The 57,671-nt window shown below is 39.8% G+C and carries 54 protein-coding genes and 2 tRNA genes (1 of these 56 only partly in view); 32 read left to right on the top strand and 24 right to left on the bottom strand.

Going from position 1 to position 57,671, the window contains the following annotated elements; translation table 11 throughout:
• Positions 1-988, bottom strand: partial view of a tetratricopeptide repeat protein gene (locus H5079_RS13390; protein WP_182684269.1) — the 5' end (the start) only. Its footprint begins 1,838 nt before the window's first position; only the first 988 of its 2,826 coding nucleotides appear in the window; its start codon is at positions 986-988; its stop codon lies beyond the left edge, outside the window.
• A 77-nt stretch (positions 989-1,065) separates the two neighbouring features.
• Here H5079_RS13390 and H5079_RS13385 point away from each other — a divergent pair, with 77 nt between their 5' ends.
• Positions 1,066-1,650 (top strand): DNA-J related domain-containing protein, encoded by a 585-nt coding sequence (locus tag H5079_RS13385; protein ID WP_182684268.1) that lies wholly within the window; start codon positions 1,066-1,068, stop codon positions 1,648-1,650.
• Positions 1,651-1,680: 30 nt separating this feature from the next.
• Here the strand turns inward: H5079_RS13385 and dbpA are convergent, their stop codons facing one another.
• Entirely contained in the window at positions 1,681-3,069 is a 1,389-nt protein-coding gene (dbpA, locus tag H5079_RS13380; RefSeq protein ID WP_011326836.1) for an ATP-dependent RNA helicase DbpA, read from the bottom strand.
• Positions 3,070-3,253: 184 nt separating this feature from the next.
• Between dbpA and H5079_RS13375 the strand changes: the two genes are divergently transcribed.
• The gene (locus H5079_RS13375) at positions 3,254-5,329 is read left to right on the top strand and encodes a TonB-dependent siderophore receptor (protein ID WP_182684267.1); all 2,076 of its coding nucleotides are present in this window, start codon (positions 3,254-3,256) and stop codon (positions 5,327-5,329) included.
• 88 nt (positions 5,330-5,417) lie between these two features.
• On the opposite strand, the gene H5079_RS13370 is transcribed toward H5079_RS13375, so the two are convergent.
• The gene (locus H5079_RS13370) at positions 5,418-6,323 is read right to left on the bottom strand and encodes a DUF808 domain-containing protein (protein ID WP_011326834.1); all 906 of its coding nucleotides are present in this window, start codon (positions 6,321-6,323) and stop codon (positions 5,418-5,420) included.
• Between the two features lie 140 nt (positions 6,324-6,463).
• Between H5079_RS13370 and H5079_RS13365 the strand changes: the two genes are divergently transcribed.
• The 4 genes from H5079_RS13365 (at position 6,464) to H5079_RS13350 (ending at position 9,772) form a co-directional block, all read left to right on the top strand.
• Positions 6,464-6,745, top strand: a complete 282-nt coding sequence (locus H5079_RS13365) for an MliC family protein (protein WP_011326833.1) — start codon at positions 6,464-6,466, stop codon at positions 6,743-6,745.
• Positions 6,746-6,905: 160 nt separating this feature from the next.
• Positions 6,906-8,372, top strand: a complete 1,467-nt coding sequence (gene ubiD / locus H5079_RS13360; protein ID WP_011326832.1) for a 4-hydroxy-3-polyprenylbenzoate decarboxylase — start codon at positions 6,906-6,908, stop codon at positions 8,370-8,372.
• 100 nt (positions 8,373-8,472) lie between these two features.
• Complete coding sequence (gene fre, locus H5079_RS13355) at positions 8,473-9,186, top strand: NAD(P)H-flavin reductase (protein WP_179807250.1); 714 nt, start codon at positions 8,473-8,475, stop codon at positions 9,184-9,186.
• Positions 9,187-9,361: 175 nt separating this feature from the next.
• Positions 9,362-9,772: a CBS domain-containing protein gene (locus H5079_RS13350; RefSeq protein ID WP_011326830.1), complete on the top strand. Its 411-nt coding sequence runs from the start codon at positions 9,362-9,364 to the stop codon at positions 9,770-9,772.
• Positions 9,773-9,868: 96 nt separating this feature from the next.
• On the opposite strand, the gene add is transcribed toward H5079_RS13350, so the two are convergent.
• From add to cyaY, 8 genes are all read right to left on the bottom strand, one after another.
• A complete protein-coding gene (gene add / locus H5079_RS13345) occupies positions 9,869-10,870 on the bottom strand; it encodes an adenosine deaminase (protein ID WP_011326829.1) in 1,002 nt (333 codons plus the stop codon).
• A 127-nt stretch (positions 10,871-10,997) separates the two neighbouring features.
• Positions 10,998-13,688: a CHASE domain-containing protein gene (locus H5079_RS13340; protein WP_182684266.1), complete on the bottom strand. Its 2,691-nt coding sequence runs from the start codon at positions 13,686-13,688 to the stop codon at positions 10,998-11,000.
• A gap of 49 nt (positions 13,689-13,737) precedes the next feature.
• Entirely contained in the window at positions 13,738-14,844 is a 1,107-nt protein-coding gene (locus H5079_RS13335; RefSeq protein WP_011326827.1) for a heme biosynthesis HemY N-terminal domain-containing protein, read from the bottom strand.
• On the bottom strand, positions 14,841-16,691 hold the full coding sequence (locus H5079_RS13330; protein ID WP_011326826.1) for a uroporphyrinogen-III C-methyltransferase: 1,851 nt from the start codon (positions 16,689-16,691) through the stop codon (positions 14,841-14,843). The genes H5079_RS13335 and H5079_RS13330 overlap by 4 nt, the downstream gene beginning before the upstream one ends.
• A complete protein-coding gene (gene hemC / locus H5079_RS13325) occupies positions 16,691-17,629 on the bottom strand; it encodes a hydroxymethylbilane synthase (protein ID WP_011326825.1) in 939 nt (312 codons plus the stop codon). Before hemC ends, H5079_RS13330 begins: the two co-directional genes overlap by 1 nt.
• Positions 17,630-17,665: 36 nt before the next feature.
• Positions 17,666-18,571, bottom strand: coding sequence for a DUF2914 domain-containing protein (locus tag H5079_RS13320; protein WP_182684265.1), 906 nt, complete (start codon positions 18,569-18,571; stop codon positions 17,666-17,668).
• A gap of 22 nt (positions 18,572-18,593) precedes the next feature.
• Positions 18,594-19,250 (bottom strand): alpha/beta hydrolase, encoded by a 657-nt coding sequence (locus H5079_RS13315; protein ID WP_041454309.1) that lies wholly within the window; start codon positions 19,248-19,250, stop codon positions 18,594-18,596.
• Positions 19,247-19,570 carry an iron donor protein CyaY gene (gene cyaY, locus H5079_RS13310; protein WP_011326822.1) on the bottom strand — a complete coding sequence of 108 codons (324 nt, stop codon included), beginning with the start codon at positions 19,568-19,570 and terminating at the stop codon, positions 19,247-19,249. The genes H5079_RS13315 and cyaY overlap by 4 nt, the downstream gene beginning before the upstream one ends.
• Before the next feature lie 147 nt (positions 19,571-19,717).
• Here cyaY and H5079_RS13305 point away from each other — a divergent pair, with 147 nt between their 5' ends.
• The 7 genes from H5079_RS13305 to H5079_RS13275 all read left to right on the top strand — a co-directional run bounded on the left by H5079_RS13305 (position 19,718) and on the right by H5079_RS13275 (position 24,764).
• Positions 19,718-19,912 (top strand): LPS translocon maturation chaperone LptM, encoded by a 195-nt coding sequence (locus tag H5079_RS13305; RefSeq protein ID WP_011326821.1) that lies wholly within the window; start codon positions 19,718-19,720, stop codon positions 19,910-19,912.
• Positions 19,913-21,166 (top strand): diaminopimelate decarboxylase, encoded by a 1,254-nt coding sequence (gene lysA / locus H5079_RS13300; RefSeq protein WP_011326820.1) that lies wholly within the window; start codon positions 19,913-19,915, stop codon positions 21,164-21,166.
• A 63-nt stretch (positions 21,167-21,229) separates the two neighbouring features.
• Complete coding sequence (gene dapF, locus H5079_RS13295) at positions 21,230-22,060, top strand: diaminopimelate epimerase (protein WP_011326819.1); 831 nt, start codon at positions 21,230-21,232, stop codon at positions 22,058-22,060.
• A complete protein-coding gene (locus tag H5079_RS13290; RefSeq protein WP_182684264.1) occupies positions 22,057-22,668 on the top strand; it encodes a DUF484 family protein in 612 nt (203 codons plus the stop codon). The genes dapF and H5079_RS13290 overlap by 4 nt, the downstream gene beginning before the upstream one ends.
• Complete coding sequence (locus H5079_RS13285; protein ID WP_182684271.1) at positions 22,668-23,612, top strand: tyrosine recombinase XerC; 945 nt, start codon at positions 22,668-22,670, stop codon at positions 23,610-23,612. The genes H5079_RS13290 and H5079_RS13285 overlap by 1 nt, the downstream gene beginning before the upstream one ends.
• 11 nt (positions 23,613-23,623) lie before the next feature.
• The gene (locus H5079_RS13280; protein ID WP_011326816.1) at positions 23,624-24,328 is read left to right on the top strand and encodes an HAD-IA family hydrolase; all 705 of its coding nucleotides are present in this window, start codon (positions 23,624-23,626) and stop codon (positions 24,326-24,328) included.
• Positions 24,329-24,407: 79 nt separating this feature from the next.
• Positions 24,408-24,764, top strand: coding sequence for a HopJ type III effector protein (locus tag H5079_RS13275; protein ID WP_011326815.1), 357 nt, complete (start codon positions 24,408-24,410; stop codon positions 24,762-24,764).
• 14 nt (positions 24,765-24,778) lie between these two features.
• On the opposite strand, the gene H5079_RS13270 is transcribed toward H5079_RS13275, so the two are convergent.
• Entirely contained in the window at positions 24,779-25,189 is a 411-nt protein-coding gene (locus tag H5079_RS13270; protein ID WP_179807256.1) for an N-acetyltransferase, read from the bottom strand.
• 179 nt (positions 25,190-25,368) lie between these two features.
• Here H5079_RS13270 and H5079_RS13265 point away from each other — a divergent pair, with 179 nt between their 5' ends.
• Entirely contained in the window at positions 25,369-26,058 is a 690-nt protein-coding gene (locus H5079_RS13265; protein ID WP_011326812.1) for a pseudouridine synthase, read from the top strand.
• A 36-nt stretch (positions 26,059-26,094) separates the two neighbouring features.
• Here H5079_RS13265 and H5079_RS13260 read toward each other — a convergent pair whose 3' ends face one another.
• Positions 26,095-26,478 (bottom strand): MAPEG family protein, encoded by a 384-nt coding sequence (locus H5079_RS13260; protein WP_086997040.1) that lies wholly within the window; start codon positions 26,476-26,478, stop codon positions 26,095-26,097.
• A gap of 221 nt (positions 26,479-26,699) precedes the next feature.
• Here H5079_RS13260 and H5079_RS13255 point away from each other — a divergent pair, with 221 nt between their 5' ends.
• Complete coding sequence (locus H5079_RS13255; RefSeq protein ID WP_179807257.1) at positions 26,700-27,578, top strand: DMT family transporter; 879 nt, start codon at positions 26,700-26,702, stop codon at positions 27,576-27,578.
• 68 nt (positions 27,579-27,646) lie between these two features.
• Here H5079_RS13255 and H5079_RS13250 read toward each other — a convergent pair whose 3' ends face one another.
• The 4 genes from H5079_RS13250 to H5079_RS13235 all read right to left on the bottom strand — a co-directional run bounded on the left by H5079_RS13250 (position 27,647) and on the right by H5079_RS13235 (position 33,085).
• Positions 27,647-27,964, bottom strand: coding sequence for a multidrug efflux SMR transporter (locus tag H5079_RS13250; protein WP_041454308.1), 318 nt, complete (start codon positions 27,962-27,964; stop codon positions 27,647-27,649).
• 126 nt (positions 27,965-28,090) lie between these two features.
• Positions 28,091-29,662 (bottom strand): bifunctional GNAT family N-acetyltransferase/carbon-nitrogen hydrolase family protein, encoded by a 1,572-nt coding sequence (locus tag H5079_RS13245; protein WP_011326808.1) that lies wholly within the window; start codon positions 29,660-29,662, stop codon positions 28,091-28,093.
• Between the two features lie 88 nt (positions 29,663-29,750).
• Complete coding sequence (locus H5079_RS13240) at positions 29,751-30,602, bottom strand: MBL fold metallo-hydrolase (protein WP_011326807.1); 852 nt, start codon at positions 30,600-30,602, stop codon at positions 29,751-29,753.
• Positions 30,603-30,751: 149 nt separating this feature from the next.
• Positions 30,752-33,085, bottom strand: coding sequence for a penicillin acylase family protein (locus tag H5079_RS13235; RefSeq protein WP_182684263.1), 2,334 nt, complete (start codon positions 33,083-33,085; stop codon positions 30,752-30,754).
• Positions 33,086-33,241: 156 nt separating this feature from the next.
• Here H5079_RS13235 and ycaO point away from each other — a divergent pair, with 156 nt between their 5' ends.
• The 7 genes from ycaO to folX all read left to right on the top strand — a co-directional run bounded on the left by ycaO (position 33,242) and on the right by folX (position 41,847).
• Positions 33,242-35,002: a 30S ribosomal protein S12 methylthiotransferase accessory factor YcaO gene (ycaO, locus tag H5079_RS13230; protein ID WP_086997093.1), complete on the top strand. Its 1,761-nt coding sequence runs from the start codon at positions 33,242-33,244 to the stop codon at positions 35,000-35,002.
• A 117-nt stretch (positions 35,003-35,119) separates the two neighbouring features.
• Positions 35,120-38,482: an ATP-binding protein gene (locus H5079_RS13225; protein WP_182684262.1), complete on the top strand. Its 3,363-nt coding sequence runs from the start codon at positions 35,120-35,122 to the stop codon at positions 38,480-38,482.
• Positions 38,483-38,523: 41 nt separating this feature from the next.
• A complete protein-coding gene (locus tag H5079_RS13220; protein ID WP_089367542.1) occupies positions 38,524-39,153 on the top strand; it encodes a YceH family protein in 630 nt (209 codons plus the stop codon).
• Between the two features lie 73 nt (positions 39,154-39,226).
• Entirely contained in the window at positions 39,227-40,063 is an 837-nt protein-coding gene (gene nadE / locus H5079_RS13215; protein WP_011326802.1) for an ammonia-dependent NAD(+) synthetase, read from the top strand.
• A gap of 123 nt (positions 40,064-40,186) precedes the next feature.
• Complete coding sequence (folM, locus tag H5079_RS13210) at positions 40,187-40,906, top strand: dihydromonapterin reductase (RefSeq protein ID WP_011326801.1); 720 nt, start codon at positions 40,187-40,189, stop codon at positions 40,904-40,906.
• A gap of 26 nt (positions 40,907-40,932) precedes the next feature.
• Positions 40,933-41,487, top strand: coding sequence for a GTP cyclohydrolase I FolE (gene folE / locus H5079_RS13205; protein ID WP_058372272.1), 555 nt, complete (start codon positions 40,933-40,935; stop codon positions 41,485-41,487).
• 3 nt (positions 41,488-41,490) lie between these two features.
• On the top strand, positions 41,491-41,847 hold the full coding sequence (gene folX, locus H5079_RS13200) for a dihydroneopterin triphosphate 2'-epimerase (RefSeq protein WP_011326799.1): 357 nt from the start codon (positions 41,491-41,493) through the stop codon (positions 41,845-41,847).
• Between the two features lie 38 nt (positions 41,848-41,885).
• On the opposite strand, the gene H5079_RS13195 is transcribed toward folX, so the two are convergent.
• From H5079_RS13195 to H5079_RS13180, 4 genes are all read right to left on the bottom strand, one after another.
• Positions 41,886-42,320: a YqaA family protein gene (locus tag H5079_RS13195; RefSeq protein ID WP_089367541.1), complete on the bottom strand. Its 435-nt coding sequence runs from the start codon at positions 42,318-42,320 to the stop codon at positions 41,886-41,888.
• Between the two features lie 83 nt (positions 42,321-42,403).
• Entirely contained in the window at positions 42,404-42,769 is a 366-nt protein-coding gene (locus tag H5079_RS13190; protein WP_182684261.1) for a DUF4870 domain-containing protein, read from the bottom strand.
• Positions 42,770-42,933: 164 nt separating this feature from the next.
• Positions 42,934-45,108, bottom strand: a complete 2,175-nt coding sequence (locus tag H5079_RS13185; protein ID WP_182684260.1) for a S9 family peptidase — start codon at positions 45,106-45,108, stop codon at positions 42,934-42,936.
• 78 nt (positions 45,109-45,186) lie between these two features.
• Entirely contained in the window at positions 45,187-48,651 is a 3,465-nt protein-coding gene (locus tag H5079_RS13180) for a S8 family serine peptidase (protein ID WP_182684259.1), read from the bottom strand.
• Between the two features lie 224 nt (positions 48,652-48,875).
• Here H5079_RS13180 and H5079_RS13175 point away from each other — a divergent pair, with 224 nt between their 5' ends.
• Positions 48,876-49,346 carry a DUF2721 domain-containing protein gene (locus H5079_RS13175; RefSeq protein WP_011326794.1) on the top strand — a complete coding sequence of 157 codons (471 nt, stop codon included), beginning with the start codon at positions 48,876-48,878 and terminating at the stop codon, positions 49,344-49,346.
• 94 nt (positions 49,347-49,440) lie between these two features.
• Positions 49,441-49,893 carry a cytochrome c gene (locus H5079_RS13170; RefSeq protein ID WP_011326793.1) on the top strand — a complete coding sequence of 151 codons (453 nt, stop codon included), beginning with the start codon at positions 49,441-49,443 and terminating at the stop codon, positions 49,891-49,893.
• Between the two features lie 64 nt (positions 49,894-49,957).
• On the opposite strand, the gene H5079_RS13165 is transcribed toward H5079_RS13170, so the two are convergent.
• Positions 49,958-50,617 carry a cytochrome b/b6 domain-containing protein gene (locus H5079_RS13165; protein ID WP_086997074.1) on the bottom strand — a complete coding sequence of 220 codons (660 nt, stop codon included), beginning with the start codon at positions 50,615-50,617 and terminating at the stop codon, positions 49,958-49,960.
• A gap of 130 nt (positions 50,618-50,747) precedes the next feature.
• Here H5079_RS13165 and H5079_RS13160 point away from each other — a divergent pair, with 130 nt between their 5' ends.
• The 3 genes from H5079_RS13160 (at position 50,748) to H5079_RS13150 (ending at position 52,331) form a co-directional block, all read left to right on the top strand.
• The gene (locus H5079_RS13160) at positions 50,748-51,452 is read left to right on the top strand and encodes an AzlC family ABC transporter permease (RefSeq protein WP_089367537.1); all 705 of its coding nucleotides are present in this window, start codon (positions 50,748-50,750) and stop codon (positions 51,450-51,452) included.
• The gene (locus tag H5079_RS13155) at positions 51,449-51,748 is read left to right on the top strand and encodes an AzlD domain-containing protein (RefSeq protein ID WP_182684258.1); all 300 of its coding nucleotides are present in this window, start codon (positions 51,449-51,451) and stop codon (positions 51,746-51,748) included. The genes H5079_RS13160 and H5079_RS13155 overlap by 4 nt, the downstream gene beginning before the upstream one ends.
• Before the next feature lie 91 nt (positions 51,749-51,839).
• Positions 51,840-52,331: a glutathione peroxidase gene (locus tag H5079_RS13150; RefSeq protein ID WP_011326789.1), complete on the top strand. Its 492-nt coding sequence runs from the start codon at positions 51,840-51,842 to the stop codon at positions 52,329-52,331.
• 126 nt (positions 52,332-52,457) lie between these two features.
• Here H5079_RS13150 and H5079_RS13145 read toward each other — a convergent pair whose 3' ends face one another.
• Complete coding sequence (locus tag H5079_RS13145; RefSeq protein WP_007579801.1) at positions 52,458-52,643, bottom strand: PA3496 family putative envelope integrity protein; 186 nt, start codon at positions 52,641-52,643, stop codon at positions 52,458-52,460.
• A gap of 388 nt (positions 52,644-53,031) precedes the next feature.
• On the opposite strand from H5079_RS13145, the gene H5079_RS13140 reads away from it, so the two are divergent.
• Positions 53,032-53,826, top strand: a complete 795-nt coding sequence (locus H5079_RS13140) for a YggN family protein (protein ID WP_089367535.1) — start codon at positions 53,032-53,034, stop codon at positions 53,824-53,826.
• Between the two features lie 121 nt (positions 53,827-53,947).
• On the opposite strand, the gene H5079_RS13135 is transcribed toward H5079_RS13140, so the two are convergent.
• Positions 53,948-55,393: a PLP-dependent aminotransferase family protein gene (locus H5079_RS13135; RefSeq protein ID WP_011326786.1), complete on the bottom strand. Its 1,446-nt coding sequence runs from the start codon at positions 55,391-55,393 to the stop codon at positions 53,948-53,950.
• 101 nt (positions 55,394-55,494) lie between these two features.
• On the opposite strand from H5079_RS13135, the gene H5079_RS13130 reads away from it, so the two are divergent.
• The 4 genes from H5079_RS13130 to H5079_RS13115 all read left to right on the top strand — a co-directional run bounded on the left by H5079_RS13130 (position 55,495) and on the right by H5079_RS13115 (position 57,579).
• Positions 55,495-56,424, top strand: a complete 930-nt coding sequence (locus H5079_RS13130) for a DMT family transporter (protein WP_011326785.1) — start codon at positions 55,495-55,497, stop codon at positions 56,422-56,424.
• A 554-nt stretch (positions 56,425-56,978) separates the two neighbouring features.
• Positions 56,979-57,119, top strand: coding sequence for a hypothetical protein (locus tag H5079_RS13125; RefSeq protein WP_167376929.1), 141 nt, complete (start codon positions 56,979-56,981; stop codon positions 57,117-57,119).
• Positions 57,120-57,338: 219 nt separating this feature from the next.
• A tRNA-Ser gene (locus tag H5079_RS13120) sits at positions 57,339-57,429 on the top strand.
• Positions 57,430-57,486: 57 nt separating this feature from the next.
• Positions 57,487-57,579 (top strand) — tRNA-Ser (locus tag H5079_RS13115).
• The last annotated feature ends 92 nt before the right edge of the window (positions 57,580-57,671 follow it).

The following is a 57,671-nucleotide window of genomic DNA, read 5'->3' as shown; positions in this document are numbered from 1 at the left end:
TTGATTGTTCTAAGTTTTGTTTAGCGGTATCTATATCACCCATCACTAATTGCACTTTCGCTAAAACTTGTAACGAAGCTAACAGTAATGATTGATTATCAATTTGCTGAGCATATTTTTGAGCGGCCTTAGCATGATACAAAGCTGCATCCAGTTCATCTAATTTTAAGTTTATATTTGCTAAGTTAGTATGCTGAACTGACAATTGATAAGCATCTTTTATACTTTTATAATAGCGTAAAGCTAATTGGTAATAATGTAGTGCTAATTGATTCTGACCAGACTCAGTATAGGCAACTCCCATGTTGCCATGAACACGAGCTATACCTTCTTCATCGCCTAGCTGCTGAAACACATCTAGCACTTCACGGTAGATTTCTCGTGCCGAATCATAACGAGATAAACGAATGTATATTCCGGCAATATTATGAAGTATATCAGCCTTGTCTTTTGCGCTTCCTTCTTTTTCATAAAGGGCTTTTGCTTGTTGATAATAATCTAAAGCAAGGTCTAAGCTATGCATATTAAAATATGCCAAACCAATATTACTTAATAAATTAGCTTGTTTTAATGGGCTCTTTAAGTGGACAGCTAAGTTTAAAGCGCGGTTATAATTAATAATGGCTTGTTGCAATAAACCTTGAAAATATTGTACTACACCTTGCATTTTAACTGCTCTAAAGTGTAACTCTGGCAATTTTTCAAATGTACTTTCTTGCTCTAGTAGCTGATAGTAATGTAATGCTTGAGTATAATTAGTTTGCTCAAATGCAAGCTCAGCTAGACTAGAATAAATAACAACTACTTGTTGGTTTGAAAGTTGTGTAGTAAGTAACTCGGTTGCTAACAGTTGTTTTTCTGACCATTCATTGGTCAGTTTAAATTGTTCAAAAAGTATTGTTTGTTGCTGTGCATTACCTTTTTGAGAAAAAATACCCAGTACAATAATAAAGCAAATAAATAATAGGCGCTTAAATTGACCCAGCATAATTTTCCTTGGAATTTGGTTAGCAGCAAAAGCTATGATAATTTACCCAAGATACACTAATAACTAGATTGTAAACAATGCTTAACCCACTGATAGATGAGATTTTTGAGTTACTTTTGCAAAAGAAAGTATGGATGGTACATACTTTAGCAGCAGAATTACAACAACGTAAAATGATTAACACGCTTGATGTTGCCCCTGATCGTGATTTATTCAAACGTAACTTTTTAATTATGAACGCGCTTTATCAGCTACAGCAGCAAATTATGCCTAAGCAGCAACTCCTTATTAGTGGTTTACAAATACAACTTATTACCACAGCCAGTAACACCCTCATAAAAAACACCGATCCGCTACGAGACTACTACCTTGATTGGCAAAACTTTGAAACCTCTAGCGCCGAAATCGATACTCTTTTAACCCAGTTTTGGCAGCGTTTTACCAAACACAGTAAATCTGCACAAATAATAGATCTAGACACTCATAAACAGCTATTAATAAAGTGGCAACTATCTCAGCAAAGCACGCTAAAAGAAGTACAAAAGCGTTGGCGGCAACTGGCGTTACAGTGTCACCCAGATAAAGCAGTTGGTAATGCAGAAAAATTTAAACAGTTAAAGTGTGAATATGAGCAGCTTAGGGCAAGCTGCTCAATAGATTAGTAATTATTGAATTAGTTATTCAATACACTATTAGCACGTAAGGCGACGAGCGCGTATTTTACGGCCTTTAATATTGCCTTCGGTTAATTTACGCAGTGCCGGTTTTGAAGAATTACGCTCTACGGCAACAAACGCAACGTTGTCGAGTACGTTTATTTTACCAACTTGACGCCCCGCAATACCGTCTTTACCGGTAAGTGCACCTAAAATATCACCTGCGCGTACTTTTTGCTTTTTACCAGAATCAAGCATTAAGGTTACCATTTCTGGTTTGTATGGTGGTTTTTCTAATAAGCTAAACGATGGCATTGGCTCTGGGATCACATCGCGCTCATAATGGTCACCAATTTGTGCAATTTTAAATGCTTCTGCCTCACCATAAATAGAGCATGCAATACCCTTTTTACCCGCTCGACCGGTACGACCAATACGATGCACATGTGTTTGTGTGTCGTGAGCTAAGTGATAGTTAATCACCATATCCATATCGTCAATGTCTAAACCACGCGCGGCCACATCGGTTGCCACTAGTATTGATGCACTTTTATTAGAAAAATGAATTAACGTACGCTCACGATCACGCTGCTCTAAATCACCATGTAAAGATACCGCACTAAAGCCTTCATCAACTAAATCATCACACAATTGCTGTGTTTCTACTTTAGTATTACAAAACACGACACAGCTTTGCGGGGTAAATTTAAGCAGCAATAATTTAAGTGTTGGGTAACGTTGTTTATTGTTATCCATTTTATAGAAGTATTGCTTAATAGTGCTTTTAGCTTGCTCTTCTTCTACCTTAACCATTACTGGATTGCTAAGCACACGCTTTGCAACAGCTTCTATTGCACGTGGAAACGTAGCGCTAAATAGTAATGTTTGGCGGTTAGTAGGAATACGCTCAATAATTGCATCTAAGGTATCTTGAAAACCCATATCTAGCATTTGGTCGGCTTCATCTAATACGAGCGTTTCTACATCATCTAAACGCAAAGTACCTTTACGAATATGATCGTCAACTCGCCCCGGTGTACCAACAATAATATGTGCGCCATGTTCAAGTGAGCCAATTTGTGGACCAATTGATACACCACCACATAAAGTAAGTATTTTAATATTATGGATGCCACGCGCTAATTTGCGCATTTCTACAGCTACTTGCTCTGCCAACTCACGTGTTGGGCACAATACTAAAGATTGAATGCGAAAACGTTTTACGTTTAATTTAGCCAATACGCCTAAGCTAAACGCCGCAGTTTTACCTGACCCCGTTTTTGCTTGAGCAATAATGTCTTTTCCAGCCAGTACTGGCGGTAAACTTTGCGCCTGAACAGGTGTCATGTGGGTGTAGCCGAGTGTTGATAAGTTATCAACTAACCCAGAAGGTAAAGCCAAAGATGAAAAAGCAGTTGTGGTCACAGTAAATCCCAATACAAAAAAATAACATGGGGAAAAGCCCCACTCAATATGCTGCTAATAATAGCAGAATTCCTAATTGGCAACCATTAAGCATTATAAAAAAACACACTAAAAGGCATTGCAAATGATACTGGTTTTCATTAAGATTAACTCAGCATTAATACTATCAACCCGGAAACAACTAATGAAACTAAGCCCACTTTTTATCGCACTGCTAGCAAGTACTACTGCGAGTGTTTATGCAAACGCAACAGATATAGAACATATAGAAGTAAAAGGAAGTTATTTTAATGACTATAAAGTAGACAATGCTAATGGCGCAATGAGAACGTCAGCTTCGTTACTTGATACCGCACAGTCGGTTACCGTTATTACCGACACCATAGTAAATGAACAACTCGCAACTACGTTAGGTGAAGTACTTACTAACGATGCCAGCTTAACGCCAGGTTCAAAGCAACGTAACCGTGAAGTATTTAATTTACGTGGGTTTGAACTGAGTTCATCTACAGGTTACTTGCGTGACGGCCATCAGCACTGGTCGCACTACCAACAACCTATCGAAATATTACAACAAGTTGAAGTTATTAAAGGCCCATCAAGTATTTTATATGGCCAATCGGGTCCTGGTGGCTTGGTTAATATGGTCACTAAAAAACCCACGTCACAAACATTATTTAAAGCCAGTGCCGATGTTGATCAACATGGTTCAACTCGCTTTATGCTGGATGCGGGCGGTGCACTTACTGAGTCGGAAGATTTACGTGCTCGCGGTATTTTAGTAAAGCAAGATGTTGATTATTGGCGTGAATACCAAAATGGTGAAAACCGTGAACGCGATCGCTTTTTAGGTGCATTAATTGTTGATTACGATATTAGCGATAACGCCTTAGTACGCGTACATTACGACCGCACAGATGACGAAGCCGGTTTAGATACGGGTGCCTGGATTGATAGTAATGCCAATGTAATTGGCGACGATAAAACAATTCGCGATATGTCTTGGGCGTTTACCGATATAACGGTAGAAAACCTAGGTGTTGACCTAGAAGTGTTTTTAACCGAAAACTGGCAAGTAAAACTTGGTTACAACGAGCAAACATTTGAGCGTCAACGTTTTGAGTCATCGCCTAGTAAACCAAGTAACTTTATCGAAGGTGATAGCTACGCGTCACGCCCTTACGATCGTTTTGATGATTGGCAGTTTAAAACCGCCTTTGTTGACTTTATTGGTGAATTTGAAACCTTTGGTATTCAGCACCAATTTTTAATTGGCGCAAATTCGCTTGATTATTATTATGGCCAATTAAAAACTAATGCCGAATCATTTGACTTTAGCGCCGGGCAAAACGAACCATTTCGCCCAGCTATAAGCTATAAAACAGATGACACTGTTAGCTCATCTGCTTATGACTATTACGGTATTTACATGCAAGATCTCATTTCGTTCTCACCAGAATGGCAGTTATCTTTAGGCGGTCGTTACGACAAGCAAAGTAAAGAAAATAGTAATAATGAATCGTTTGTTCCTAAAGTGGGTGTGCTATATCACCCTAATGCCTCGGCCACTATTTACGCTAGTTACTCTGAAGGTTTTGAGCCGCAAAACGAAACGCTAGTAAATACAAACGATGTTAATAATGGCATGAAGCTCGATGCGATTACCTCTGAGCAAAAAGAAATTGGTATTAAATGGCAGCTGTTTGACGATCGATTAATGCTCAGTGGCGCATTATTTGATATTAGCAAAACAGGCACTTTAGTGAGCGAAGATCTTGTAAACCCTGTTGATAATATAACCAGCATCACTACTCAAGCTGGCGAGCAGCGCCATAAAGGCTTTGAATTAGCGGCGCAAGGTGCAGCAACTGATCGCTTATTTGTAATGGCATCAACTATGTACTTAGATGCCAACTACGAGCGCGACGCAACATTGCAAGGTAAGCGCCCTACCGATGCCCCTAAATGGTCTGCATCACTTTGGACGCGTTATGAATTAAACGACGTAATTGCATTAAACGCAGGTGCATTTTACGAAGGCGAACGCTTTGCCGACAATGCCAATACCGTTACTAAAGATGCCTACACCCGCGTAGATGTGGGTGCAACGTATAAAATAAACTTAAACAATACCGACGTTAACTTACGCCTAAATATTGAAAACTTATTTGATACAAACTACCTAGCAGGCGGTGGTTTAAATAATGTAACCATAGGTGAAGGCGCGAGCGTACGCTTAGCAGCACAATTTAGCTTTTAATTAATACAGCCCATACACATTTAACTGTATGGGCTTATTTAACTATACGGTTGTTAAACAGGCAATAATTGTAAGGTGTGAACTAGCGCTATTTTTTGAATATTTTTAAATAAGCTAAATGCCCAAGCACAACAACTAAGCCTGCTATAACACCTAATAAGCCATCAAATATAAGTGGTGCCAGCACTTCACCTGTAGTACCTACAATTGTTTGCCCATAATTGGTTACCGCTATTTGAATATGATGCAAAGCTTTAATGCCATGCACTAAAATGCCGCCGCCCACTAAAAACATTGCAACTGTACCCGCAAATGCTAAAAACTGCATAAGCCGTGGTGCTGCCGCTAACAACCCTTTGCCTAGTATTTCTTTAAATTTATTAGCCGATAGCTTAGATTGATTAAGTAAATATAGACCTGCATCATCAAGCTTCACAATTCCTGCAACTAAGCCATAAACGCCAATAGTCATAATTATGGCAATAACACACAATACCAATGCCTGATTTATTAATGTAGCAGCTGCAACTGTGCCAAGCGTAATTACTATGATCTCAGCAGAAAGTATAAAGTCGGTTCTAATCGCACCTTTAACTTTTTGCTTCTCGTATTCTACTAGGTCTAATTTGTCGCCCTCACTTTCGCTTTTATCATCATGAGGCAAAAACTTGGCAAATACTTTTTCTGCGCCCTCAAAACATAAAAATAATCCACCTAACATTAATAAAGGCGTAATTAACCAAGGTAACCACACACTTATTAATAACGCCGCAGGTACTAATATTGCTTTATTTAAAAACGATCCTTTTGCTACCGCCCACACCACAGGTAGCTCACGCTCTGCAGCTACACCGGTAACTTGTTGAGCATTAAGCGCTAAGTCATCACCTAATACACCCGCTGTTTTTTTTGTAGCAACTTTACTCATAGTTGCAATGTCATCTAGTAGCACAGTAATGTCGTCTAATAAGGTTAAAAGATTAGTACCTGCCATATAAATACCTAGCTTAAAAATAATATTATTAACATAACTTAAAGCCGCATTTTCACCAACGGTTAATTTTGCTTTGCTATGCTGATTAAAATTAATACGCAAATATCGATAATTACTTGCTGTTTGCACTGGAGATATAAATGAAAGCGCTGCTGATAATCGCATTAACTGTATTAGGCTTATCTGCTTGTAATGAGCCCACAATTAACACTCGTTATCTATGTAATCAAAAAGAAGCCACGCTTAGCGTTATCAATGAGCAAACAGCAGCACTAACACTTAATAATAATACTTATCAACTTAGCCGAGAAAAAAGCGCCTCAGGTAATAAATACATAAATAAAAATGTGTTGTTTTGGAGTAAAGATAGCGAAGCCATGCTTATTATTGAAGGGACAAAATACCACTGCCTACAACAGTAGGTAGTACAATAAAACTAATAAAATTAAACCGTGATAAAGCAAGTTTAGTGATACAAAGTAACTGTATTTTTCCAAGTGCTAATAGCTAAGTAACTGAGCATGCAATTTTACGTTACTTGGGTATAATACTTTTAACTTTATTGCTTAATAGCGGCCCACAATGAAATACAAAGATCTTCGTGATTTTATCGATTTACTTGAAAAAAGAGGTGAGCTTAAACGCATCACTCAAGAAATCGACCCGTATCTTGAAATGACCGAAATAGCCGACCGTACATTACGTGCTAAAGGCCCTGCGTTATTATTTGAAAACCCTAAAGGTTACGATATTCCGGTATTGGCTAACTTATTTGGCACACCCAAGCGTGTTGCCATGGGTATGGGCCAAGAAGATGTAAGCGAATTACGTGAAGTTGGCAAGCTTTTGGCTTTTTTAAAAGAACCAGAGCCACCAAAAGGCATTAAAGAAGCGCTAGGGCAAATACCTGTTTATAAACAAGTACTTAATATGCCAGCAAAAGAAGTAAAAAAAGCCCCCTGCCAAGAAGTTATTTTACAAGGTGATGAGGTCGATTTAACTAAGCTGCCTATTCAACATTGCTGGCCAGGTGATGCTGCACCGTTAATTACTTGGGGCCTTACTGTTACTAAAGGGCCTTATAAAAAGCGCCAAAATTTAGGAATATACCGCCAACAACTGTTAGGCAAAAATAAAATTATTATGCGCTGGTTGTCTCACCGTGGCGGCGCGCTTGATTTTCAAGAATGGTGTAAAGAAAATCCAGGCCAACCGTACCCGGTATCTGTGGCATTGGGCGCCGATCCGGCGACTATATTAGGTGCAGTAACCCCTGTACCCGACACATTAAGCGAGTACGCTTTTGCAGGCTTACTGCGCGGCAGTAAAACTGAAGTAGTTAAATCAATATCAAACGATTTACAAGTACCCGCAAGCGCCGAAATAGTACTTGAAGGCTACATAATGCCAGGTGAAATGGCACCTGAAGGTCCGTATGGCGATCACACTGGATATTATAACGAAGTTGATGACTTTCCGGTGATGACAGTAACCCATATGACCCACCGTAAAAACCCTATTTACCACAGTACCTTTACCGGCCGCCCGCCTGATGAGCCTGCTATTTTAGGGGTGGCATTAAACGAAGTATTTGTACCTATTTTACAAAAACAATTCCCTGAAATTGTTGATTTTTACTTGCCACCAGAAGGCTGCTCGTACCGCATGGCTATTGTTACCATGAAAAAACAATATCCTGGTCATGCAAAACGCGTAATGATGGGAGTGTGGTCTTACTTACGTCAATTTATGTATACCAAGTTTGTTATTGTGTGCGATGACGATATTAACGCCCGAGATTGGGAAGATGTTATTTGGGCAATTACTACGCGTATGGACCCCGCTCGCGACACCACTTTAATAGAAAACACACCAATTGATTATTTAGATTTTGCGTCACCGGTTTCTGGCCTTGGCTCTAAAATGGGTATGGATGCAACGAACAAATGGCCTGGCGAAACAAACCGTGAATGGGGCGAGCCGATTGAGATGGATAAAGCCACCAAAGATCGCGTAGACGACATTTGGCAGAGCCTCAACATTCTCTAATATCCTAGACCAATAGGCTATAAAACAACCCTGCAGATATGCTAGAATCAACACATTCTATTGCGTATCTGCTATGAAAAGCGCTGCTAAAAGGTAAAAAATGCAAACATTAAAAGCTGAAGTTGTTGCTATCAGCCCACTTACAGAATTTGTTCATAAAGTAATTTTAAAACCACAACAACCGGTTTCGTTTGAAGCAGGCCAATACATGCATCTTGTATTGAGCGAAAATGACAAGCGTGCATTTTCGATTGCCAGCCGCCCTTCACAATGCGATCAAATAGAGTTACATATTGGCGCTTCGGGAACCGATACATATGCAATGCAGTCGCTTGAACATTTACGCAATGCACTTAACGAAAAGCAGCTAATAGAGATAGAAGCAGGCTTAGGTATATCGCAACTTCGTTTACAGTGTGAACGTCCAATTATTTTACTTGCTGGCGGTACTGGGTTTTCATATGCAAAATCAATGGCTGATCACCTAGCTGAAATTAGCTGCGACCGCCCGGTATTATTATACTGGGGCGTAAGAGAAGAATCGGCACTTTATGCACACCGCGAAATGCAAGTGTGGGCCGATAGCCACAAAAACTTTCAGTTTATTCCGGTAGTAGAAAACCCATCGGCTGATTGGCAAGGACATACCGGTTATGTACACAAAGCCGTAATGCAAGATATAGTATCGCTAGCGCCTTACGATATTTACATGGCTGGACGTTTTGACATGATAGGCATAGTTCGTGACGATTTTATTGCTCATGGTGCTATTCGCGAAAACATGTACGCAGATGCGTTTGCATTTATTAAATAATTGCACTTAACGCTCTCATTTCAAATATTAAGGCATCTAAATAGGTGCCTTAATTGTTTTTATAACAATAAATAATTAATAGTTAAAATCTATCAACATCATCAACATAAACAATTTCCTAAAAGTCGATCTATAAACCATACTTTGTATAGAACATTCAGCGGGAGAGACCCATATGCTAAATACAAAAGTAAAAGACTTTATGCAACACAAGTTGCCAAACATTACCCCAGATACCGAAATGACCACTGCCATTGCAGAGCTGCAAAAATTTAAATTACTTGGTGCCCCAGTATTCGATAGCAATAAATTTTTAGTTGGCTTTATCTCTGAGCAAGAGCTGCTTAAACCACTCATGCAAAGCAGTTATTTTTGTGATGGGGTGGTGAAAGTATCGCAACTAATGCAAACAGAAGTCGTGACTGTAAATGGCGACACCAACATTATTGAACTTGCTGAGCAAATGAGACCCGGTAAACCGAAAAACTACCCTGTGGTTGACGGCGAAAAAGTAATAGGAATGATCAGCAGAGCCGATATTCTCAAAGCCCTTTACGATAACTACCTAGCTTGTCAAACACACTAAAAACACTAATTTATAAATACTTCACCTGAACTCTGGTTGCTTAGATACAAAAATGCCGCTATTAATAGCGGCATTTTTTATACTAATAATATTAAATTAGCGCGTACTTGCCATTGTTAGCAGTGCTTTTTTATCGCTGTAACTTAAGTAGGCTATTTCAAGCGCATTAGCTTGCGCTTTTTCTATATCGGCTTGTGATAAACCAGCTTGTGGCGCTGCCACTAAGTATTCGTGTTCAATTTCAATACCTTCAACCGCTGGATCATCGGTATTAATACAAGCCAAAATACCATGATCTAAAAACTGTTTTAGCGGATGCTGAGCTAAATCATTTACGGTACTGGTTTGTATATTACTAGTTAAGCACGACTCAATACCAATACGCTTATCGCGCAGATAGTTCATTAATTCAATATCTTCAATTGCTTTAACGCCATGGCCTATACGGCTCGCACCTAGCTCGTTAATTGCTTGCCAAATACTTGGGGCACCTAGTGCTTCACCGGCATGAATTGTTGCTGCTAAGTATGCGTCGTGTACTTGCTTAAAATGCTCTACAAATAACTCACCCGGAAAACCAATTTCATCACCGGCTAAATCTACAGCCACTAAATCGTCTTTAAAAGCGAGTAAGGCATCAAGCTCTTGTTGGCAAACTTTTACGCCATAAGTGCGTGATAAAATACCAATTAAATTAGCTTTTACATTAGCGCCTTTGGTTGCCGACTTAATGCCATCAATTACCGCCTCAACCACACCTTGAGGGTGTAAACCTTGGCTTTGTGCCATGTAGTAAGGGCTAAAGCGCAGCTCAACATAATCAAGCCCTTGGGCTTGTGCATCTTCAATATTTTCAATCGCTATACGTCTACAAGCATCGTAGTCACCTAATACAGTTACACCCCAATCTAATTTTTGTAAAAATGCCATCAGGTTTGGCTCAGGATCAATGACTTGTACATGAGGGATAAGTGCTGCAACGTTATCAGCAGGCAAAGTTATATTAAACTGACGACCAAGTTCTAATATGGTTTGCGCTCGTACATTACCATCTAAATGGCGATGAATATCTAGCAAAGGTAGTTTTCTATTGATCATAGTAGCAACTCAGTTAGGTTAAAATTGCGCGCATAATACGCAGCTATAGTAATAATTCAAGTCTAGTTTATTTAAAATATACTTTTGAGGCCATATGTCTGCTTTTTATGCAAAAAAGCAGATGATTTTATTTTTCTATCGCCGCTAAATAATGCCAAAGAGCTTTAAACAAAATATTCGCATCTATTGGTTTCGTTATATAGCTATTCATTCCACAGGCAAGCGCTTTTTTAACATCGTCATCATGGGCATTAGCCGATAAACCTATAATAGGCAAATCTAATAAGCCTAGCTCATTACGTATTACCTTGGTTGCTTGTAAGCCGTCCATTTTGGGCATTTGAATGTCCATAAGGACAATGTCGTAACTTTTTTCAGTTAACATTTCAATTGCGGCAAAGCCATCATTAGCAATATCAGCAACACACCCTTTGGTTTTTAAAATGGCAGTGGCTACATGTTGGTTTAACGGGTTATCCTCAACTAAAAGTACTGCGCTGTTCGCAAATGATACGTTTTCTATTTCCACGTCACTAAAGCTTTGCTCACTTTTCTCTACTTTAGGTAAAGGGGAGTTAAGCGGTAAACTAAAGGTAAATGTTGAACCTTGCCCTGCAGTGCTTTTTAAATCTATAGCGCCACCCATAAGCTCAACTAGCTTTTTACAAATACTGAGGCCCAACCCTGTACCGCCATATTGGCGTGACGTAGAGTTATCTGCTTGAGCAAAAGGCCTAAATAATTTCTTTTGTGCCTCTTTACTAATACCAATACCTGTATCGCTTACACTTAAATAGGTCATGGTTTTCGATTGCCAAATTTTCAGTGTAATACTCCCTTGAGCAGTAAATTTAACCGCATTATTGAGTAAATTTAGTAGCACTTGCTTTAAACGAATAGCATCGGTGTTAATCATCAAGTTTGTATTTTTATCATAATCTAGCTTTATTTCTAACGACTTAACATTTACTTCAAATTGTATTAAGTTAATTATCTCTTCAGCCAAGCGCCCTATATCTACGGGTTCTTGCATTAAATCAAGTTTACCTGCCTCCATTTTAGAAAAATCGAGTAAGTCATTTAATACTCTAAGTAACACCCCTAACGCACCATCAGCTTGCTCTATGTAAGTACGGGCTTGTTGCCAATCATTTTGTTGTAACGCTAAGTAGTGTAAGCCTTTAATACCATTAATTGGCGTGCGCACTTCGTGGCTCATATTCGCTAAAAACTGGCTTTTTATTTGACTCGCTTCATCAGCTTTTTGCTTTCCTTGGCGTAATGTGCGCGTTTGCCTAGCAACTTGCTCGCGTATTTGAACATTTGTGCCTGTAACAGAAATTAAAAATGCTACCAGTAACCAAACAAACAGCATCCCCACTATTTGTGCCAACCAATATATTAACCAGGAGGTTGTAACTAAGGGCTCGTGTAACTCAACCTGCCACATACGGTTACCAATGAGTAGCTGGTAGGACTTTAACAAGTCCATTGACTCGTTGTTGGCAATATAAATAGCGTGGGTATTATTGGTATTGTTAATATCTAAAAAGCTTGCTGTAACTAAGTTTTCATGATCAAAAAGCAACGACTGCGATAGTTTTTTTAAGCTCACTACCGCAACGGCAAAACCTTTAAAGTCATCTTCAGTCTCTATACTTCCAAATACAGGATGCAAAAATAACACCCCTAACTCAGCCTGATTTTGCACCAACTTAACCGGTTGGCTAATGACCATTTCGTTAAGCGTTTTTGACTTATTTAATGCCTCTTGCATAAAGTCGTTTGATGCTAAATCAAAGCCAATAGCATCTTCATTGCCTTTTAATGGGTATGCGTACCTAATTGGATAATATACATCTCGCTCAGCAACGGCTTGCCATTGGTTGGTTGGTGATTTTTCTTTTACAAAAAAATGTTCAACATCGGCTAGTTGCGTCATTTGTTGATATTCTAACAGCGCACTTTTAGGAACATACGGTACCCATTCAAACGCCAATATTTCTTCGCTGTAGCTTAACTGTTTTGCCGTAAATTGCCGAAACTCTTTAAAGCTCACATCTTCACTGCTCGAAAAAAAAGTAGCCAGTAAAGCCAAGTGTGCAGAGATTTCATCTAATTTATGAGTAATTGAGTCTTGTACAGCTAATGTTTTTATCTCTTGTTTTTGAATGTTTTTTTCTTTTTTAACACTGGCAGCACCATAAAAGCTAACACTAATAAGAATGTAAATAAGTAAAGAAGGCAGGATAACTTGTAGCCGGTATCGCATCACTGAGTAATTAAATGCAGCCAGCATCAATGGCGTAAAAATGAGCACCCCAATACTGTCGCCAATCCACCACGCAATAAAACTATCTAGCGCGGCATGTTGAGCAATTATATTATTAAAAACAAGTAAGCTGGTGCCGACACTAGCACCAATAATACAACATACAGGGCCGGCTATAATTAAGCTTTGTACACTATGTTTTAGTGACGATAAATCGAGGGGGGCTTTAATAACTTTAATTATTATTTGCGCGCCAAGCCATGCTTGAAAAACAACAGCGATAGCAATTGCAGCGGCTTGGAAAAAAACTTGCCAGTTTAATATATCAACAACATTATCAAGGTGAATTAAGCTAGTAAGTAATGCACCAACAAAAATACCTAAAAAAGACTTACGGCCCCATAACAAAAAGCTTGCTACAGCTATGCCCGCAGGGGGCCAAGAAGCCACAGCGAAACCATCTATAGCAAGCAATAAATTACTAAAATAGCCTGTAATAAAGTAAGCGCAAGCTAAGCTAAAAGACAATTTAAACAAACCTTTCATCGCCTTTTGCTCCTTGCAATATTAAATGGTGTTTATTAAATGTAACTCATTATTTATAAAGTACCAATGCTTTATCTAGTTGTGCACTTTTTTCATAACTTAACTTTGCTTGCTGCATATATTGTTTTTTATTTTCATTATTTAGTGCTTTATCAAACACCCTTGCCGCTAGGTCGTAATCACCTTGCGCATTAGCAAGACAAGCCAAAGCGAGCAGTAATGAGTTATTTTGCTCATCTTTTTTAAGTCGATCTTGAATACTCGTTTGTAATTTACGGGCATTTGCCGTTGTTGCTTTACTTAATATGTTAGCTAATTGTGCATGTTGTTCTTCATGCTTAACCATTTTTATTAAGTCATTTTCAATTACGCTTAACTGCCCTGCAGCAGCCATTTGCGTTAAATAAGCGCTGTAGGCGTAGCTATGTAGCTTTTTAGGTAACTGCTTATATTTAGCTGTTACTTCATCAACAGGAAATGAGGCAAAATAGGCATTAAAAACGCGATGCCACTGCTCATTTGTTAGTACTTTTTTGCGTAAAAGACGCGGTAAAAATGCTTCTAAAGCACTAAAATGTTGTTGCTGCACTAGCACTTCGGTGTAAATTTTTAGCTCAAGTGCTGTCGCTTTTTTCGATTCTGCAATAACCCGTAGTTGCGACTCTATAGCGCTACTATTACCACTAGCTAGCCATAGTTTTGCTACTTTTAGTTGCTGCTCTGGGTTTATATCAAATAAGTACTCAAGGGCTTTGTCGGTTTGATTATTAGCTAGTGCCGCCTTAGCAAGCAGTGCTAAACGTATATCTTGATACTGATCGGGTACCTTGCTAGATAGCGCCTGCTCTATTTGTGCATAGTCGTCATTAATTACACTCCATAGCGCCTGCTCAATTGCAGCTTGCTTGCGCCCTTGGCTACGAGCAAAAAAACTATGCTTAGTATTGCGATAAATAGAGAATAAATAACGCACGAGTTTATAGGTTAAATAACTAACGACTAATACTGCGATTGTTAGCACGGCAAACGAAACTATTGTGCCTTCAATTGTGGTGTTGTTAAACGAAATTAGTACATAGCCTTTTTCGTCCAATAAAAAAGGGGCTGCTGCTAACACCACAACAAGTGCAATAATTAAAATGATCAACCCTATCATTTTGCCCACTCCTTAACTTGCTGCGTGCTTTGTAAGTTTACTTTAGGGTTAAAGTTTAGCTGCTCTTTTTCTAGATTAGACAGCGACTTTAAAACCATTTTTGTAACATCATCATCTTGTTTAAAGTATTCAGCCACTAAACGTTTTGCTTCGCTTAGTGCTGCAAAGTAAACACTGGCGTGCTTGCTCAATAATGCATCTTGCGCTTGCGTTATATAAAGCTTAACTCTTTGATTTACCAGGTGTCGCTGTTGTTCACTTAATAATGGCTCTATAGCAACGCCTTCACGATGACGAATAGTAATAAAACCATCTAAAAATTGATCCCAACTATTTTTTAAGTTTTGCTGCCAATCGCTAAGATCTTCACTTAATACCTTGTCATCAATTTTTGCTACTTCTTCAGGCAGGTTCACCGCATTAAATACCAATTCATCAATATTTTTCAGCACACTACTAAGCTGTAAATAAATAGCTTCAACGGCAATTGGTTTTATGGCATCTAAGGTTTGTATATCTTGTGTAATGGCTTGGCGCACTGTAATAGTACCGGGGTGATCGCTAAGTAAAGCATCTAAACGTTTTAATACAGCGCTAGTTCCTTGATAGTCGTTTTCGGCCCACAACTTAAACTCAGCCATGCGCTGCAAGCTGGTAACTTCTTGTGGATTTAAAGACGAGCCTTGCTGCTGCGCTTGTTGTAAGGCAGCCTTTAGTTCTTGCTGGTTTTTTGTAGTACTTTCGCGCATTGCAGCTGTTACTTTTTGCTCAGACGTTAATAGTGTCTGTTGCAAATTAGCTTGAGCTAACTTAAGTGCTTGCAGCTCTTGTTGTAGTAATTTATTTTGCTCATTTAACTGATTAACAGCTAAGCTTTGCGTCTTGCTCGCGTTGAGCTTTTGATAAAACTCAAAGCCAACTCCAGAGGCAACAATTAGCGAAATAATAAGTGCTAAGCTCCCGACTTTACTTACTCGTTGCTTAGTATTGTCAGCCTTATCAGTTGCTTTAAGCGTATCGCTTTTAGCCGTAGCTTTGCCATTGTTGGCTGTTGCATTAGTCGTTTTTTGCGCTGCTTTATCTACCGTTGACGGTACTGACTGTTCGCTCATTTTGCTACCTTGCTGATTAATGCAGGTAAACATAGCGTTATCGCTAGCTCCTGCTGCAATATGTATATTAGCCGAACTTACCTGATGCTGCTGTAAATAAGCGCCTATACGCTCACTAGCTACATAAAATCGGCACTGTTGTAACCATTGTCTTTGGGGTGCAGCAAGGTTTTTAAAAATAGCATCAACCGCCGCATTACTTGTTATGACTATACCGTGTACATTCTGGCTTTGCCAGTGGTCTATCCAGTTGTTAGGCTCAGGGTCTATGGGAGTACGCTGATACACTACGCAGTTATTTAAAAAGGCACCACGCTGCTTTAGTGTTTTAGCTATATCAGGACGTCCCCCTATTCCTTTAACCAATACAATATTACAGCTATCAACATCGGCAAGCGATTTAAGCGCTAATAACCCCTCTGAGTCGTGCTGTTTAGGAACAGCCGCTCGCACGCCAAACACCTCATAAATAGTGTCGGCTGTTTGTTGGCCAACCCCATAAAATTGCGCTTTTATATTAATATCTGGCTTTAATTCACTCAGCGCCAAAACTGCATCTTGCGACACAAAAATAATTTTATCGGCATTAGTTAATGGGCTGAGCTCAATACTATCGGGGGTTAAATACTCTATTTTTAATACGGGAAATAAAGACGCTTGATAACCCGCTTGCTCAAGTTGTTGTGCAAGGGCTGCGCCTTTTCCTTGGGGACGAGTTATCAAGATATTTAACATTACGCGTCTCTATATACTTCAGCTAATATTCTGTCTGCACCTTGAGCCAATAACATTTTAGCCAGCTCAACCCCTAGTTTTTCTGCGTCATTAACGTGGCCGCTAACTTCATCACGTAAAATTTCGCTACCATCGATTGCGCCTACTAAACCACGTAAGTGTACTTGATCGCCGTTAACTAGCGCATAAGCACCTATTGGCACCTGACACCCACCTTCTAAATGGCGGTTCATTGCGCGCTCGGCATTTACCCGAATACGTGTTTCGCTGTGCTCCAGTGGAGCAAGTAATGCTTTTATTGCTTCGTCATCAGTACGACACTCAATACCTACAGCACCTTGTCCATTGGCAGGCAATGACACTTCAGGCTCAATATAAGCACGAATGCGGTCTTTCATTTCTAAACGGATCAAGCCTGCTGCTGCTAAAATAATTGCGTCGTATTGGCCTGAATCTAATTTTGCTAAGCGTGTATTTACGTTACCGCGAAGGTCATGAATTTTTAGATCTGGACGTGATGCGCGTATTTGACACTGACGACGTAAGCTTGAAGTGCCCACAATTGCACCTTGTGGCAGCTCGTCAATATTGGCAAAGTTATTTGATACAAAGGCGTCACGTGGATCTTCGCGCTCACAAATAGTGTGTAGTGTTAACCCTTCTGGAAACTCTACAGGCATATCTTTCATCGAGTGCACGGCCATATCGGCCAACCCTTCTAGCATGGCTTGTTCAAGCTCTTTAACAAATAAACCTTTACCACCAATTTTAGCTAAAGGGGTATCTAAAATAATATCGCCTTGGGTCGACATAGGCACTAATTCTACTAAAATACCTGGGTGATAATGCTCTAATTGCGCCTTTACAAATTCAGCTTGCCAAAGTGCCAATGCACTTTTACGAGTAGCAATACGCACTATATTTGTTGTTTGGGTCATAAAAAATACTCACTTAATAATTGCAATTTAGCTGGCTCAATCAGCTAATATTCTAAATTCTTTTTGAGCAATTAATTGGCCTTGCTCATCAATTACATCAACCCGCCATTGGCCTATTTGCGAGTCCATTATATTCTTGGTCGAATACGTACGATAACGAGAGGATGTTATATCTAACTCAATTTCAGCCACAATATCATCCTCAAAAAACCATACATGCTTTACCTGTTGGCCTTGTAAGTTTTTTAGCTCACTAAAAAACGATAACGTCTCGTCAAATTGACTTAAACGAATATCTGCAGCAAATACATTTACCGGCTCTCGCTTGCTTACTTTACGTGTAAGCACTGCTCGGCTTATTTTATCGGTATCTATTTGCGCGCCAAGTGCCACACTCGCTAGCTGCGCTAAAGGGGCAAAGCCCTGCGTGCTAGAGAGTGCAGTATCACTAATAGCGGCAACATCTGTATCAACTAATAAATCGGTAGTAGGTACTTGCTCAATATTAACTGGCTCTGGTGAGTTGTTTTTAGCCTCAGCTTGCGGGATTACGGGTAACTCTGCCGCTGCTACTTTATCAGGCTCTGCTACTTTTTGCTCTGCAACTAAATTAATAGGCGCAACTAACAACTCACTTTCACTGTTTTGTGACGCAACTGTTGCCGAGGTACTTAGCTCTACTTGCGTTGTTTGTAATGAAGTAACAGCACGCTGGCTTATATCGTTACTTTGCGCCAACACTCTATCCTCTGGCTCATTTGGGTGTTCGTCCTGCTCGGCACTAACGGCGCTAGTTAAGCCATATATAACGGCAGCAGAGGTCATGAGTAGCAGCATAGAAATACTCACAATACGACGCCAATTCCACTCGTAGGTTAGTGTAGTTACACTTTCTTGTGGTTCGCGTTTAACATTTGCTTTAATAACTATTTTTTGACTCATTTTAACCTCAGCGGCTCCATTATTAGCTTAAGCGAGCAATTAACCAATGGCGAATAGCTTGCAGTTCTTCTGCGCAAACCTGGTGAGCCATAGGGTACTCTTGCCAGCTTACATCCATGCTAAGTGCTGTTAATACTTCGAACGCACTTTTACCTGCACTAGGCGGTACTACATTATCTTGACTGCCATGCGCCATAAAAATATTTAAATCTGTGTGTAGTGCTTCATCTGCCAGCTTTTCTGGTACACACATATAGGTTGAAAGCGCCATTACACCCGCCAGCTTTTGCTCAAAACGTGGGGCTAAATGCAAGGCTACAACGCCACCTTGGGAAAAACCCGCTAAAATAATTTTATCAGCAGCAATACCATTGGCTATTTCTTGGTTAATAAGTTGCTCTACTTTAGCGGCAGAATCTCTTACACCTTGCTCATCGGCACGTTTATCTAATTCTATTGATTTAATATCATACCAAGAACGCATTTCCATGCCACCATTTATGGTGACCGGTTGCACAGGCGCGTGCGGAAAAATAAATCGCAGCCCTAGTTCATTTGGTAATTGTAACTGTGGTGCTACGGGTGCAAAACCTTCCCCCGAATCACCTAAACCGTGCAACCAAATAACGGTTGCTTTATGCTCACCTTGAGCCGGATATTCTACAAACTCTAAACTCATAACGATGATTGCCATTTAACGTCTTGGCCAGCTTGGCGAGTTGATGCCTCGTTAATAAACTGCCAAAACTCTGCGCCAGAGCGATTATCTATCCACTTATCACCACGTAATTCAAAATGATGTCCGTTAAACTTAGTCGCAACCCATACTTGGTGTAAAGGTGCTTGCTTGTTAATCACAATTTTACTGTTGTCAGGAAAAATTAGTTCTAAAATACCTTGTGCCGACTCATAATCTAAATCTGCTTCACAATCATCAACTTGTTCTTCAATTGTGAACATAAGTGCTTCGGCTAATTGGTGATATTCATGATCAGTCATGGTTAATTTCCTTTGCAGGCGAGCCGCCTAATAGTGGGTGCGTTTTTGTACAGCTAGTGTAACAGGAATAAAATCATCCGCGAATAGCTGCATTTTTTAGATATTCTGTTACTCTGCGATTATAAAGCCAGCAACACTATTAATCTAATGAAAGCGATACATACTTCACAATTTAAGCAACTATTAATAAGCACTGTACTGCTAAGCGCATTAGCTGGCTGTGGTCAAAGCGGTCCGCTCTATTTGCCAGAGCAAAAAGCAGAACAAAATAAACCTCAAGACGTAGCTAATCCAGCAACTCAAACTGAGCAAACTAATACACCTAAAAAGCAGGAGCAATAAATGGATTTTTTTAATTATAAAAACAATCAATTATTTGCTGAAGACGTAAGCATTGCAAGTATTGCTCAGCAATATGGTACGCCATGCTACGTTTATTCGCGAGCCACCTTTGAGCGCCATTATTTAGCCTTTGCTAATGCTACTAAAAACCATAAATCCCTGGTGTGCTACGCCGTTAAAGCCAACTCTAATATTGCGGTACTCAATATATTAGCGCGTTTAGGGTCGGGCTTCGACATTGTATCTAAGGGTGAACTGGCGCGAGTAATTAAAGCCGGTGGCGACGCCTCCAAAGTGGTGTTTTCGGGTGTGGCTAAAACAGCAGACGAAATAGCCTATGCATTAAAGCTCGGAATTAAATGCTTTAATGTTGAGTCGGTCTCGGAGCTAGAACGTATTTCAGAAGTGGCCTGTGAGCTAAATTTAGCAGCGCCTATTTCTATTCGCGTTAACCCCGATATAGATGCAAAAACGCATCCGTATATTTCTACCGGCTTAAAAGAAAACAAGTTTGGTATAGATATTCAAACAGCTGTGAGCGTGTATCAGCATGCCGCTTCACTGCCTGGATTAAACATTATTGGCGTTGATTGCCATATTGGCTCGCAACTCACCGAAACCAGACCTTTTCTTGAAGCACTTGATAAGCTACTAACGCTAATAGATGAATTAAAAGCGTGTAACATCGAGCTTACCCATTTAGATATAGGCGGTGGTTTAGGGGTAACTTATAATGACGAGCAACCTCCGCACCCTAGCGAATATGCAGCGCAAGTTACTGAGCGCCTAGTTAATTATCGCCACCTTGAGCTTATATTTGAACCCGGTCGCGCCATTGCTGCTAACGCAGGAGTTTTAGTTACTCAAGTTGAATTTATTAAACAAAACCAAGATAAGTACTTTGCTATTGTTGATGCAGGCATGAACGACATGCTGCGCCCAGCGCTTTATCAAGCATGGCAAAAAATCATTCCGGTATCGGTACGCGACGACGAAACCCCTACTCATAACTTTGATATTGTTGGCCCTGTTTGCGAAACTGGTGACTTTTTAGGTAAAGACCGCGAGTTAGCACTTAAACAAGGCGACTTACTGGTACAAAGAAGTGCCGGTGCTTATGGCTTTACTATGAGTTCAAATTATAACTCTCGTCCGCGTGTTGCAGAAATAATGGTAGATGGCAGTCAACATCATCTTATTCGCGAACGCGAAACCATAGAGAGCCTGTATCAAGGTGAGAAAATTTTACCTTAAACGTTTTTGTAAGTCCCTGCTCTGTGGCATGATTAGCGCAGAGCAAAACCGAATTAGAGCGCTATGTTAGTTAATTTTTCCAAAATGCACGGCTTAGGCAACGACTTTGTTGTGATTGATAATATTACACAAAACGTTTTTTTGTCGCGAGATCAAATAATAAAACTGGCCGATCGCCATTTTGGCATTGGCTTTGACCAACTGCTAATGGTTGAAGCACCATACTCCCCTGATCTCGATTTTCATTACCGTATTTTTAATGCCGATGGCACCGAAGTAGAGCAATGCGGCAATGGCGCACGTTGCTTTGCCCGCTTTGTACGTATGAAAGGCCTTACCAATAAACACAAAATCACTGTGTCTACTAAGTCGGGTAATTTAACCCTATACATAGAAAAAGACGGCCAAGTAACTGTAAATATGGGCCATCCTAATTTTGAGCCAAGTAAAATCCCACTCAAAGCAACCAAGCGCGAACTGACCTATATTATTCGTACCGAAGAGCATACTGTTTTTAGTGGCGCGGTTTCTATGGGTAACCCACATTGTGTATTAGAAGTTGACGATATTACTACCGCACAAGTTGATATTTTGGGTCCGTTACTTGAAAACCATGAGCGTTTTCCGCAGCGAGCTAATATTGGTTTTATGCAAGTTATTTCCAAAGAGCATATTAAATTACGAGTGTGGGAGCGCGGTGTAAACGAAACATTAGCATGTGGTACAGGCGCTTGTGCAGCAATGGTTATTGGGTTTATTCAAAATAAATTAATCAGCACAGTACAAGTAGACTTACCCGGTGGCAGTTTACAAATTCGCTGGAACGGTGAAGGCCACCCAGTACGTATGACCGGCCCAGCAGAGCATGTGTTTGATGGACAAGTGGCACTATGAGTGAGCTAAACGCGCAGCAAGTGGTAGATTATTTACAACACCACCCTGATTTTTTAATTCAGCACCCTGAGCTACTTGCTCAGCTTGAGCTGCAACAACAAGCCCAAGGTGCAACATCTTTGGTGCATATTCAGCAGCGGCAATTGCGCGAGCACAATACGTTGTTAAAAAATCAAATTGCCAGCATGAGCAAATACGCTGCACAAAATGAGCAAGTGTATCGCTTATTTAGCCTATGCCATCAACAGCTTTGCAGTAATAACGACTTCGATGCGCTTGCCAGTAACTTACAAGATATTATTTGTAGCAATCCAGCTATTAGCGACTGTCGGTTAGTAAAGTACGACACTAAATATGCTCAACTTGTTGAGCATCGCCTGAGTAATTCAGGGCACTATTTAGGGCGTATTAATCAGCAAGAACGAGATTTGTTATTTAGCGATACGGCGCAATCAACGGCTATTTATTTAATTGGTGATATTAACAAGCCAATTGCTATTTTGGCTTTTGCCAGCAACAACGCCAACCACTTTGAGCCCGCACAAGACACCCTTTTTGTACTAGACTTTGTAGTCGCTCTGCAGTCAAGGTTGCTGGAACTTGCATGATTGACAACCCTGCGCCAAATATCAGCGACTTAAGCGATAACTGGCGCACGCCTATTACTTTATTTAGCGACTATTTAAAATTTGAAAGGCAGTACTCAGCGCACACTGTTAACCAATATGTCAGCCAGCTTGGCTTTGCAGCGCTTTACTTTAGTAAACTCTGCGACGACTGGTTTAGCGTACAGGGTGAGCATATTCGCCGTTACAGCATGGCACTGCGCTCAAAACAATTAAGTGGCCGCACTATTAGTTTAAAGCTCAGTTGTATTCGCAGTTTATATAAATTCTTAAAAGCCAAAAATATTGCTAAACAAGCGCATTACCATAACCCAGCGGTAGGCATAAAAGGGCCTAAGTTTGCTAAGCCTTTACCTAAAAATCTCGATGTAGATCAAATGGCACGCTTGCTCGAAATACCCGACGACGAACCTCTGGCCATTAGAGATAAAGCCATGATGGAGCTTATGTACTCATCAGGTTTACGTATTAGCGAATTAGTTGGTGCTAACCTACAAGATATAAGCGCCGCAAATGGTGAAATATTAGTACGCGGTAAAGGCAATAAAGAACGCTTAATTCCGGTAGGCAGTAAAGCGTTAAACGCGCTAAAAAAATGGCTCATAATACGCCCTCAATTTGCAAACCCTGACGAAGTGGCGGTGTTTTTAAGTAGCAAAAAAAATCGCATTTCGGTACGCCAAGTACGTTTAAGAATGCAAGAATGGGGCATCAAGCAAGGCATTAGCTCGCAAGTGCATCCGCACAAATTGCGCCACTCGTTTGCTTCGCATATTTTAGAGTCATCTGGCGATTTACGCGCGGTACAAGAACTGCTCGGGCACAGTAGTTTGTCGGCCACTCAAGTGTATACTCATTTAGATTTTCAGCATTTAGCCAAGGTGTACGACAACACGCACCCAAGGGCAAAAAAGCGAACTGATTAGGAAACCATAATATGATCCGCTTTAATCGTGCCATTGCACCTGTGTCGGTATTAAGCTTCGACCTAGACGATACCCTTTACGACAATCGCCCAATTATAAAAGCCGCCGTACAAGCGCAAACTGATTATTTAAATACCCTGCCGGGTTATCAACATCAGGGCTTGCAGCAATGGCTGCATTGTCGTGATTGTGCACTGCAACAGCAGCCAAAATTAATTGAAGATGTAACGCAGTGGCGATTGCAAACACTGGGCTTACTTCTTGCTAAGCAAGGCTTTAATGCCGACGACGCAAAACACTTTGCAAGTGCTGCGTACAAGGTATTTGCTCAAGCTCGCAGTAATATAACCGTGACCGATGACGTACTGAACTTACTCGATAAGCTCGCTACTCGCTTTACCCTTATAGCCATAACCAACGGCAATGCCGATGTGAGCCAGTTTAATTTAAATAATAAATTTAACTTGGTACTGCAAGCGGGTTTACACGGTAAAGCTAAACCGCACAATAACTTGTTTGATCAAGCAGCTACACATTTACAGGTGCCACACAAAGCTATTTTACACATTGGTGACAGCCTAGATAGCGACGTGCAAGGCGCTAATAATGCCGGCTGCCAATCTGTATGGTTAAATAACCAAGCTGCCAACTATACTTACAAAGGCCTTGCCGATATTGAAATAACTAACATTAATGCCTTATCACACTTAATTTAAGTGCACGTGTACTAGTTTAATATAAATCAGTAAACAGATAGGTTAGAGTTAAGTATAAAAATAATCCTAAGGACAGAAAGTGACTCTAAGTGACTACCTAGAAAAATTGGCAAATGAGCCAAAAAGCATCGAATTTACCGACACTATGGCAATTATCGATACACATTACCGCTTCACCCCTTGCGCATTTAATAATCATGGTTTACTTAGTGCTGCGAGCGAGAACAATGGTTCTTGCAAAATTTTCGCTTTTGCAAAACTAAACCAACTTAGTAAACAAAATACGCTCGATTGCTTTGGTCAGTTTTATCATCAAGATGTGCTTAACAACCCCAAAGGTAGCGATCATATGAATATTCGCACCTTTATGCTTGCTCCTGAAGTGACCCCGTTTTTAGGCGTAACCTTTACTGGCGAGCCACTTAAAGCTATTTAATCACCCTGCAAGGGTTAAATAAGCGATTTTTCCATAAAATAGCGAGTACCCGTGCGCGGATAATTATTAAGTTGATACTTAACTTGGTAACCGTGCTTTTCATAAAAAGGCTTGGCTTGAAAATCAAGCGTATCGAGCTGCCCCCTCGTTGCCCCAAGCTCAACTGCAGCCGCTTCAAGTGCGACTAATAACTTAGTCGCCAAGCCATTGCCACGTACTAACTCGCTGCACCAAAGCCAATTTATCTGCAACCAATTACCAAATACACAGCCACTAATTCCAGCGACCAATTCCTCTTGTGCGTCTAAAAACTGATAACCCATAGGCATACGCTCAGCATCAAAATGCGCGCTATTAAACGCCACTATTTTTTGACGAAGCGCCTGATTTAAGCAATCGTCATTATTTGCATATAATTGATACATTAACGCCTCTAATATTTATAAAATTAAAAATTATTAAACCAACAGCTGCTTATAAAAATGCATATTCTGTAGCGCCTAACACTAAATTTATAGCTATTTACCCACCTTCAGTAATGTTTACTTGGCAGCTTTGCTATAATCTGCTGCACACTTTTGCCAATGACTAACAGCAACCATTTATGAGCACCAAAATTCGACTCGCTAAATACATTGCCCATGCTGGTGTTTGCTCGCGTAAACAAGCCTCACGCTTAATTGACGAAGGTGCAGTGATAGTAAATAACCGCCCGGCTAATCATATTGACCATGTTGATGAGCAAGACCAAATAACAGTTAACGGGCAAATTATTAAAGGCACTGCTGAGTTAATTTATTTTGCTTATCATAAGCCTGTAGGTATTGACTGCAAGCTTGATCAGAATGACCCTGCTAGCCTTTATCACCACCTGCCTACTATTACGCGGGTTTACCCTATTGGCCGTCTTGATAAAGACTCCCGTGGCTTGCTTATATTAACCAACGATGGTGAGTTGTGTAACCAACTAATTCATCCCGACTTCCACCAGCCAAAACGTTACTTAGTTAGCGTTAATAAAAGCATTGATGCCGAGTTTTGTACAAAAATGGCCGCAGGTGTACCGGTAGATAAGCAAATAACCTTGCCCTGTAGCGTTGAAAAAATAGCAGACAAACAATTTAGTATTATTTTAAAGCAAGGGCTTAATAGGCAAATTAGAAAAATGGCACACTATTGTGGTTACAAGGTAATTGACTTGTATCGCGAGCAAATTAGCGAGCTAACCCTGCAAACGCTAAACCTTGCCCAAGGGCAATATATTGCAATTAATAAAAGCGATATTATAAAGTAAGCGCCTTTTAAAACGCTTTGGGGTTTTAAAATAAATTTAAAAGCTCACTGCAATCATTGCAATAGCTGTACTTATACCAACAAACCACATAATTGAGCGCATAATATCTAGGTTAAGGTAGTAAAAAGCACAAAATAAAACACGCGCTACAATGTGGCTCATCGCCAAGGTTTCGGTTACCGCATTAACATTATTAGTGCCTAATACCACCGCAAGTGCAACGGCAAATACTGCTAACGACTCAAAACAGTTTTGGTGTGCAGCTAAAGCGCGCGCTCCTAAACCGGTTAATTGAGTTTGTTGTTGGCGCGGATGCTTGTTGTCGTAGCCGCCCAATTTATTAAGTTCGATTACTGCGGGTATTCTTGCTAAATAAGGCATTACAACGGCCAATAAAGCACAAGCGATTAAAATAGTCATAGTACGGTTCTTTGTTATTGTTAATTATTTAAAATAACACACCCACTATAAAAAAGCCGCCAGATAAGCACCTGACGGCTAAACAGTAACATCAAGCCAACTATAAACTAATTTACGGCAGTTAAACTGCGGCATATTGTCGCAGCTGAGCCTAAAGCACTATCGCTTTACTTTGTATACCTTGTTAACTTATCGCCCTCTATTATTTTTGTATTGTTATTATGACTTGGGTATTTTTCACTTTTTTAGCCGCTTTTATGCAGGCGTGGCGCAATGCACTACAAAGTAAGTTAAGTAGTAATGTGAGCGTAGCTGGCGTTACTCTATCGCGTTTTATTGTTGCAGGCCCTATTGCTGCTGTGTATTTGTATGGTTTATATCAATACCAAGATACCGCTATGCCTAGTTTTAATAATGCTTTTTGGGGCTTTATTATTGGCGCAAGTATTATGCAAATTCTTGCTACTGGCTTAATGGTTAAATTATTTAAAATGAATAATTACGCTGTGGGCGCTGGGCTTGCAAAAAGTGAGGCTTTGGTTGCCGCTATTTTAGGAGTATTATTTTTTGGCTCGGCGTTAACCTTATTGGGTTGGTTGGGGGTATTTTTAGGGGCTATTGCCGTACTGCTAATGAGCGGTATAACCAGCATTAAACGCTTCGATGCCAAAACAGCTTTATTAGGGCTTGCGTGCGGTACTTGCTTTGCGCTTACTTCATTATGGGTACGTGAGGGCAGTTTAAATTCAGGGCTATTATTTCCTCACTCTGCTGCTTGGGTACTGCTTTTTGTTATTAGCTTACAAACTCTAATATTGCTGGGTTATTTATTATTAAAAGAGCCACACACCCTCAGTAAACTTTGGCAATATAAGGGCACAACTGTCGCGATTAGTATTTTTAGCTGTGTGGGCTCTATTGGTTGGTTTAGCGCCATGAGCTTGCAGCATGTTGCCTATGTAAAAACGCTTGGCCAAATAGAGGTGTTTTTTACCATACTCATTGCCGTACTGTGGCTAAAACAACCGCTTAAAAAACAAGACAGCGCCGGGTTATTACTTATTGCTGTTGCCGCTATTTTAGTCATGCTGCCCAATTAATTACTGGCAAAAAAAGCGCAGGATTAAAAGCCTGCGCTTTTTTGATTAAACCGCGTTGAGTTTACTTTTTAATGACTTATTTTAAGTGTGATCACACCGCAAATAATCATTAATACACCGGCAATACGGCCAAAAGTGGCGGCATCACCATAAAACAAAATGCCCACAATAAATGTGCCAGCAGCGCCAATGCCTGTCCATACCGCATAAGATGTACCCATAGGAATATCACGTTGGGCTAGCCACAACATAAAACCACTAACCACCATAAATGCAACCGCAATGCCAATACCTAACCAGCGGCTGTCACTTTGTTGCGAAATTTTTAAGCCTATTGGCCAGCCAATTTCAAGCAAGCCCGCAATTATTAAATACATCCAAGCCACTTAAAGCACTCACTCTATTAAAAATTTGCGGTATTTTAGCGAGCTAATTTATTCATTAACAGCAATAAACAAGATTAATGATAATTAACCAGCTCACACTTTAATAAGCTACCTATTTTGTAGTGATTAAAAGCTACTTTTTTGCTTATCCGCACTAACCTTTTTATCGTCGCTCACTTTTTTTAGCATTATGTCGTATAAATCTTCACGTCGATCTTTTAAGTTACGTACTGTCCCTTCGCTGTGAAGAATTTTTAATTTATCCATATCAAGGTCACTAAATAACAACATTTCGGTATTAGTGGTTGCCTCATTGAGTGTTGCATCATGTGGGAATGAAAAGTCAGACGGTGTAAGTACTGCCGATTGTGCAAACTGTACATCTAGGCTTTCTACTTCTGGTAAGTTACCAACAGAGCCTGCTATAACCACATAACATTCGTTTTCAATAGCGCGTGCTTGAGCACAATGACGTACCCGTAAATAGCTATTTTTAGTATCAGTCCAAAAAGGTACAAATAAAATTTCTAAGCCTTCTTTGGCCATAATTCTAGATAGTTCTGGAAACTCAACATCGTAACAAATTTGAATACCAACACGCCCAGCATCAGTTTCAAATACCGCTATTTTGTCGCCGCCTTGAATAACCCAGTCATTTTGCTCATGCGGGGTAATATGAATTTTACGTTGCTCATCTATTTTACCGCTGCGGTGACATAAATAACTGACGTTATAAATTTTATCCCCGTCGGCTACTGGCATTGAGCCGGTAATAATATTGGCATTGTATTCAATTGCCATACGCGACATAGCATTTTTAAAGGTTTCTGTGTACTCGGCTAAATTGCGGATCGCTTCGGTTTGATTAACTTGCTCAGTTAAGCCCATTAGCGGGGCATTAAAAAACTCAGGGAATAAAATAAAGTCACTTTGATAATCAGAAACCGTATCAACAAAATACTCGACCTGCTTGAGCATTTCCTCTACCGACTCCACCTTACGCATTTGCCACTGCACCGCACCTACACGCACAATCGACTTTACTATATTAATAACGGTGTCGGTTGGTTCGTACAATATGTTATTCCACTCCAGTAATGTGGCATAACCTACTGATTCTTGATCTTCGGGTAAATACTTTTTAAGTAAGCGTTTAACTTGAAAATCGTTTGCTAGCTGAAAACTTAAGATAGGATCGTACAGCTCTTTTTGATCTACTTTAGCTATATATTCCATTGGGGTCATTTCATTACTATGATTGTAATAACGCGGAATACGACCACCCGCTAAAATAGCGCGTAAGTTGTATTGGCGGCACAATTCTTTTCGGGCATCGTACAGCCTACGCCCAAGGCGCATACCTCTGTGCGTTTCGCTAATCGCAACATCTAAGCCATACAGTGCATCGCCAGCGGTATCACTAAATACGCGGTCATGACCATCGGCTATGTCTTCATAGGTATGGGGGTTAGAAAAGCGGGCATAGTCTACTTGCACGCTTAATGCTAAGCCTACCAGCACACCATCATCCACAATGCCTATTTGCCCTTCTGGAAACTGGTCTATTAATCTAAAAATTGTATGGCTAGGCCATGCACCACCTAAATCTGGGTATGCTTGATCCATCAAGGTTTTAATTTGTGGGTATTGCTCTTTAGTTAAATTACAAATTTCGAGATGGGTTTTTTCTACCGTCATACACAACTCCTTGAGGAATGGGGAATAAAAAAGCCGAACATGCGCCCAGCTTAATAAAATAGTTGATGTGCTATTACTTAATTCATTTTTATTGTTTTAAACTACGATAAAAAAGTGTAGTTACACGCTCTTTAGGTAACCAGCTAGCGTATTCAAGGCCAAGCTCTGCCAATGGGTCGGCGTTAAGTACTTGCTCTAAGCTTGCCTTGTTTTGCATTGCTTTAAGCATAACATCTTTGGCTTTTTGCACCAGCTTACGATACACCACCAGCCCTGAACGATCGCTTAGCGGACCATGTCCTGGGATCACTTTTGTATTATCGTCAATTTGTTTCACTACGTCATCTACAGCCGCTAAAATACCATCAACACTGCCACCACTGTCTACATCTACAAACGGTAAGCTGCCAAAGTTAAAGAAAATGTCGCCCATGTGTACAATGTTAGCCTTGTTAAAAAATATGACTGCGTCACCGTCAGTATGTGCATGCTGATAATGCATTACATGAGCATGTTCGTTGTTAAAGTGCAGCTTTAAATCGTGGCTAAAACTAATCCGTGGTAAAAAATCTGACCCTTCACCATGCTCCGCTACTAAGCGCTTATGCACATTATCGTGAGCAATAACGTGGGCACCTGCTTTAGCAAAATTTTCGTTGCCTCCGGTGTGGTCGCCATGATGATGGGTGTTAATTACAAACTCAGTACTGCCGGGCTGTAAATCGCTAATCGTTTTTTTAATATCGCTTGAAAGCTTGGCAAATTGATCATCAATAATATAAATACCATCGTCGCCGACACTTACAGCAATATTGCCTCCTTGACCAAGTAGCATATAAATATGCTCGCTCAGTTTTTGCGTTTTAACTACACTTTCATCGGCATAAGCCGCACTACTTAACAACAAACCAGTGATTAATGCGGGAAGTAATTTTTTCATTTTAGTGCTCACTTATATTTATAATTAATTATCGTCTATTTATGAAGAATAACTACACGACATAGACTCTGCCTTACCTAAAAACCAAACATACGGCTGTAAATTTAATCTCGAAAGATAAACAAGCTCTAGCTTAGTTCACTAAACAGCTACTTGCCTTTTGGCGATATTATTATTTGATGTACTAGCGCTTGTGGTAATAATGGCGTGTTTTCTGCATTAATATATTGACTAAAACCGGCACGATAAAAGTTTGATAACGGGTGCCCCGACTGCCCGCCAGGTACGGTTAAAATGGCGTTTTCTAAATGTCCGGGCTGTACAATAAAGCGCTGTGAAGCACCAAAGCTACGCCCCTGCACTGCTGGCATGTAACTATCACCAAACCCTGGCGTTTTTGGCATATTTAAAAAGCGGGCAAGTATTGGTATTTGTTTAGCAAACGGATGCTCTATAACCAGCTCGTTTACTTTGCCCCACTGCCAGCCTTGAATGTTATTACCGTATTGCGTACTGAGTTTAGCAATAGTTTGACTAAATGCCCCCTGCAGCTGCTGCTCCCAAGTTGAAAATTGTGGATTGAGCCAACTGCTTGGTTGCGCGTTAATAAGCTGCCAAACTGCCGGTTCTAAGTCACGCCTTACGTAGCTCAACGTGCCATTTTTCTCACTTAAGCTTTGCTGCAACGTACTAAAGGTAATATTAATCACTTCATCGCGATAATGCTTTACCAAGGTATAACCTACTGAGCTTGCACACGCGCACTGCTGCCAGTTTTCAACAGCGCTAATATACGCGGCGTTATTACCTTCACCGGCTTTGAGTTGCTTGAGCAATAAAGCGTGCCAAGGAATTAAAAATCGTGCTTGGTTATCAAGCTGTAATTGATAAAAATCGTCCTCAACAAATTTTTGTTTTTCAAACAAGCGGTCGCGCACTTGTGTTGCACGCGCGCCAAGTGAATATCCGCCGTTACCAAAGCGCTCGTTATCCTGAGCACTTACCACCCGTGAGTTTGCAGTCCATATTCGTCCACTTACTGGGTTTTTAACCACGGGGCGCTGCGCTTCATTTTGCAACCAAAGCGGCGAGTAATCAGTACTTTTCACACTAAGCTCGCTGGGTGTTTTACGCCCAGGAATTCCCCCCATTAACTTCCATGCGGCACTGCCTTGGCTATCAACTACAATTAAATTTTGTACCGGAATACCTACATCGCTGGCTATAGCAAGGGCATCATCAACTTCGGTAGCCTGTTCGAGCTGTAATAATTGCATATTAACCGCATAACTTTGATGCGCCGTCCAGCTCAGTGCATAAGCTTGCCCGTTAATATATTTTACCGGGCCATATTCGCTCAGGGTAAGTGTGTAAGTTTCGGCTTCATTATTAGGTAATGCAATTTGCTCATCTACTTGCCACGTTTTATTGTTACTTGTAAGCGCAACCCAATCCGCGGTATCAATATAACCATTGGTAAACCCCCATGCGATATTATTATTAGTGCCTACTACAATAGCTGGCGCACCCGGTAACGATACGCCCGTAACTTGGGTTTTTACATTGTTATGTACATAATTTAGTTGCGCTTTGTACCAAATAACAGGCACCGCCATTGCTAGGTGCATGTCATCGGAGAGCATAGCAGCTCCGGTTGTAGTTAATGCGCCGGTAACTGCCCAGTTATTACTGCCGCGCTCTTGGCTTGCTGCAAAAGAATTAAATGCATACATTGCTGGTGTTGATGATTGCACAGTGGATGATTGCTGCGTTTGTTGCTTGGGTATTGGTAGTTTAGGTATGCCTGCGCTGTAAGGTGCTAGTTGGCTGCTATCAAGCGCAGCTTGGTATTGACTAGGTTGCGTTAAAAATTTGAGCATATGTTTGCCGTATTGCTGCTCAATTTGAATTAATGCTTGGTCGCGCTCAAAGGTGGCACTTTGTAAATCAAGATACATACTAAAAATTATTAATAGGCTGTCTTCGCTTTGCCATGGCCTTTGCTGTGCACCAGTGAGCAAATATTCAAAGCTTGAGTAACCTATTTGCGCTAACCCTTCGTTAACCCCTTGAGCGTAGCTTTTAAGTAATTGCTTATCCGACTCAGGAAGATTTTTTAAAATAACTTGGCTGCGTTTACGCAATTGATGAAAACGCATTTTTTTATCTAGTGCTAGCGCCGCCTTACCAAAAATTTCGCTCAACTCACCAGCGGCATTACGTCTGAGTAAGTCCATTTGAAAAAATCGGTCTTGCCCATGCGCATACCCCAAACCATAAGCGGCATCGTTGTGGCTTTGTGCTTTTATAACAGCTTGACCAAGTACATCACGCGAAATAATGACCGACTCATTAATCGCTTCGCTATGACCTTTGCCGTCAAGCGCTGGTAAACTCAAACTAAGTACACCATAAACAACCGCAGTACCGGCCAGCCCTAAAACCACTACTAACAGCAGCAAGCGCTTGATTACTTTAAACATCCAGCTATCCTTTAAAAATTCTAATAAAGTATTATTAACATATATTTACTATCCTTCTATTAAAAAGTCATATTCTGCGGCGCAAAGGATGAAATAAACCTCAAAATCCACGATAATAGCTAATCCACATATTGTGCAGCCCTAGTTGAGATGAGTATGACTGATAAAACATTTATAAAAGGTAAAGACCGCGATTTAGAATCGTCGATCTCTACTATGCAAAATAAGCTAAAAGCCCTTAATATTAATATTGAGGAAGCGTTATGGCTTAACCCTGTAGCTAACTGTTATTCGGTACATATTCGTGACCAAGACTGTGGCGTAATGTTTACCAATGGTAAAGGCGCAAACGACAAAGCATCGTTAGCTTCGGCATTAGGCGAATACTTTGAACGCTTAAGCTGTAACTACTTTTTTGCTGACTTTTATTTAGGTGAAGAATTTGCCCATGCAGAGTTTACCCATTACCCAACCGAAAAGTGGTTTACAGTAACAAACGATGAAGTGCCTGAGGGCATTATGGATGAAAGCTTATGGGACTACTTTGACCCAGAGCGCGAACTTAATGCATCGCACCTTTTCGATTTTAACTCTGGTAATGTTAAGCGTGGTATTTGTACTGTGCCATACACCCGCCAAAGCGATAACCAAGATGTGTATATTCCGGTTAACGTTATTGGTAATATTTTTGTATCTAACGGTATGAGTGCCGGCAATACTAAATTTGAAGCACGGGTACAAGGCTTATCCGAAGTATTTGAACGCGCTATAAAAAGCCGCATTATTACTGAGGGCTTGTGTCTGCCTATCGTGCCTGAAGAAGTAGTTAAGCTGTATCCTAAAATTCATGAAGCGTGTGAAGAGTTACGCAGCCATGGTTTTCATTTACGTATTGCCGATGCCTCTCTAGGCGGTAAATACCCAGTAATGAGCGTTACCCTTATTCACCCAGCTGATGGCTCTGTATTTGCTTCTTTTGGTGCTCACCCATCATTTGAAGTGGCACTTGAGCGTACCGTAACAGAACTATTACAAGGTCGTCGTTTAGATCAACTTGATGTGTTCCAACCTGCTACTTTTGATAATGATGAAGTTGCCTCTCCAGAAAACACTGAACTGCACTTTATTGATTCTAGCGGCTTAATTTCTCATGACTTTTTCCGCGCAAAAGCCGACTTTGACTTTGTGCATTGGGACTTTAGCGGCACAACTGAGCAAGAATATAACTTTTGTACCGACTTAATCCATAGCATGGGGCATGATATTTACATCATGGATTACACTCACTTAAACGTATATGCATGTCGTATTTTAGTCCCTGGTATGTCAGACATTTACCCAGTTGATGAACTAATTTGGCGTAACAACAACGAAGGCGCTAAGTTCCGCGAAACATTTTTATCACTTGATCAGTACGACGTTGAGCAATGGATGGAAATTTATGACTCACTAGAGGAAGCGGGCCATAGCGATATCATTCGCGCTGCCGAGTTTATTGGTTTAGTAACCGACCCTGATACATCTTGGGATACGCTGCGTATTGGTGAACTAAAAGCGCACCTTTGCCTAGCCGCAGGTAACGAAGAAGCCATTGATTGGGTTGACTGGATATTACATACCGGGCAAGTAAACGAAGATGCAATGCGTCACTTTCGCTGTTTAAAAGCTATTTTAGAAATAAAATACGATGACGAACGCGAATATGCAGACTATCAAGATGCATTAGGCTTAATGTTTGGTACTGCCAATGTAACGCTCGCAATTGAAATAGCTGAAGGCCGTAAATTATTTAACGGTTTAACCTTCCCAGGCTTATCGCTTACTGGCTTTACAAAGCATGCTGCATTACTCGATGGTTATCGCAAGCTCCATGTAGCTAAACAGCAGCATTGGGCACGCGAGGTTAGTGACTCGTAATTTAGTTAAACTATTAATTATAAAAATAAAATGGCGCATAATCTGATGCGCCATTTTTATTTGTACAATAAATTAGCTATAGTGGATACTGTCTAATATAAAAGCAAAATGTAGCTAATGTCGCCAATGAATAATAGTAAAAATAATAAAGTTCATAATTTTAAGCTGACCTTCTGGCTATCACTTACTCTTATTGTATTAGTAAGTGTTGTACTTGATCGGATTAACTATAACCGAGCAAAAGATGCACACCGATTACAAATACTCTCTGAAGTAAGCACTTACCGAGCACAACTTGAAGCTATTTTAGTGTCTAATATTCAGCTAATTCGTGGTTTAGGTGTTGCTGTTGCCGCAGAACCAAATTTACAGCAAGCACGCTTTGCGCAAATTGCTGCCCCCTTATTTGAGACCTCAAACGAACTACGAAATATTGGTGGCGCACCCGACATGGTAATTAACATGATCTATCCGCTTGCCGGTAACGAACAAGCCCTAGGCCTTAACTTTTTAGACAATGAAGCTCAACGTATCGATGCAATTAGAGCCAGAGACACAAATAAAATTGTAATGGCTGGCCCATTAGCGTTAATACAAGGTGGTTCTGCACTCATTGCTCGCGTTCCTGTTTATAAAGCGGATAAATCCTTTTGGGGGCTGCTTTCTGTGGTATTAGATCTTGAAAAAGTATATGCAAACGCAGGTATTAATGAACTCGAAAAACAATACAACGTTGCTATTCAAGGACGCCATGGCTTAGGCACAAAAGGCGATTTTTTTTACGGTGAGCCCGCCATAATAGAGCAAGATCCTCTTGAGTTTTCTTTAAGTTTTCAAGGCGGTAATTGGCAACTTTATGTTGCTCCTAAAAAGGGCTGGAGCCCTGTAAGTTCTTCTATTTGGCCTTTGCGTGTAGCTATAATAATTATATGCGGCCTATTAATTTGGGCGTTTTTATTCTTTTTAAAAATGTTTAACCGCCAACAACAAAATGAAAAAATGCTAGAGGTTATGAGCGATCTGGCTCTAGTAGGCGCTTGGTCGTTTAATTTAGAAAATAAACAAGCGTATTGGTCTGATATGACCAAAAAAATATTTAAATATTCACCTGACGAACAACCACAATGGCCAAAGGATCTTGGCTACTTTAAGCCCGGAAAAAGCCGAGAAAAAGCAGCTAAATTAATTGAACAAGCAATTAAATTTGGTGAGAGCTACGAAGCTGAACTTGAAGTTATTGATGCTAAAGGTAATATTATTTGGGTATTGGTGCACGGTGAAGCTGAGCATAAAAATGATCGCTGTATAAGAATATTTGGCTCATTACAAAATATTGATACCCGTAAAAAAATAGAATTAGAAAATAATAAAATATCGTTATTTAACGAAGCCTTGGCGTCTTTAACCGTTAACGATCAAATTTTAAACGGACAATTAAGCCAATCTAAAGGTGTGATTACTCAAGCAATTTGTCAGGCGCTCAACGTAGATCAAGCCAGTATTTGGCTATTTAGCGAAAATAGAACCCAGCTCAAGCCTATTGCCTTTCATAATATAAACACCACAACAAATAACAACAATGAACCATGGTTACAAAAAGATATTCCTGATTTTTTTGAAGCCATAGAGCGCAAAGCCATATTTAGTGCAGCAGATGCACAGCAGTGCCCTATTTTAATGCCAATTAAAGAGCACTACCTAAAGCCACTAAAAATAAATGCCATGTTGTGTGCAGTTATTCCTGCCGGAAGTGGGATCATAGGTATGGTTTGCGCCGAGCAATGCAATACAACCCGCGCTTGGGCGCACAACGAAGAAAGCTTTTTAATTGCTGTAGCAGCACTTATTGGCAGCCTTTACTCTAGCCAAAAGCGTATAGAAACAGAGCAACAACTAGTAACCGCCAAAGAAACCGCAGAGCAAGCTGTAGCTGCTAAAAGTGAGTTTTTAGCGAGCATGAGTCATGAAATTCGCACCCCTATGAATGGCGTGCTAGGGATGCTTAATATTGTTAAAAACACAAAGTTAGATCAACAACAAATGCACCACATAGAGCTTGCTCAGTCGTCGGCGCAATCATTACTGAATATTATTAACGATATTTTAGATTTTTCTAAAATAGAGGCTGGTAAATTAGATATTGAAAAAATTCAATTTAATTTACCACGTTTGTTAGGTGAGGTTGTTGAATCATTTGCGCTTAAAGCGGAGCAAAATAATACCATCTTAATTTTAGATGCAACCCTCATCACCGTCAGCGAAATAGTTAGCGACCCTAATAGGTTACGACAAATATTAAGTAACTTAATTAGTAACGCGGTTAAGTTTACATTTAACGGAAAAATAGTAGTCACCGCAAAAATTGATGAAACAACCGATGGTACATCTTTAGTTTGTTCCATTATTGATACCGGTATTGGCATAAAGCCAGAAAAACACTCCACATTATTTGACTCATTTACCCAAGCAGATACCTCAACAACACGCCAATATGGTGGCACTGGCTTAGGGCTCGCTATTGTAAAACAGTTATGTGAGCTGATGGGAGGTGAAGTAAGCGTAACCAGTATGCTAAACGAAGGCAGTACTTTTTCGTTTTCAATAAAAATAAAACCTAAATTAAGTAAGCAGCAAGACCTACCTAGCCATTTAATTAAAAACAAACATATTTTAATTATTGATAGCTGCTTATTAAACTCAACCATTGCTAAAAAGCAGCTGATAATATGGCAAGCAAATGCCAATACCTTAACCGACTACACTGCTGTAAGTGCGTATTTTAAAGATCAGGCAACTACAACCCTCGATGCTATTTTAATCGACTATTATTTTTTTGAACAAGCGCCGCAATCGCAAATTACTGAGGTTAAAAATTACCTAGCTAAGCACAGTTGTAAGCTAATAATAATGGCACCTATGAGCTATTCCAAAGATGACTCTACGCTAAGTTTAAAAGTAGACTCAATGATTTTTAAGCCATTAACACCCTCAGACTTATTTGACTCTCTTGCTAATGATAAATACATAGAACAACAGCAACAACAGGCACAACTACAAAATAAACTCACTGAAACGCCATTAGTTAATACAAATGAGCCACAAGTTTTATTAGTAGAAGACAATAAAATTAACCAAGTTGTTGCTGGGGCTTTATTAAAACAAGCCGGTATTTCATTTGATATTGCTGAGAATGGACGTGAGGCGATAAAGCAACTAAATGAGCAACCCGCTAATACTTACCAGTTAATTTTAATGGACTGCCAAATGCCTGAAATGGACGGCTACCAAGCAACTAAAGCGATTAGAAATGGCGACTCGGGTAAGCATTATCAAAACATAACTATTATTGCTTTAACAGCCAATGCAATGCAGGGAGACAAAGAAAAGTGCTTAGCAGCGGGTATGAATGATTACTTAAGTAAGCCACTCGATTTTAGTGCACTGCACCCTAAACTTCAGCAATGGCTTGGCACTCAATAAAAGTGTAAGCTAATCATATAGTTTATTAGTTGAGATGAGTTATGCAATTATCAGCAAATCAACAGCGTATTATTGGCTGTTTACTAGAAAAGCAAAGTACAACTCCCGAACACTACCCTTTGTCGTTAAATGCGCTAACTAATGCGTGTAATCAAAAATCAAATCGTGCACCGGTTTTAAACTTAACCGACAGCGAAGTGCAAATTGCACTCGATGAATTAATAAATGCTCGACTGGTTACCATTGATGAAGGGCTTTCTGGGCGAGTAAATAAATACGACCACCGTTTTTGTAACACCGAGTTTAGTAGCTTAAAATTTAGTGCGCAGCAGCGCGCAATTATTTGCTTGTTACTGTTACGGGGTGCACAAACTCCCGGAGAATTAAAAACGCGATGCGCACGATTAGCAAATTTTAATAGTGTAGATGACGTTGAGCTTGCACTTAATAAATTAATTGAAAATGACATAATAACCAAACTCGCGCGCGAATCGGGTAAACGTGACTGTCGTTATATGCATTTGCTTGGCGAGCAGCCAATAAGTGAAATAACACGCCCTGCAGAGCAAACGACTGATGAGTTAAAAAGTGAAGAACTCAATGAGTTACTCGCCGAAGTAGACGAGTTAAAAACCGAGTTACAAAAAATTAAAGCTCACTTAGGGCTTTAATTTGTTAGCCCTAAATCACATAATACAAGTGCTCTGCTGAGCGAAATAATTATTTAACCCTAAGGAGTTGGCCATGCGCGCCGAGATTATGGCTGCAATGAAAGTGCAGCCAGTTATTGATGTAAATGCTGAAATTAGCCGTCGTGTTAACTTTATTAAAGCCCGCTTAATAGCAGCCCATGCAACGTCTTTGGTATTAGGTATTAGTGGTGGAGTCGACTCTTCAGTGTGCGGTCGTTTATGCCAACTTGCTGTTAATGAACTTAACCAAGAGCAAAGCACTACTGATTATAAATTTGTTGCGGTACGCTTACCTTACGGTGTGCAAGCCGACGAAAATGAAGCGCAACTAGCGGTTGATTTTATTCAACCTAGCAGCCGCATGACGGTAAATATTAAGCCCGCAACCGATGCGCTACACGAACAAACAATGGCGGCTATTGTTGGTAACGGTGAATCACTCCCTGAGCAAGAAAAAATTGATTTTATTAAGGGTAATGTTAAAGCCCGTCAACGCATGATTGCACAATACGAAATTGCTGCATTTTGCCAAGGTTTAGTAGTTGGCACCGATCACAGTGCCGAGAATATTACCGGCTTTTATACCAAGTTTGGTGATGGCGCTTGTGACCTTGCACCGCTTTTTGGCTTATCTAAACGCCAAGTGCGCGCTTTAGGTAGTACATTAGGTGCTTCGTCTGTATTAGTTAATAAAGCACCTACCGCAGATTTAGAAAGTGATCGCCCAGGACTTACCGACGAAGAAGCGTTAGGTTTAAGTTATGAGCAAATTGATGACTTTTTAGAAGGTAAACCGGTTACGCAACAGGTTGAACAAACACTTAGCGCTATTTATCAGCGTACGCAACATAAGCGTCAACCAGTGCCAACTATATACGATGAGCTTTAATACAGTAATTATCGTACGATACCTTAGTAATTTGACTGATCGACCGCTTAAAGTATTACGTAAGATTTTAATTAAATTGGTATTAACGCTGATCCCCTGCCAAAAGAGAGTTTTGTAGTATATATGACACCACCGATTTTAATTACAGGTGCTGGGCAACGCATTGGCCTTGCTTTAGCTAAACATTTTATTGCACAAGGGCAGCCGATAATTATTACCTATCGTACTCGCCACGCTGCAGTTGATTTACTGGAGCAGCAGGGCGCTGTATGCATTTATGCAGACTTTAGTACTGATGATGGTATTAGCACTTTTATTAAAGCACTTAAAGAGCATACCAACTCACTACGCGCTATTTTGCATAATGCTTCCAGTTGGGACTGCGAAGCTAATAACGCCAACTTTGCGCAACTGTTTGACAATATGATGCGAATTCATGCAAAAACACCTTATTTAATTAATTTACTGTGTGCAGAGTTATTACTAAATTATCAAACTGAGATGAATACTCCCGCAGATATTATTCATCTTACCGATTACGTAGTAGAAACAGGTAGCCCAAAACATGTCGCTTATGCAGCAAGTAAAGCAGCGCTTGATAACTTAACAAAGTCGTTCAGTGCTAAGTACGCACCTAATATTAAAGTAAATTCGGTTGCACCATCGTTAATTATTTTTAATGAGCATGATGATGAACAATATCGTGCTAAAACGCTGAAAAAGTCATTAATGGGTATCGAACCAGGATGCCAAGAAATAATCAATAGTATTGATTTACTATTACATAGCCACTACATCACAGGCCGCGCTATACCTGTAGATGGTGGTCGGCATTTAAAGTAAACCAAACTAAATTAACTGAGAAATTTATGCATAACGAATTAAAACAAAGCTATGAAAATATTATTACCGCTGTAGGGGAAGATCCTAACAGAGAAGGCTTACTCGACACGCCAAAACGTGCTGCTAAAGCAATGGAATACCTAACTCAAGGGTATCGTCAAACATTAGAAGAAATTACTAATAACGCCGTATTTACCTCAGATGCAGACGACATGGTATTAGTACAAGACATAGAGCTTTATTCTATGTGTGAGCATCATTTATTACCTTTTACTGGCCGTTGTCATATCGCTTATATTCCCAATGGCAAAGTATTGGGACTGTCTAAGTTTGCCCGTATTGTTGACATGTTTGCCCGTCGTTTTCAAATTCAAGAGCAACTAACTCATCAAATTGCTAAAGCCGTTGAAGAAGTAACGGGTGCAACCGGGGTTGGCGTAATTGTTGAAGCTAAACATATGTGTATGATGATGCGCGGCGTAGAAAAGCAAAATTCAAGTATGCGTACCTCTGTAATGCTGGGTAACTTTAGAGCCGATCCAAAAACACGTAATGAGTTTTTGCAGCTAATAAAAGGCTAACTTATGGCTAATGCAATTATTAACGTAACCAATTTACGACTGCGTACTTTTATTGGCTTTAACCAAGAAGAGCGCGAGAAAAAGCAGGATGTAGTGATTAACTTAGAAATTCATTACCCTGCACACGACGCCTGTAAAACCGATGAAGTAGATCAAGCACTAAACTACAAAGTAATTACCAAAGAAGTAATCACTTTAGTAGAACAAGGCGACTTTTTATTACTCGAAAAACTGGTTGCTGAAATTCTTGCTGTTTGTCATTCACACCCAAGTGTTCATTATGCTAAGGCTCGCGTAGATAAACCGCATGCATTACGCTTTGCCGATTCTGTGTCTTTGACGTTAGATTGGGCTAAATAATACGTGTGGATCAATTGATTTAGAATAAATAAGAAAGCTTAAATAAGCTTTTCGACACCTAAGGTAAGGGCGATAACGGCTAAGTAGCGTGCCCCCTTACCTAGTGTTACCAACAATAAAAACGTACTAAAACGCACTTTAAATATTCCCCCTATTACGGTAAGCGGATCGCCAACTATAGGTAGCCAGGCAAATAATAAACTATATACACCGTATTTATTAAACTGCTTTTGTGCTTTTTCAAGCCCCTGCTCTGACACTGGAAACCAGCTTTTATCTTTAAAGCGCAGTACTTGAGTACCCAACCAGTAATTAACGCAGCTCCCTAATACATTGCCCAAAGTGGCAGCTAGCCATAACAACAATAAATTTACTTTACCTTGGGTCATCATAGCTACCATTACCACCTCTGACGAGCTGGGCAATAAAGTAGCCGATATAAAAGCGCTAAAAAATAGCGTGAGATAAAGCATAGTATCCTTAACAATAGGAAGTAAATAAAAAATAAACCCAGCAAAAGCTGGGTTTAAAATACGCTATTAACAAACCGACATTGCTATTTTATCAAATTTAAACTCAACGGGTAGTCAAACTCTTTACCATCATTGGCTTTAACCGCGGCAATAATCACCATTACAAACGAAAATATAGCGACTATTGGCAGTAAAATTACACCAATAACAACAAACATTAAAAGAAAACACACAAGGTAAGCAATCATCATAGTGATTTGAAAGTTGAGTGCTTTTTTGCCATGAACATCAACAATCGGCATGTCATCTTTTTTTATTAACCACACAATTAACGGCCCAATTACAGAGCCTAATGGCACAATAAATCCAGACAAGGCACTTAAATGACAAAGCATTGCCCATGTGCGGTCATCTTTTTTGACGGGTTCCAGCTGTTGCTCATCATGCATAACGCTATCCTTATATTTACTATTTTCGCGTGAGTGTAAGTGTGTATCTCATAACTATAACTCAGTTTATAAACTTATTTAGTAACTAAAGCTAACTTAGTAATAAATTAAGGCATCACTTTTAAATGATGCCTTTAGCTTATTACTCAATGGTTGTACTTTGCTTACTCTTTAATACCCATTAAATCGAGCATAAATGCATAGTTTAGCGCGGTATCTTCTAAGCGCTTAAAGCGCCCTGATGCACCGCCATGCCCTGCTTCCATATCAATTTTAAACAGTAACTTATTGTCATCTGTTTTATAGTCACGCAGCTTAGCAACCCACTTTGCTGGCTCAAAATACTGTACTTGCGAGTCGTGCAGACCCGTAGTTACTAGCATATTAGGGTACGCTTGCTTAGACACTTGATCGTACGGCGAATAAGATAGCATGTACTCATAGTATTCTTTTTCATTTGGGTTTCCCCACTCACCATATTCGTTAGTTGTTAGTGGAATACTTTCATCAAGCATGGTTGTAACCACATCCACAAAAGGTACTGCGGCAACCATACCTTTGTAAAGTTCAGGAGCTTGGTTTGCTACTGCGCCCATTAATAAGCCACCAGCGCTACCGCCTTGGGCAAATATTTTGTCTTTAGCGCCATACTTTTGCTCTACCAGTGCTTTAGTCACATCTATAAAGTCATTAAACGTATTCTTTTTAGTAAGTAATTTACCATCGTCATACCAGGGACGACCTAACATTTGCGAGCCTCGAACATGGGCAATAGCAAACACAAAACCACGATCAAGTAAACTTAAACGCGCACTTGAAAAAGTTGGATCCATAGTGGCGCCATACGAGCCATAACCATATTGTAGCAATGGGTTCGTCGCATCTTTTTTAAATTTATCTTTACGGTAAACTAAGCTTACGGGGACTTTTACACCATCGCGGGCGTTAATAAATATACGTTCAGATGCGTAATTATCAACATTAAAGTTGCCTAGCACAGCTTGTTGTTTTAAAAGCGTTTTATCCGTTGTTTTTAGGTTTATATCGTAAGATGAACCCGGCGTGGTCATGCTCGTATAGTAAACACGTAACTTATTGCTGTTTATATCGTTATTACCATAAGCACTAATAGTGTAGGCACTGTCGTTAAAAGATAATAACTGCTCTTGATTAGTGCTTAAATTGCGTATTATTTGTCGCGATTGCCCCATTTCACGCTGTTGGTAAACCAAATAGTCATTAAATAACTCTATCCCTTCTAGCTTTATATCATCACGTGCTGGGATCAGCGTTTGCCAGTTTGCTTGATCATGTGCTTTATTAATAGCGACTTTCATTAGCTGAAAATTAACCGCATTTAAATTAGTGACAATATAATAACTCTCACCTAATTTAGAAATACTATACTCAAGATTCGCTTGGCGTTTAATTAAGCGTTGAGGCATTGCTTTAACGTTATTTGCGCTAAGCACCGACATACCTGATGCAGTGCTACTACTGTGCCAAATATAAATTTCAGTACCGTCTTTGCTTTTACTTAACCCGGTGTAATAGCTTGAGTCTGTTTCTTCGTAAACTAGTTCGTCATTGGCCTGCGGCGTACCTAAAGTATGGCGATAAACCTGGTAGCCTAACAAAGTCTGTAAGTCTTTTTTAATGTAATACAGTGTTTTGTTATCGTTTGCCCAAACAAGGTTACCACTTGTGCCTTCAAGCGTATCTTGGAGTAGCCTCCCGGTGCTTAAATCTTTAATTTTAACGGTATAAATACGTCTACTGAGAGTATCTTCACCGTAAGCCATTAAGTTACCGTTTGGACTCACATCTAAACCACTTATAGCATAATAGTCATGAGCCTTAGCAAGTTCATTTACATCTAAAATAACCTGTTGGTTAGCTCCTGAAAAGTCACTGCTACGCACATAAGTAGTGTACTCGTTATTGCCACGAGTTTGCGACGAGTAATAATAATCACCTTTTTTTATCGGTACTGAATCGTCATCTTTTTGAATACGCCCTTTAAGCTCGGCAAAAAGTTTAGCTTGCTGCGCTTGAGTATGAGCAAGCATGGTATTTGTATAGCTATTTTCAGCCTCAAGGTAACTAATAACATCGGCTGCTTTGCGTTCATCGTCACGCAGCCAATAGTAATTATCAATGCGGGTATCGCCATGAATAGTCATGGCGTGCGGTACTTTTTTAGCTATAGGTGCAACAACTTGAGGTAACTGCTCTGCTGTAGTACTTATAACGTTTGTTTGGACTGCTTCGGGCGCCTGATTGCAGCCACTTAAAATAGCTAAAGATGATATAGCTAGAACACAAGGGATATGTTTCATAAGATAAAGCCTTTACTTTAGTGAAGCTAAATAAAAAGGGAGCCGAAGCTCCCTCTAAGTAACAATTAAGTTATAAGCTTACTTTTGCTTACGACGACGCATAAATGCAAGCGGCGCAGTAAGTAATAACCAAGCTAATGAACCCGAAGATTTTTTCTCTGGCTCTGGTGTTACAACAACCGGTGGTGGTACTACTTTAGTAATACTAACCGTAACCATTGCAGGCTCTGATACATTACCACGCGTATCAATTGCCACTACTTGTATCTGGGCTGAAGAATCACCTGTCAGTAAAGCTGTGTTAGTAACAACAACTTGACCATCGGCATCAACACCCAAACCTTGGTGAGTATTTGACTGAACAAAGTACTCTGAAATAGCTAAATCAAACTCAGACTCTGTTACTGTTAAAGCACCTACAACGGTACCGTTTGCTGCATCTTCAGAAACAGTAAATTCACCACCAACAAGCGCTGGCGCTGAAACATCTGGAACCTCTAAATCAGCAGCTGCCATCACTTTAACAACATCTAAGCCTGAAGCCTGTGTTAGCGCAAATGGACCACTTGCTGTAACAACTGCTTTTTCACCTGGTTTAAGTGTTGTAACTGCTTCACCTGTTTCAAGCGAGGTAAATGCTACTTGAGGTTGCATACCAAATACAGTTGAACCTGTAACACTATCAGTTTCTGTAAATACACCACTTTGATATGCAGCATAACCCACAGATGCTTTAAAGTTCATCTGCTCGCCTAGTAGTGTCCCATCTATATTAAGTAGTTCAGAACAACCAGAGAAGGTAATGGTGTCCTCTCCCGCAGAGTGATAAAGCGGAGTACCCCACGCCCATGAATCATTACCCGCGCCATCTGTCTCACCAATTAGCGTACGGCTACGCCCAGGGAACGCTGTATCGCGGCCACGGTCGTTTAAGTTTGTCATAAACTGATCTGCTACACCGTCATTATCGGTATCAATTTCTAATCTGTAACCCGCTTGGAAGGTATGCGTTAGTGGGTCACGTAGTTGAATCGATGAGGTAACAAATATGCCTGAGTCACAAAACTCTGCATTAAACGCCGAGAAAGTAGTTGCTAGAATATTAAATTCAGCTTCTGCAAATGTTTTCTCAACACCCACTGCAACAATGCTTTCTGCTTGTGGCATAATTTCAGTTTGACCACTATTTGTAACAACAAGAGCCATTTCACTATCGACGATTTGCGATGAAACGCTTAGCTCAGTAGCAGCTTTAGGCATTGCATGATAAACAAGGTGTAAATCATGGTCAGTATCTGTGCTGGCATCATCAAACACCAAAGCACCATCAAACTCTACTGAGGTTAATGCTGCACTTCTTGCTGCAACTTCCTCTGCGCTAAATGGGTTATTTAGATTCCACTCTGGTAACTTAGCTGGATCAACGGTTAATACTACGTCAAAATTAATAGCTTGGCCTGCAGGAACAGTAATTGATGCAGGGAAATCCCAACTAATAGCCGCAGTATCTATATCGCTCTGGTAACGCGCTTCTGTACGTAAGTTATAAGTTTTAGCGTCAGCTGAGAAGTTCTTAACTGTTACCGTTTTAGTTAACGATGCAGTTTCTGTCATGCTTTCTAAGCCAAATGAAAGCGCTGCTTGCTTGGTATTAAACTTAGCGTTATTTACCCATGCAGCAACCGGTAAATTAACCGCTTTAGCTACATCAACTAAACCTGCGCCAATCATACTAATAGGTGCTAATTCTGAAGCAGGATTAATTGCTAACGGCTCGTTTGTTACATTTAAATTAGCCGCATTCATTATTGTTGCTTTAATTTCAAAGGCATTACGATCTGGATGTGCTTCACGAATCATCGCAACAGCACCAGCAGTAATTGGACCTGAAAAAGATGTACCTGAAACTGGGTTAGTACCAGTTTGAGTACCTGCTGCTGCAACATCAATACTAGTACCTGGTGCGGTAATTTCTGGTTTTAATAAACCATCCATTGAAGGACCACGAGATGAGAACGTAGCTACAGCGCCAGATGTAGTTTTAATGTCAATGCTAATATCAAATGTTGCCGGACCACCTGCTGCTAACTGTGCTTTTAAAGCCGCACCTGCAGCAAAATTAATGCCTACGTTTTTAATTGTTACAGCAGCATCAAAACCACCCATAGGAGCTGGTGTACCATCATCAGTATTGTTTGCAATCATCACAAACTCTGCACCATTTATTTGTGCGTTTAATACTTTGTCGGTAAATGCACAAGCACCACGGTCTATTAATACAGCTTTACCGGTAAAATCAACATCGGCGGCAAAGGCAACACAGCCATCTTGATTAGCGTCTGGATAAACTAACTCAATGTCTGCACCTGTTATTGTGTAAGCTTCTTGAGGACCAAAACCTGATGGCTGAATATTACCTTCAACGCCAGCAATAGTACCTGTAGCAACACCTATTTCAGTTGTAGGGTGCGTCATTGCACCTACAGATAAGGCATTAGGTGTGGTACTTGGGCCGCCTATACGGAATGGGTTATCACCATCGTTACCCGCAGAAATGACCATATTAACGCCTAATTCAACAGCACGCTGAATTAAGTATTGTGTACCGCCGCCAGTATATGTGTCGCCAAACTCGCCACCAAGCGACATATTCATTACATCTACACGGTCAGAAATATCACCATCGCCATTAGGATCCATTGCGGCTTCTAGTGCTGCAGCCTGTGCGGCACTTGGACAACCGCCACCACATACAGAGTAAACATAAAGTTCAACGTCTGGCGCAATACCATTTACTGAGTTTGAAGATGAAGTACCGTGGTTTGTTGGATCTCCTGTTACTGGAGAGTTAGCAGGATCGTTCTCTATCGGATCAGCGTCTTCATTAATAAAGTCGTAACCACCTTTAACAACACCTTGAGGCCAAGCCACTGTAGTAGGATCTGCTTGCGCTGCTAAATATGCTTCAACTGTACCTGCTCCACCAAATGCTTGGTGAGTGTAATCAATACCCGTATCTAATACCGCAACACGTTGACCTTTACCGCTTGCAATACCGTCTACAATAAGTGGTTTTGCGTTAATATAGTCAGAGCTTGCTGCAACATGCAGTTCGCTATCGAACATAGGTAATACTTTTGCTACTCGTGAATCTTTAGCAATTTTAGCAAGTGCTTCAGCCGAAGCTTGAACGATTAACGTAGGTGCTAATATTTTGGTTTTACCAATTATTTTCGCATCAAAATCTAAGCTATTTAACTCAAGAGTCATAGTGTCTTGAAGTTGCTCTATATTAGCTGTAATTTCACGATTATTTGATTGCTGGTAAGTACCTGCAACATAGGCGTCTACTGATGTTGTAGCGCGTAATACAATCATATGTGCCGATGGTTCTTTTTTATCTGCAACTTGTTCTTTTACTGCTTCAGCTTTTTGATAAGTAATATTAGCCGTAGGTAAGTTACTTGCACTTGCAAGTGTTGCAATAAATGCGCTTGAGACAGCAGTGGCAATTGCTGTTTTCTTTATTATATTTTTAGACATCATTTCCCCTAGGATAGGTTATGTATTATTGTATTTACTATATTCAACCATGGGCTTAAATATAAAACTTAAACCCATACGTGAGCAACACCTTAGTTACATTTAAGTTACAAGCAACACATAAAAACAGAGAAAACACTAGCAACAAACTGATTCCAAAGGGAAAAGAAAGAAATTAAGTTTGTGAATGATTGTAAACAACCAACACTTATTTTGAGATGTAAATGGATAACGAAGTAATTAATATTTTAAGCATGGCCAAAGTGATTCAAACCGCGGTTGCTCCCGTCTTTTTAATTACAGGTATTGCTGCCACTTTAGGGGTTTTATCAAACCGTTTAGCGCGTATAACAGATAGAGCTCGTTTGCTTGAACGTAGACTAAAAGTAAGCACTGATGATGACTTTAATCTGTCGTTAACCACCGAGCTAAGAGCGCTGCTAAAGCGCTCTCGTTGTATACACCTTGCATTTAGCTTGAGTGTGTTAAGTGCATTGTTGGTTTGTGCGGTTGTTATGTTATTATTTTTATCGCATATTCAATCAGTTAACTTAGGCGTAACGATAGGTAGCTGTTTTGTAGCTGCTATGGCTTTGCTTATATTTGCTTTTATGTCGCTACTTTGCGAAGTGTTTTTAGCCACTCGCAGTATGCGCCGTGGCATGATATTCGCCGACGTCGATATTAACGATTAAGCCTCAAGCAAACCAAACTATCGCTTTCACTTGAATAAAAGTGGCAGCTAAGATACAAAGATAGAATTAGAAACTTTTACTAGGGATAAGTTTAATGAAATTGAAGCAAGTATTTATCGGGGCATTATTATCAACATGCGCACTTAGCGTATCAGCAAATTCTGCATTTAAAGAGCCAAGCGACGCTATTGAATATCGTCAAGCTGCATTTTCTATGCTCTCAGTACAAATTAGTGACATGGGCGCTATGCTTAAAGGCAAAATTCCTTTTGATGCAGATAAATTTAAAGCACGTGCAAATAACGCAGCTGCACTGGCAAAAATGCCATGGGAAGCGTTTTACGAAGGTACTGATAAGGGTGATACTGCTGCACTTGCCGCTGTTTGGGCTGAAAACGACACTTTTATGAAAAAAGCAACTGCATTTCAGCAATACGCAGATGAACTTGCTGTAGCTGCACAGTCTGGCGATAAAGCTGTTATTGGTAAAGCGTTTGGCGCATGGGCCAAAGGCTGTAAAGATTGCCACACGCAATTTAAAGACTAAGTTTTTAAATAATAAAGGCGCCTATTTAATTCATAATCGGATTTAAATAGGCGCCTTTTTATTTTTAACCCAAGTTAAGTAAATAACTAAGTGGCTCACTGCCCCAAGTTGTCATAAGCACTACAAGCAATATTAAAAATACGACCCAAGCTAACCAAGGTGCTTTTGTAAGTATTGCTGGCTTTTCATTTGGCTGTTGTTTCGTTCCGGTGATCATCGCTTTCACTAAAGGCTTGCCTTTAATCTTATAAATTACAATTGCTAAAACATGCAAACCTATCGCATAAAGTAAAATATCAAAGTTTAAACTATGTAACCAATTAGCAAAATCAACTGTACTGCTCGACACGTACTGCGCTAAAGGCCCATCAGTTAAAATACCATCACTACTCATTAAGCCACTAACAAGCTGAGTAATAATAAGTATAAAAAACAACAACACCATATAACTACCTGGCGCAGAATGCCCAAGCGGAGTTTTATTAGTTTTAAGTGAGGTTATTACCGCTTGCGGGGAGTGTATTAACGCGCTTAACTTAGCTGTTTTACTGCCTATAATCCCCCATATTAATCGCGTTAAAATAAGTGCTAAGGTAAAAAAGCCAGCAATAAAGTGCAGTTCAATCATACCTTCTTCAATACTAAAATAGAGCACAGCAATACTAAACACTAATAACCAGTGAAAGCTTCTGACAAAGCCATCCCATACTTTTACTTTAAACATTAGTTATCTCGCTAATTAAGTTATTGTTTCATTATTTCAAACTTTGTTTAGATTTGCATTAAACCTATTATTTAAAGCATGCTTTATGGCACACTTAAGCAATTAATTTTACTGGCTAATATTTCTGCAAATGAACAGACCATCGCGTGCAATTTTAAAAGGTTTTGTTGACATGTTACCGCTTTGTTTGGCGGTGATCCCTTGGGGAATACTCTGTGGCTCACTGGCTATTCAAAATGGTTTTACTGCCCTTGAAACTCAAGCGATGTCTTTATTAGTGTTTGCGGGGTCTGCGCAGCTTGTCGCTATTGAGTTAATTGCGGGAAATACGCCACTACTCACCATTTTGTTTACTACCTTTATAATTAGCTCTCGGCATTTTTTATATGGCTTAGCGGTACGTCATAAAGTAATTGATCAACCTTTGAGCTGGCGTCTACCTGTAAGCTTTGTATTGACCGATGAGTTGTTTGCATTTTCGCACCACCCTAAAGCCTATCGTACAAAAATACGTTTAATTTACGCACTTAGCGCCGGTTTTAGCTTTTATATTGCATGGAATTTATGGACATTTATAGGCATTGTTGCTGGTACTATGCTCCCCGATTTAACCCATTTGGGCCTCGACTTTGCTATAGCCGCTACATTTATAGCTTTAGTTATTCCGGGTGTTAAAAGCCTCGCCTCACTCGTTACAGTTATAGTCGCAGGCATTAGCGCTACACTGTTTAAAAGTACCGGATTTGAGTTATGGCTGGTGAGCTCTGCATTACTGGCCATGAGCGCAGGATACTTTACAGCAAGAATAACTGCCAAAAAGGAGCGCAACTTATGATGACCACTATTTTACTAATGGCCTGTATTACCTTTTTTACCCGTTACTTATTTTTGCACCGCGCTTTACCCTTTAAAGTTGGGCCTAAAATGCAACAATTTTTAAGCTTTAGTGCACCAGCGGTACTTACGGCTATTTGGGTACCTATTGTATTTTTAAACGATGATGGCATTAATTTAAATTGGCAAAACCCTTATTTAAGTGCGGCTATAGTAGCTATTATTGTGGCTTATAAAACCCATAATATTTACTACACTACGATTGCGAGTATGGGATTATTTTTAATTTTAAATTAAAAAATAGTCTTAATATATACAACAACCATATTAAGCAATGTACTTAAAAGAGTAAATTGAGCATCAACAAAGATAAGGTAAAGCATAAATAATGCACAAGTTTCATCAGTTAAGCGCCACCAGTTTGCAAGGTAACACCATTAATTTTAGCGAGTTTGCTGGTAAAGTCGTGCTTATTGTAAACACGGCAAGCAAGTGTGGTTTTACCTACCAGTACGAGTCACTACAGGCTTTGCATAATAAATATGCTAGCCAAGGCTTAGTAATTTTAGGATTTCCGTGTAATCAGTTTAATCAGCAAGAACCCGGAGATGCACAGCAGATAGAGCAAGGATGTTTAATAAACTACGGGGTTAATTTTTTAATGGCCGCTAAAGTAGAGGTAAACGGAGAGCATGCTCATCCGGTATTTCGTTATTTGAAATCGACACAACCTGGCTTTTTAACTCGCAAAATAAAGTGGAACTTTACTAAGTTTTTAATCGCAGCAGACGGCTCACCAATTAAACGCTATGCACCCTTTACCAAGCCAGAAAAGCTAGAGCTCACCATTCAAAAAGCACTGCAACAAAGTAATAAGTAACGCCGCTTAAAAGTAATAAAGAGGCACACGGCCTCTTTATTGCCAATCTAATCAAAATTTAAACATACATAAATGCGTACATTTAGAGTCTAATTCACATTGGTACTTTAGTTATACTAGCGCAATTTAATCGGTGTAATCGCTTAAATCGTCTTCGCCTAGGTTTTTACGCAAGCGCTTTTGCTCAAGGTAGTCTTCCAACTTTTTCTTAACCTTTTGCTTGTTCTTATCGTGCTGATTACGCCCGAGCATTTCGTACTCGTCTTCAACAAAATCGTCATCTAGCGCATCGTAACTAAATGTCTTACCCACAACCCACTCCATAAAGTGTTTGAGACCAACCAAGGATTTTATAATCGCAATAATCGGTAAAATTAAAATGTTCGACACATAAAGTGCAATGCAGTTTAGCGCCAAAATAAAGCCATGTAGCTATCTTAAATAGCCTCCATGTCAATACTGTGAATAAATAGCGCTAAATTCGCTTTATGGAAAGTGAGAGTTTTTTATCGTATCGATAAATAAAATTAATTACTGCTCTAGCTTTAGCCAATTTGACTAAAAAATAGTTTTTTTATAATAAACCTTTGCTATAGACAATACTAAAAATAAAACCAACCTATTGTTTAATATAATAAAAAAACATTGGCACTAAACTTGTTATTACTTATTTATCATCAATAAAAAACTGAGAATAAATATGAAAAAATTACTATTAATGAGCACTTTAATATGTGCACCTGCCGTTGTGGCACATAATGATAACGATTCAACAGTGTCATTTAATAATGAGCAATGTAATGTAGAATTTAAAAATGATGTACGTATTAAGCCTGACGAACTAGAGATTTTTACCGCCAATAAGCAAACTATGCAATTTAATACCAATGGCAATTTAACCATTAATGGTGAATCGGTAGCGCTTAATCATTCCCAGCAAAAGGCGCTAACTCAATATTCAGATAGTTTACGCACGCAATTACCCGAAGTAGCAAATATAGCCTTAGAAGGCGTTAAAATTGCAGGTGTTGCACTGCAAGAAGTTGCTAATGCTTTTAATATTGATGGCCTCGATAATATCTCATCGTTAATGGACGACATTAAACTTGAAGTACAAAATACTTTTTATCAACAAGACACCTTTGTTATGGGCCAGCAAAGCTTTAACCAATTTGGTGAAAACTTTGAGCAGCAGTTTGAACAACAAATAGAGACCGCTGTTGAGTCTGCTGTAATGCAATCTATGGGGAGTATTTTAGTTGCTTTAGGTTCTGAATTACTTGGCTCAGGAGGCGACATGCAAGCCTTTGAACAACGTATGGAAAATATGGGTACGCAAATAGAAGAAAAAGTAGAGCAGCATGCCGATGCGCTCGAAAAACGTGCCAATGCCTTATGCGAAAATTTTGCCAATATAGCTAAACAAGAAGAACAGCTAGTAGTACAAGTACCTGAACTTAAAGGTTACCAATTATTTAGCTTTAAACAAAACTAGTTTACAAACTTCACTTAGGTAATTATTTAACATCCCTCTGCAGCCGTTACGCTTAACTTAACGGCTGTTTTTTATTGTGCCGAAAAACTTGTTACAAGCTGTTGTTCCCCTTTAAATTAGGCTACTTTTTTGCTAGTAAGGTAAGTTTACCTAGTGTGACAATTGCTTGCTCTATTTGCTCACTCCACTGCACACCATAGCTTAGCCTTATACAGCTTTTGTATTTATTTGAAGCTGAAAATATCAACCCTGGAGTAATGCTTATACCTACCTCAAGCGCTAATGAAAATAGCTTTTGGCTATCATACTCGCAGCCTAAGTCTAACCAAATAACACAGCCACCTTGTGGATCGCTGATCCGTGTACCTTTTGGCATGGCTTGCTGTAAGCAACGTCGCATATGCTCTTTATTCGTACGTAAACGCTGCCTAAGTACTTTTAAATTACGATCGTATTCACCGCTAAAAACAAATTCTGATAACGTCCATTGATTAATTAGTGAGGTAGAACAACTCAATGCTCTTTTATAACGCCTAGCTTGCCCTGCAAATTTCCCCGCAATAAGCCAACCAACACGATAACTAGGGGCAGCCGTTTTAGAAAAAGACGAACAACTTAGCACCAAGCCTTTTTTGGAATACGCTATAGCAGGTGTACCTCGTTTGGGTGTAAAGTATAGGTCGCCATATACGTCATCTTCAATGAGCACTACGTTATGGCTTTCAACTAGTTCCACCAGCTGTTCTCGATTTTTATCTGGCATAAAACTACCAACCGGATTACTAATAGCCGTAGAAAATAAGCACGCTTTAATATCGTGCTCATTAAGCGCCTGCGCTAAATCGTTTAGCCAAATACCATTATCTGGGCATAAAGGTATTTCAAGTGCTTTAAGGCCTAAACTTTCTATTAACTCTATAATTCCGTGATAGCAAGGGCTCTCTATGGCCACTACATCACCGGGCTTAGTTACGCATTTGAGTGCAATTGCCAGTGCTTCTTGCGCACCATTAGTGATCACCATTTCATCCATATTAATGCCAATGCCAAAGTTTAAATAGCGGTGAATAAGTTGCTTTTTTAACGGTGCATAACCATCCAGTGGCCCGTAATTAATAGCGCTACTACCAGCAAGCGTCATTACTCGGCGCATATTTCTGGCTAAGGCTTTATCGGTTGGTGCTGCAGCAACCGGGTTAGCCACTCCAAAAGGCACCACATGGGCCTGATGAATGGCTGTGTATACCTGCTCAATCAGCGCCTGCTTGTTAACAATCACGGGCTCGCGGCTCAGCTTAACTCGTTTTGGTAAGCTGCTTGCCATGTTAACGGCTTTTAAAAAGTAGCCTGACTTTTCGCGTGCCTCTATAACCCCTTGATCCTCTAGCGCTTGATAGGCCTGCTTTACCGTAGGAATACTTATATTAAGGTTGCTAGCCATTTTACGTAAAGACGGCAGTTTTTCTGAGGGCAATAAAGCCTGTTGAGCACTCATATCCCTGATCAGTTGAATAACTTGCTGGTACAAAAACTCATGACCTTGATGGCTAACCGCTTTTAAAATCATTACACCCTCAATCTGTATAGGTTACATATTCCATTTTCTGTATATGGTAAGTATACAGATAAGCTTTAAAATAGCAGCTTAATCGACTTTGGAGAGCAGTATTGAAAAGTGCAGCGCTATATATAACAACTGTTTTAATTTGGGGCTCAACCTGGTTGGCCATAGAGTTTCAGCTAGGCGATATTGCTGTTGAACTATCGCTATTTTATCGTTTTGCAATCGCGGCATTATTAATGTGGTTATATGTGGCATACAAAAAACCTAAAATGCGATTTAATTTAGTCGATCATGGTTTTTTCGTATTATTGGCCCTGTTTAACTTTGGCCTAAATTACTTAATGCTTTACTGGGCACAAAATCACCTTAGCTCTGCAATGACCTCGATTGCTTTTTCAATGCTATTAGTAATGAATATAGTTAATACCCGATTATTTTTTGGCAAACCTATTTCAAAACGAATTTATACCGGTGCTGTACTTGCCATTTTAGGTATCACCTGCTTGTTTTGGCCACAATTACAGCAACTCAACTTGAGTAACAGTGCATTCGTCGGGTTACTACTTGCTCTTGGAGGCACCTTTGTGGCTTCATTAGGAAACATGGTAAGTGTACGTAATTCACGCAAACAAATTGGTGTGTTACAAGGTAATGCTTGGGGCATGTTATACAGTGCCATTGGCTTAGCCTTATATGTATTTATAAGCGACGTGCAATTTAATTTCACTGCACCTACTAGCTATTGGCTGTCGTTATTGTACTTATCTATTTTTGGCACTGTAATCGCCTTTGCTTGTTACTTTGCACTGTTAAAAAATATTGGCCCCGAAAAAGCCAGCTATGTCATCGTACTGTTTCCTTTAGTTGCGGTAACACTAAGCAGCTTTTATGAAGGCTTTGAATGGCATGCAAATACCTTTGCAGGGTTTAGCTTAGTACTACTTGGTAACGCCATAGTGCTTACCCCAACAAAACGAATTAATGCCTTTTTAGCAAACAGAGCGGTTGCTAGAAGAGGCTCTGTCCCCAGTTAGACGCGTTATTAACGCAACTAACGCAAAAGCGCCTACTGTAAAGTAGGCGCTTTTTTATTGGTTAATATAAAAACAGCTGCCAAGTGTTCGTTATAACTCCTAGTAATACTAACTTTATTAAAAACACCATTTTGCTAAAAAGCTAAGTAATTCACCCATGCAATGCAAATATAAAGTGCATTACACCAACTTTTTTTAGAACTTTACTGGAATTTTTTTAACGCTCATAAAGTTAATTTTATAAACACTAATTAAACAGCATAAAAAATCATTTAATTAAAATAATTTAATCTGAATAAATAACCAAAAAAGAATGCTTTTATCGCATTAAAAATAAAAACAAACACAGAGACCCCATAACAAAAGGGATTTAAAAACTAACGGCGTGAATAAAAATGCAAAAACACCCAAACCCACCAAGTGAACGGCAGGTTAATAAAATCCTTTCGGATTAAAATAACTAATGCTTCGGGCTCAATTTTTATCGCTTTATTTTTAAACAATTAAGAGGCAGAATGCCCCCGTTTTCACCAACCACAACTCGGAGTTAAGTAATGAACCCAATTAACACATTAAATGAAACAGCTGCTACTCACATTGCCGTTAAACCAACAAATCGTAAAGCTAAAATGTTAGCAAAGCTTAATCGCTTCGGTAAAAGACTCGCTCTTGGTAGCACAGCTCAATATAAATAGTCACACAACCATGACTATTTATACGGTGCAGCAAGCACCCAACCACTAAATAAAGCTTCTTATTTAGCTCCCACTGCTTGCTGCAACCTATTTAATTTTACTAAAATTGTCTTTATTTCCCCTTATTTACAAAAAAAACCTCATTTTAGCCTAAATTTTAAGCAAACAGTCTTTTTGCTATTTACACATGCGTATGACCTAAGTATTATTCTGCGTCACGGAGAGATGGCAGAGTGGTCGAATGCACCGGTCTTGAAAACCGGCATAGGTTTGTAGCCTATCTAGGGTTCAAATCCCTATCTCTCCACCACATTTATATTGGTGGCTTTAATTTTTACTTCCATCAATAAAAAAACGGTTATGCGTTGGAGAGGTGTCCGAGTGGCCGAAGGAGCTCCCCTGCTAAGGGAGTATAGAGTTTGTAGCTCTATCGAGGGTTCGAATCCCTCCCTCTCCACCATACTTAATTTAAACCACTTAGTTGTGGTTTTTTTGTGCCTATAATTTAACACCAAGACTAAATTGGGAGGGTGAGATCCCTCGACAGGGTTC

This window comes from Pseudoalteromonas sp. SG44-5 (assembly GCF_014164175.1).
GTDB lineage: Bacteria > Pseudomonadota > Gammaproteobacteria > Enterobacterales > Alteromonadaceae > Pseudoalteromonas > Pseudoalteromonas nigrifaciens.
This window is presented reverse-complemented; position numbering and strand designations above follow the sequence as displayed.

Bases quoted from the DNA above. Each gene is read 5' to 3' on its own strand.
- ubiD (WP_011326832.1), top strand. From the start codon at position 6,906: ATGAAATACAAAGATCTTCGTGATTTTATCGATTTACTTGAAAAAAGA.
- H5079_RS13280 (WP_011326816.1), top strand. From the start codon at position 23,624: ATGATCCGCTTTAATCGTGCCATTGCACCTGTGTCGGTATTAAGCTTC.
- H5079_RS13350 (WP_011326830.1), top strand. From the start codon at position 9,362: ATGCTAAATACAAAAGTAAAAGACTTTATGCAACACAAGTTGCCAAAC.
- H5079_RS13260 (WP_086997040.1), bottom strand. From the start codon at position 26,478: ATGACTATTTTAATCGCTTGTGCTTTATTGGCCGTTGTAATGCCTTAT.
- H5079_RS13270 (WP_179807256.1), bottom strand. From the start codon at position 25,189: ATGTATCAATTATATGCAAATAATGACGATTGCTTAAATCAGGCGCTT.
- H5079_RS13125 (WP_167376929.1), top strand. From the start codon at position 56,979: ATGAACCCAATTAACACATTAAATGAAACAGCTGCTACTCACATTGCC.
- H5079_RS13235 (WP_182684263.1), bottom strand. From the start codon at position 33,085: ATGTTTAAAGTAATCAAGCGCTTGCTGCTGTTAGTAGTGGTTTTAGGG.
- H5079_RS13175 (WP_011326794.1), top strand. From the start codon at position 48,876: ATGGATAACGAAGTAATTAATATTTTAAGCATGGCCAAAGTGATTCAA.
- H5079_RS13185 (WP_182684260.1), bottom strand. From the start codon at position 45,108: ATGAAACATATCCCTTGTGTTCTAGCTATATCATCTTTAGCTATTTTA.
- folE (WP_058372272.1), top strand. From the start codon at position 40,933: ATGCATAACGAATTAAAACAAAGCTATGAAAATATTATTACCGCTGTA.
- lysA (WP_011326820.1), top strand. From the start codon at position 19,913: ATGGATTTTTTTAATTATAAAAACAATCAATTATTTGCTGAAGACGTA.
- hemC (WP_011326825.1), bottom strand. From the start codon at position 17,629: ATGACCCAAACAACAAATATAGTGCGTATTGCTACTCGTAAAAGTGCA.
- H5079_RS13220 (WP_089367542.1), top strand. From the start codon at position 38,524: ATGCAATTATCAGCAAATCAACAGCGTATTATTGGCTGTTTACTAGAA.
- ycaO (WP_086997093.1), top strand. From the start codon at position 33,242: ATGACTGATAAAACATTTATAAAAGGTAAAGACCGCGATTTAGAATCG.
- H5079_RS13155 (WP_182684258.1), top strand. From the start codon at position 51,449: ATGATGACCACTATTTTACTAATGGCCTGTATTACCTTTTTTACCCGT.
- H5079_RS13135 (WP_011326786.1), bottom strand. From the start codon at position 55,393: ATGATTTTAAAAGCGGTTAGCCATCAAGGTCATGAGTTTTTGTACCAG.
- H5079_RS13370 (WP_011326834.1), bottom strand. From the start codon at position 6,323: ATGGCAGGTACTAATCTTTTAACCTTATTAGACGACATTACTGTGCTA.
- H5079_RS13340 (WP_182684266.1), bottom strand. From the start codon at position 13,688: ATGAAAGGTTTGTTTAAATTGTCTTTTAGCTTAGCTTGCGCTTACTTT.
- H5079_RS13225 (WP_182684262.1), top strand. From the start codon at position 35,120: ATGTCGCCAATGAATAATAGTAAAAATAATAAAGTTCATAATTTTAAG.
- dapF (WP_011326819.1), top strand. From the start codon at position 21,230: ATGTTAGTTAATTTTTCCAAAATGCACGGCTTAGGCAACGACTTTGTT.
- H5079_RS13365 (WP_011326833.1), top strand. From the start codon at position 6,464: ATGAAAGCGCTGCTGATAATCGCATTAACTGTATTAGGCTTATCTGCT.
- H5079_RS13245 (WP_011326808.1), bottom strand. From the start codon at position 29,662: ATGACGGTAGAAAAAACCCATCTCGAAATTTGTAATTTAACTAAAGAG.
- H5079_RS13190 (WP_182684261.1), bottom strand. From the start codon at position 42,769: ATGCATGATGAGCAACAGCTGGAACCCGTCAAAAAAGATGACCGCACA.
- H5079_RS13375 (WP_182684267.1), top strand. From the start codon at position 3,254: ATGAAACTAAGCCCACTTTTTATCGCACTGCTAGCAAGTACTACTGCG.
- H5079_RS13240 (WP_011326807.1), bottom strand. From the start codon at position 30,602: ATGAAAAAATTACTTCCCGCATTAATCACTGGTTTGTTGTTAAGTAGT.
- H5079_RS13290 (WP_182684264.1), top strand. From the start codon at position 22,057: ATGAGTGAGCTAAACGCGCAGCAAGTGGTAGATTATTTACAACACCAC.
- H5079_RS13385 (WP_182684268.1), top strand. From the start codon at position 1,066: ATGCTTAACCCACTGATAGATGAGATTTTTGAGTTACTTTTGCAAAAG.
- H5079_RS13150 (WP_011326789.1), top strand. From the start codon at position 51,840: ATGCACAAGTTTCATCAGTTAAGCGCCACCAGTTTGCAAGGTAACACC.
- H5079_RS13255 (WP_179807257.1), top strand. From the start codon at position 26,700: ATGACTTGGGTATTTTTCACTTTTTTAGCCGCTTTTATGCAGGCGTGG.
- folM (WP_011326801.1), top strand. From the start codon at position 40,187: ATGACACCACCGATTTTAATTACAGGTGCTGGGCAACGCATTGGCCTT.
- H5079_RS13165 (WP_086997074.1), bottom strand. From the start codon at position 50,617: ATGTTTAAAGTAAAAGTATGGGATGGCTTTGTCAGAAGCTTTCACTGG.
- cyaY (WP_011326822.1), bottom strand. From the start codon at position 19,570: ATGACTGATCATGAATATCACCAATTAGCCGAAGCACTTATGTTCACA.
- H5079_RS13330 (WP_011326826.1), bottom strand. From the start codon at position 16,691: ATGTTAAATATCTTGATAACTCGTCCCCAAGGAAAAGGCGCAGCCCTT.
- H5079_RS13195 (WP_089367541.1), bottom strand. From the start codon at position 42,320: ATGCTTTATCTCACGCTATTTTTTAGCGCTTTTATATCGGCTACTTTA.
- H5079_RS13335 (WP_011326827.1), bottom strand. From the start codon at position 14,844: ATGATAGGGTTGATCATTTTAATTATTGCACTTGTTGTGGTGTTAGCA.
- fre (WP_179807250.1), top strand. From the start codon at position 8,473: ATGCAAACATTAAAAGCTGAAGTTGTTGCTATCAGCCCACTTACAGAA.
- H5079_RS13305 (WP_011326821.1), top strand. From the start codon at position 19,718: ATGAAAGCGATACATACTTCACAATTTAAGCAACTATTAATAAGCACT.
- H5079_RS13140 (WP_089367535.1), top strand. From the start codon at position 53,032: ATGAAAAAATTACTATTAATGAGCACTTTAATATGTGCACCTGCCGTT.
- H5079_RS13320 (WP_182684265.1), bottom strand. From the start codon at position 18,571: ATGAGTCAAAAAATAGTTATTAAAGCAAATGTTAAACGCGAACCACAA.
- folX (WP_011326799.1), top strand. From the start codon at position 41,491: ATGGCTAATGCAATTATTAACGTAACCAATTTACGACTGCGTACTTTT.
- H5079_RS13170 (WP_011326793.1), top strand. From the start codon at position 49,441: ATGAAATTGAAGCAAGTATTTATCGGGGCATTATTATCAACATGCGCA.
- H5079_RS13180 (WP_182684259.1), bottom strand. From the start codon at position 48,651: ATGTCTAAAAATATAATAAAGAAAACAGCAATTGCCACTGCTGTCTCA.
- nadE (WP_011326802.1), top strand. From the start codon at position 39,227: ATGCGCGCCGAGATTATGGCTGCAATGAAAGTGCAGCCAGTTATTGAT.
- H5079_RS13315 (WP_041454309.1), bottom strand. From the start codon at position 19,250: ATGAGTTTAGAGTTTGTAGAATATCCGGCTCAAGGTGAGCATAAAGCA.
- add (WP_011326829.1), bottom strand. From the start codon at position 10,870: ATGATCAATAGAAAACTACCTTTGCTAGATATTCATCGCCATTTAGAT.
- H5079_RS13265 (WP_011326812.1), top strand. From the start codon at position 25,369: ATGAGCACCAAAATTCGACTCGCTAAATACATTGCCCATGCTGGTGTT.
- H5079_RS13160 (WP_089367537.1), top strand. From the start codon at position 50,748: ATGAACAGACCATCGCGTGCAATTTTAAAAGGTTTTGTTGACATGTTA.